This window comes from Frigoribacterium sp. VKM Ac-2836 (genome assembly GCF_013248995.1).
Classification (GTDB): Bacteria; Actinomycetota; Actinomycetes; order Actinomycetales; family Microbacteriaceae; genus Frigoribacterium.
In genome coordinates this window covers 114873-158918 of record NZ_JABRPK010000005.1, presented here as the reverse complement: position 1 = coordinate 158918, position 44046 = coordinate 114873, and the positions used below count along the sequence as shown (strand labels likewise).

Genomic DNA, 44046 nt, shown 5'->3' with positions numbered 1-44046 from the left:
GGAGAGTAGGACACCGCCGGACTCCTTTTAGAGAAACACCAGAAAGGCCCCTTCCACGGAAGGGGCCTTTCTGCGTTACGGGACCATTCTCGATACGCCGAACCGCGCCTCCTGCGCCGATGCGCGCTTTGGTAGAGTCGGCCCTTCACAACTCGACAGCTGGCAGAGAACGACAAGAGGAGCACTTCGGTGACTGATCGCGATGACGACGACCGCAAGGACGGCCCGCGCCGACCCTCCTCGGGCTCTGGCAGCGGAGGGCCGAATCGTGGCGGCGGCAGCGGTGGCCGCCCGTCGTCCGGCGATCGTGGCCGTGGTTCGGGGGAACGTTCTGCGAACGGGCGTCCGCCGCGTGGTGACCGCCCAGGTGAGGGACGACCGTCCACTGGTCGCCCGGCCGGCGGCCGCCCCTCGAACGATCGCCCCTACCGCGGGGATCGTCCGGCGGCAGGTGACCGTCCTCAGCGCGGAGATCGCCCTTCGTACGGAGACCGTCCCCAGCGGGGTGATCGTCCCCCCTATGGTGACCGTCCTCAGCGACCCGGCCGCCCGGCGGGCGACGACCGTCGGGGGGCAGCGCCTCGAGCCGGTTCCACCGGACGTGGCGATCGTCGTGATGCCTGGAAGCCCCGCGAGACTCCTGAAGATCGGGACCCGTTCGGCATCAAGTCGGTGCGTCCGGCGCAGGAAGTCGCGCACGTTCCCGACGACGTCGAGCCCCGCGATCTCGACAAGGTCGCCCGCGGCGAGTTGAAGACGCTCAGCAAGGAGAACGCGGACTGGGTCGCGAAACACCTCGTCATGGCGGGTCGACTGATCGACGAGGACCCGGAAGAGGCGCACAAGCACGCGTTGTCGGCGGGGCGTCGGGCCGGACGCATCTCGGTCGTCCGCGAGACCATCGCGATCACCGCCTACCAGGTCGGTGACTACGCCCTGACGCTGCGTGAACTGCGCACCTACCGCCGTATCTCGGGCCGTGACGACCAGCTCCCTCTGATGGTCGACAGCGAGCGTGGTCTCGGTCGCCCGGAGCGCGCGCTCGAGCTCGGACGCTCCGTCGACGTGTCGACCCTCGACGTGCAGGTGCGCGTCTCGTTGGCGATCGCCATGTCGGGGGCCCGCCTCGACCTCGGTCAGCCCCAGGCCGCGCTCGGCGAGCTCGAGATCCCGCAGCTCGACCGCACGAAGGCGTTCAGCTACAGTCCGGCCCTCTTCGCGGCGTACGGGACGGTCCTCGAAGACCTGGGTCGCCCCGACGAGGGTGAGCGATGGCTCGAGCTCGCCGACCGGGCCGAGGACGCGCTGGCGGCCCTGGACAACGGTGGTGCGGACGGTGAGACCGTCGAGATCATCGAGGAGGACATCGACGTCGACGACGAGCGCGCGGTCGGATTCGACGAGACGGCCACGCCGGACGCGCCGTCGAACGAACCGGGCGAGGCGGCGCAGGACGACGGGGACGTCCCCGCGAGCGACCCCGAGGACGGCGACACGCGACCAGGACACGACGAGGAGAGCGGCCCGCACGATGAGACTGCCCATTCCGAGACGGACCCGCAGGGCACCGACGACATCGACGACCGGCGTGCCTGAGGCCCGCACTCCGCTGGACGGCGTCGACACCGTCCTCGCCGACCTCGACGGGGTCGTCTACCGGGGCCGGCACGCGATCGACCACGCCGTCGGCAGTTTGACGGACGTGGCCCGCAGGCGTCGCGTCGGGTACATCACGAACAACGCCTCCCGGACCGCCGAGACCGTGGCCGGTCAGCTGGCCGGTTACGGGCTCGAGGTGTCGGCGGACGACGTGGTGACGTCCCCCCAGGCGGCCGTGCGCCTCCTAGCCGACGCGGTTCCGCCCGGTTCGACCGTCCTGGTCGTCGGCGGCGAGGGGTTGACCTCGGTGCTCGAGGCCGAAGGCTTCGTCGTGACCCGATCGGCCGAGGACGCGCCGGCGGCGGTGGTCCAGGGCTTCAGCCCCGACGTGGGGTGGACACAGCTGGCCGAGGCGGCCTTCGCCCTGCACACGGGCATCCCGTGGATCGCCACGAACACGGACTGGACGATCCCCCAAGAACGTGGCGTCGCGCCCGGCAACGGGACCCTGGTCTCGGCCGTGCACACCGCGGTGGGTCGGCTGCCCGTGACTGCCGGCAAGCCCGAGATCCCGATCTTCACGGCCGCCGTCGAGCGGTTCGGGGCGACGAAGGCCGCCTTCATCGGAGACCGGCTCGACACCGACATCGTCGGCGCGAACGCGGCGGGACTCGTCTCGATCCTGGTGCTGACCGGCATCGACGGAGCCAAGCAGGTCCTCGCCGCGGACCCGAAGTCCCGGCCGGACTTCATCGTCGGCGACCTCCGGGAGCTCGAGCGCCCGTATCCCGAGACCGTCGAACACGACGAGGAAGACGTCCACGTCGTCACCGTCCGCGGCGCGAGCGTCGCCGTCCGCGGTCACGTCGTGCGCGTGCTGTCCGAAGGGGATGACCCCGTCGACCTGCTGCGTGCCGGGGCGACCGCCGTGTGGGGGACCGGCAAGGCCATCTACGGTCTCGACGTCGATCCGAAGCTGCACGCGGACGGCTGACGGCCCTCGCCTCGACCGTCAGCGGCGGCGGCTAGTCTGGACGGCACCATGAGCGACCGTCCCCATCCCAGCCTTCGCGGCCACACCGACCGCGGCGTCGACAGTGCCGACGACCGACAGGAGGCACGGGCCGGGTTCGGCGCGCGGCTGCACGACATCGAGGCCCGCCCCCTGGCCTCGAGGGCCGAGGCGTTCGGCCAGATCCACGACGAGCTCCGTGCGGTGCTCGAGGGCACGCCGGACGGCACCGGTCAGGGCGGTCGATGACGACCTCCGACGCCCCGGGGGAGCGCCTCGACTCGGTCCTGGCCCGCCGTGGACTCGCCCGGTCGCGGACGCATGCCGCACGACTGCTGTGCGATGGTCTCGTCACGGTCAACGGGGTCGGGGTCGTCAAGGCCTCCGCTCGGGTGGCCGAGGCCGACGACGTCGCCGTCGCCGGGCTCGACCACTACGTCAGTCGGGCGGCACACAAGCTCCTGGCTGCGCTCGACGCCTTCGCGGTCGATCCGGCCGGGCGCACGGCCCTCGACGTCGGTGCGTCGACGGGAGGGTTCACACAGGTCCTCCTCGAGCGGGGTGCCGAGCACGTCGTGGCCCTCGACGTGGGCCACGGGCAGCTGGCGAACCCGGTGCGCTTCGACCCGCGGGTCACGATCGTCGAGGGCGAGAACGCGAGGTACCTGACGGCCGAGCGGTTCGCCGAGCTGACGAGCCGCGCCTCCACGGTGTCGCTCGTCGTCGCCGACGTGTCGTTCATCTCGCTGACCATGGTGTTGCCGGCCCTCGTGTCGAGCGTGGGTGTGGACAACGACTTCGTGTTGCTGATCAAGCCGCAGTTCGAGGTGGGCCGGCAGGGTGTCCGCGAGGGGCTCGTGCTCGACCCCGTGTTGCGGAACGACGCCGTCACCGGCGTGCTGTGGGCGGCCCACGACCTGGGGCTCGGCACGGCAGGGCTCATCTCGTCCCCGATCGTCGGCGGCTCGGGCAACCGCGAGTACTGTGTGCACTTCTCGGCCTCGGCGGGGTCGAATCCGACAGAATGGCTCAGCACGGCCGACAGCTTGACGAGAGGGTGAACGACATCTCTTCGACACGACACATCCTGGTCGTCTCGCACACGGGGCGCCCCGACTCGATCGACGCCGCCCTCGAGGTGTGCGGGTTGCTGGGCGATGCCGGCGTGGTGCCGGTGCTGCCCCGTGACGAATGGGACGACATCCGTCGGGCCCAGCCCACGGCCGCCATCGACGACGTCGAGATCCTCTTCGACGGCGTGGCTTGCGACGACCTCGAGTGCGTCATCGTTCTCGGCGGCGACGGCACGATCCTTCGGGCCGCCGAACTGATCCGCGGCACCCGGGCACCCATCGTCGGCGTCAACCTCGGTCACGTGGGGTTCCTGGCCGAGAGCGAACGCGACGAGATGGCCGACACCGTCGCCCGTGTGCTCGCGGCCGATTACGAGGTCGAGGAGCGATTCGCGCTCGACGTCACGGTGACCAACCGTGACGAGGTCGTCTACGAGACCTGGGCCATGAACGAGGCGACGGTCGAGAAGGCCTCGCGTGAACGCATGCTCGAGGTGGTGATCGAGGTCGACGGACGACCTCTGTCGTCGTTCGGCTGCGACGGCGTCGTCATGTCGACGCCGACCGGTTCGACGGCCTACTCGTTCTCGGCCGGCGGCCCGGTGGTGTGGCCTGCCGTGCAGGCCCTCCTGCTCGTGCCCCTCAGCGCTCACGCCCTCTTCGCCCGCCCACTCGTCGTCGGGCCCGACTCGGTGCTCGCCGTCGAGGTCTTGAGCCGCACCGACGCGCGCGGCATCCTGTGGTGCGACGGTCGGCGTGAGCACGATCTGCCCCCGGGGGCCCGGGTCGAGTGCAGCCGGTCCGACCAGCCGGTCCGGCTCGCCCGTCTGCGGACGGGCCCGTTCACCGATCGTCTCGTGGCCAAGTTCCAGTTGCCCGTCACCGGCTGGCGGGGTCCGGCGCAGGTCGAGGACGTGCTCGCCGAGACGGCGCCCCCGTCGTCCGTGGCCGACGGGGTCCTCGGGGTCGAGCGATGATCGAAGAGATCTCGATCCGCGACCTCGGCGTGATCGGCCGTGCCACGCTGCCTCTCGGGCCCGGCTTCACCGCGGTCACGGGTGAGACCGGCGCGGGCAAGACCATGGTCGTCTCGGCGCTCGGCCTGCTGCTCGGCCAGCGCGCCGAGAGCGGGGTCGTCCGGTCGGGCAGTCCCCAGGCCGTGGTCGACGGTCGCTGGCTGGTGCCCGCCGAGGGGGCCATCGTCGAGCGCGTCCGTGACGCGGGCGGCGACGTGGACGACGGCGAGCTCTTCCTCAGCCGGGTCGTGTCGGCCGAAGGACGCAGCCGCGCGGTCGTCGGAGGTCGCACGGCCCCCATCGGCGTGCTGGGCGACCTGGCCGACCACCTCGTGGTGGTGCACGGCCAGTCCGAGCAGATCCGACTCAAGTCGGCCGCCGCCCAACGCGCCGCCGTCGACGCGCACGGCGGGGCCGCACTGGCCGAGGCCGCAGCGCACTACCGCGGCGCCTACGACGCCTGGCTGGCCGCCCGTGCCGAACTGGACGAGATCACCCGCGACCGCGAGGCCCGGCGCGACGAGGCCGCGACTCTGCGGGCGGCGATCGACGAGATCGAGGGGCTCGCTCCCGTGGCGGGCGAACTCGACGAACTCGATGCCACGGCCGAGCGGCTCAGCAACGCCGAAGACCTCCGGCTGGCCGCCGGGCTCGCCCACGAGGTGCTCTCGACCGACGCGGTCGACGGCACGCGCGACGTCGTGTCCCTCGTCGAAGAGGCCCGACGGCAGATCGAACGCGTCGCGCCCCACGACCCCGCGCTCGAGCCGATCGCCGACCTTCTCGCCGAGGTCAGCGTGCAGGTCGGCGAGTCCGCCTCACGCCTGTCGAGCTATCTCGGCACCCTCGACGCCGACGTCGCCGTCGAACTCGAATCGGTGCAGACCCGCCGGGCCGACCTGGCGGGGCTCGTCCGCAAGCACGGCCCCACCCTCGACGACGTCATCCGTCTGCTCGACGACGGCAGTCGACGCTTGGTCGAGCTCGACGGAGACGACGACCGGCTCGCGCACCTCGACGACGAGGTGGCCGAGCTGCGGGCCGAGGCCGAGCGGCGGGCGGGCGTCCTCGGCGAGCTGCGCCGCGCCTCCGGGGCCGACCTCTCGGCGCGGGTCAGCGCCGAGTTGAGCGCCCTGGCCATGACCGGCGCCGAGATCGTCGTCGAGGTCACACCGCGGGACGACCTCGGGACGAGCGGCGGTGACGTCGTGTCACTGCTGCTCCGGCCGCATCCCGGCAGTGAACCCCGGCCGCTGGGCAAGGGCGCGTCCGGCGGCGAGTTGTCCCGCGTCATGCTCGCGCTCGAGGTCGTCATGGCCGGGTCGAGTGACGTCCCGACGTTCGTCTTCGACGAGGTCGACGCCGGTGTCGGCGGGTCGGCCGCGATCGAGATCGGCCGCCGACTCGCGGCACTCGCCGAACGAGCCCAGGTCATCGTCGTGACACATCTCGCCCAGGTCGCGGCCTTCGCCACCAACCACCTCCGCGTCGTCAAAGACGCCTCGGGGGAGGTCACGGCGAGCAGCGTCCATCAACTCGAGGGCGACGAGCGCGTCGCCGAGATGGCTCGTCTGCTCTCGGGGCTGCCCGACAGCTCGAGCGGTCTCGAACACGCGCGCGAACTGCTCGAACTCGCCTCGTCGGATCGACGACCGGCCACGGCCGACACACGTTCGTAACAGGCGTGGTCTGTCGCGATGGCTCGGTGTGACATAGGATGGAATCCCGTGGTGAACGTTGAGAACTCGGGTCCAGATGCCAGCACGACGAAGCACATCTTCGTCACCGGAGGCGTCGTCTCCTCCCTCGGAAAAGGCCTGACGGCCGCCAGCCTGGGCAATCTGCTCACGGCGCGCGGGTTGCGGGTCGTCATGCAGAAGCTCGATCCGTACCTGAACGTCGATCCGGGCACGATGAATCCGTTCCAGCACGGTGAGGTCTTCGTCACCGACGACGGTGCCGAGACGGACCTCGACATCGGGCACTACGAGCGGTTCCTCGACATCGACCTCGGTCAGTCGGCGAACGTCACGACGGGCCAGATCTACTCGACCGTCATCGCGAAAGAGCGTCGCGGCGAATACCTCGGCGACACCGTGCAGGTCATCCCTCACATCACCGACGAGATCAAACGGCGCATGCGCCAGCAGGCCGACGACGACCCGAAGCCCGACGTCATCATCACCGAGGTCGGCGGTACCGTCGGCGACATCGAGAGCCAGCCGTTCATCGAGGCCGCTCGTCAGGTGCGTCACGAGCTCGGTCGCAAGAACGTGTTCTTCGTGCACGTGTCGCTCGTGCCCTACATGGGCGCTTCGGGCGAGCAGAAGACCAAGCCGACGCAACACAGCGTCGCCGCCCTGCGCTCGATCGGAATCCAGCCCGATGCGCTCGTGCTGCGCAGCGACCGACCGGTCAGCGAGAGCAACAAGAAGAAGATCGCCCTGATGTGCGACGTCGACGAGGACGCCGTCGTCAACGCCAAAGACGTCGCGAGCATCTACGACATCCCGGCGATGCTCAACGACCAAGGCCTCGACGCGTACATCATCGACCACCTCGGTCTCGGCGAGAAGGCCGGCGAGGTCGACTGGTCGGGGTGGCAGCCCGTTCTGACGGCCGTGCACGAGCCCAAGCACGAGGTCACGATCGGCCTGGTCGGCAAGTACATCGACCTGCCCGACGCGTACCTCTCGGTCACCGAGGCGCTCAAGGCCGGCGGATTCGCGCACCAGACCAAGGTGTCGCTGACCTGGATTCCGTCCGACGACTGCGAGACCCCCGAGGGTGCCGCGAAGGCGCTGCGCGGTGTCGACGGCATCTGTGTGCCCGGCGGCTTCGGCATCCGGGGCATCGAGGGCAAGCTCGGTGCGCTCCGCTACGCCCGCGAGAACGGCCTGCCGGCGCTCGGCCTCTGCCTGGGGCTGCAGTGCATGGTGATCGAGTACGCACGCAACGAGGCCGGCCTGACCGGCGCCTCCTCGTCCGAGTTCGACCCCGACACCGAGTACGCGGTCGTCGCGACGATGGCCGAGCAGGTCGACATCATCGCCGACGGCGACCTGGGCGGCACCATGCGCCTCGGCCTCTACCCGGCCGCCCTCACGCCGGGCTCGCTCGCCGCCGACCTGTACGGGTCCGAGCTGGTGTCCGAGCGACACCGTCACCGCTACGAGGTCTCGAACCAGTACCGTCAGCAGATCGCCGACGCCGGCCTGCGCTTCTCGGGCACCTCGCCCGACGGCACCCTCGTCGAGTACGTCGAGCTCGACCGCGCGGTGCACCCGTTCTACATCGGCACGCAGGCCCACCCAGAACTGCGGTCGCGCCCGAACGACGCGCACCCGCTCTTCGCGGGGCTCGTCGCGGCGTCGCTCGAGCGTCACGACGCGAGCAAGCTGTTCGCCGACGAGGCCGACGAGGCCGATGCCGCCGAGGTCGTCGCGTGACCGACGCGGCCGTCGCGGGCAGGGGACCGCTCGCGGACGAGCCCGCGTCACCGACGGTCACGACGACCGAGGTGGTCTTCGAGGGCGCGGTGTGGAACGTGAAGCGCGACACCGTCGACTACAACGGCTCTCCGATGGTGCGTGAGTACGTCGCGCACACCGGTGCCGTGGCCGTGCTGGCCGTGGACGACGAGCAGCGCGTGCTCGTGATCAAGCAGTACCGGCACCCGATCCGCAGTCGCGACTGGGAGCTCCCCGCGGGCCTCCTCGACGCCGAGGGCGAGAGCAAGCTCGACGCTGCGAAGCGCGAGCTCGCCGAAGAAGTCGACCTCCAGGCGACGACCTGGGACGAACTGGTCTCGTTCCACACCACGCCCGGCGGCAACGACGAGATGGTCACGGTCTACCGAGCCACCGGCGTCAGCCCCACGGCAGGGGCGTTCGAGCGCAGTGACGAAGAGGCCGACATCGAGAAGCGTTGGGTCTCGCTCGACGAGATCGTCGAGGGCGTGCTCGCCGGCCGTTTGCACAACTCCATCCTCAGCATCGCGGCGCTCGCCGCGGTCGCGTCCCGCTGAGACACCCGTCGGCCCCGTGGGGTGGCGCCCTGGTCGTAGCCTGAGGTCGTGACGATCGAGGAGGCGCTGGACCGCTACCTGAGACACGTGTCGGTAGAACGCGGCCTCAGCCCGAACACGACTGCGGCCTACCGCCGCGACCTCGTCCTGTGGCGTGCGCATCTGGCGGAGGCCGGGCGGCGCACGCTCGACGAGGTCGAGCCCGCCGACGTCGCGACGTTCCCGGCCGCACTGGCGACCCGCGCCGAGAAACCGCTGGGCGCCTCCTCGGTGGCCCGTGTGCTGTCCTCGGTGCGCGGGTTTCACCGCTTCGCGCTCGAGGAGGGGCTGGTCGCGGTCGACGTGGCCGGCACCACCCGGCCGCCCAAGCTGCCGAGCCGCCTGCCGAAGGCGATCTCGGTGGGCCAGGTCGAGGCGTTGCTCGCCGCGACCGACGGCGACGAACCGACCCGGTTGCGCGACAAGGCCCTGCTCGAGCTGCTCTACGCGACGGGTGCCCGCGTGAGCGAGGCCGTGTCGCTGAACGTCGACGACGTGATCGAGGGCGACGTCGTGCGCCTGTTCGGCAAGGGGAACAAGCAGCGCATCGTGCCGCTCGGCAGCTACGCGCGGCGGGCTCTGGACGCGTACCTCGTCCGGGCCCGGCCGGTGTTCTCGCCGCGGGGAGCCCCGACGCCTGCGTTGTTCCTCGGCATGCGGGGGGCCAGGGTGTCCCGGCAGAACGCATGGCTGATCATCCAGGCGGCGGCCGGACGGGCCCAGCTCGGCATCGAGGTGTCGCCGCACACGTTGCGGCACTCGTTCGCGACGCACCTGCTCGAGGGCGGGGCCGACGTCCGGGTCGTGCAAGAGCTGCTCGGGCACTCGTCGGTGGCGACGACGCAGATCTACACGCTGGTGACGGCTGACGCGCTGCGGGACGTGTACTCGACGGCGCACCCGCGAGCTCGGTAAGCGTCGCGACCCGGCGCTGACCAGGCAAAACCCTCAAGCAAGGCATGAGGCTTCCTGGTGACGGGCCGGGCGCGGCAGCCCGCCGGCGTCGGGGGTCGCCGGTACTCTCGTTCCCGTGAGCACCAAGCCGACCTCGAGCACCCCCGCCCTCTTCGAGAGCGCTCCGGCGACCGTCCCCGCGAACGGCCCCACCGGGCGCCCGCGCACCGAGTTCCCGACTCCCGCACCGTTGTCGAGCCACGGCCCGGCCCGCATCATCACCCTCTGCAACCAGAAGGGCGGTGTCGGCAAGACCACGACGACGATCAACCTCGGCGCCGCGTTCGCGGAGTACGGCCGCCGTGTGCTGGCGATCGACTTCGACCCGCAGGGTGCCCTGACCGCCGGTCTCGGCGTGCAGTCGCACGACCAGGCCACGATCTACGACCTGATGATCGGCGCCGTCAAAGACGCCCACGACGTCATCGTGCCCACCCGCGTCGACAACCTCGACGTCATGCCGGCGAACATCGACCTCTCGGCCGCCGAGGTCCACCTCGTCAACGAGGTCGCTCGTGAGCAGATCCTGGCGCGCATCCTGCGGCAGGTCAGCGACGAGTACGACGTCGTCCTGATCGACTGCCAGCCCTCGCTGGGCCTGCTGACGGTCAACGCCCTCACGGCGGCGCACGGTGTGCTGATCCCCCTCGAGTGCGAGTTCTTCGCACTGCGCGGCGTCGCCCTGCTCGTTGAGACCATCGAGAAGGTGCGCGACCGGTTGAACCCGGCGATCACGCTCGACGGCATCCTGCCCACCATGTTCGACTCGCGCACCCTGCACAGCCGTGAGGTGCTCGAACGCGTCGTCGAGGCGTTCGACGACCAGGTGCTCGAGACCGTCATCGGCCGCACCGTCAAGTTCCCCGACGCCTCCGTCGCCGGCACCCCGATCACCAAGTTCGCTCCCGAGCACCCGGCGGCGCAGGCCTACCGCCAGCTGGCCCGAGAGCTGATCGCGCGTGGTGCCGCGGCCTGAGACGGCGACCGCCCAGGTCACCGACGACGACGATGCCGCTGTACGCGGACTCGCCCCGGGGGTCGGCGTCGGCGTCGACGCACCCGAGGTGTCGTCCGGGTTCGAGGTGCGACTCGAGAACTTCAGTGGGCCCTTCGACCTGTTGCTCTCGCTGATCGCCAAGCGCGAGATGGACATCACCGAGGTCGCCCTCAGCGCCGTGACCGACGAGTTCTTGTCGTTCCTCCGCCGCATCGACACCGACGAGAATCTCGACCAGGCCAGCGAGTTCATCGTCGTCGCGGCCACCCTGCTCGACCTCAAGGTCGCCGGGTTGTTGCCCCAGGGTGAACTCGTCGATGCCGAGGACGTCGCGCTGCTCGAGGCGCGCGACCTGCTCTTCGCCCGGCTGCTGCAGTACCGGGCCTTCAAGCAGGCCGCCGAATGGTTCGCCCGGCACGCTGCGGCCGAGGCGGCTCGGCACGCCCGCTCGGTGCGGCTCGAGCAGAAGTACCGGGTCACGACGCCCGAGCTCGTCTGGACGCTGTCGCCGGACGACTTCGCCGCCCTCGCCACCGTGGCGTTGGCCCCCCGCGAGATCCCCACGGTCGGCCTCGAGCACTTGCACGCGCCCCTGGTCAGCATCCGCGAGCAGGCGGCCATCGTCGTGTCGCTGCTGCGTCGCGGCGCGGTCCTCACCTTCCGCGAGCTCGTCGCAGGCGTCGACGAGAAGGGTGTCGTCGTCGCACGATTCCTCGCCCTGCTCGAGTTGTACCGACACGCGTCGATCTCGTTCGAGCAGGTCGAGCCGCTCGGGGAGCTCAGCGTGCGCTGGGTGGCCGAGACCTGGACCGAAGAGAACCTGGCGGCGCTGGGGGCCGACTATGAGGGGTGACGCCGCCCGCGCCTCCTCGTCCGTCGAGTCGACCGGGGCCCAGAACCAAGATGCCCCGACTCGAGAGGCCGACCCGACCGTCGTGATCGCACGCCAGCTCGAGGCGCTGCTGATGGTCGCCGACGAGCCGCAGCCGCTCGTCGAGTTGGCCACCGCCGTCGGCGCGCCGGTCCCCGCCGTGCGGAGGGCGATCGCGGCGCTCGTGGCCGACTTCGACGGTGTCGACAGCACCGTCCGGCGCGGCTTCGAGCTGCGTGAGGTCGGCGGTGGCTGGCGATTCTACGTGCGTGACGAGCACGATCCGGTCGTGCGCGATTTCGTGCTGACGCAGAACCCGACGAAACTGTCCTCAGCGGCTCTCGAGACGCTGGCGGTCATCGCCTACAAGCAACCCATCACCCGCAGTAGCATCGCCCAGATTCGGGCGGTCAACGTCGACTCGGTCGTCCGTACGCTGCTGGGTCGCGGTCTGATCACGGAGTCGTCCACCGACCCCGAGACAGGCGCCATCAACTACGAAACGACAGGCCTCCTCTTGACCCATCTCGGCATCAACTCGCTCGATGAGCTGCCCCTCATCTCGCCCCTGCTCTCGGACGGCCAGGGGGGTTTCGACGATGTCGCGTAGTCAGTTCTCGTCCGACGACTCCGAGATGGCCTCGGGTGAGCGCCTGCAGAAGGTCATGGCGGCGGCCGGCGTCGCCTCGCGCCGCGTGAGCGAAGACATGATCGCCGCCGGTCGGGTGACGGTCAACGGCAAGGTCGTCACCGAGCCCGGTCGTCGCATCGACCCGACGAAAGACAAGATCGTCGTCGACGGCAGCGCCGTGCAGCTCGACGCCACGCGTCGCTACGTCATGCTGAACAAGCCGGTCGGCATCGTCAGCACCCTCAGCGACGAGAACGGCCGTCCCGACCTGCGCCAGTTCACCGAGCAATACGAAGAGCGCCTCTTCAACGTCGGCCGCCTCGACGTCGAGACGAGTGGTCTGCTGGTGCTGACCAACGACGGCGAGCTCGCACACGTGCTCGCGCACCCGTCGTTCGGTGTCACCAAGACCTACATCGCCAAGGTCAAGGGCGTCGTCACGCCCGCGGTGCTCACCGAGCTCACGACCGGTGTCGAACTCGACGACGGCCCGATCGCGGCGGACAAGGCGACGTTGGTCGCCGGCGGCGCGGGTCTGTCGCGTTCGTCCGATTCGTCGCTGATCGAGATCACACTGCACTCGGGTCGCAACCGCATCGTGCGTCGCATGCTCGAGGCCGTCGGCCACCCGGTTGTCGACCTCGTGCGCCGCTCGTTCGGCCCGCTGCACCTCGGCACGCTCAAGGTCGGCCACATGCGGTCGTTGACCAAGGTCGAGCTCGGGGCGATCCTCACGATCTCGCGTGACGCCACGGCGGACTCGACGGTCGACGCCGCCCCGATCACCGAGAGCCCCGACGCCCCCGTCGACGAGGCCGACGTGGTCGAGCTGGCCCTCGCCGACGACGAGGTCGAGAAGGACTACTACGACGAGGACGACGAAGAGTACGACCCCGCGACCGACGCCCGTGCCGAGCGTCGCCGTGCGGCGGCCCGCGACCAGGCCGAGTCGACCTCCCGCCGGGCGCAGGTGCGCCGAGAGCAGGAGGCGCGGCGCGGGCAGCGTGACGAGCGTCCGACCCGGGGCGGCTACCAGGGCAACCGGCACGACGGACGCTCCGGCGACGAGCGCCCCGTGCGTGGCTACCAGGGAAACAACGACGACGGCCGTGGACGCGCGGGGCGCCCGGCTCGCACCGGGTACCACGGGAGCGACGAGCGTCCGGCTCGCGGGGGCCACCAGGGTCGGGACGACCGTGGGGGGTACCAGGGCCGCAATGACGACGGCCGCGGTGAGTCGCGTGGGGGTTACCAAGGCCGTAACGACGACGGTCGCGGGCGCGACGAGCGTCCGGCCCGTGGTGGCTACCAGGGTCGTGACGACCGCGGTGGTTCGCGTGGCGGCTACCAGGGTCGTGACGACCGGGGCGGTTCGCGTCCTGGCTACCAGGGGCGCAACGACGACGGGCGTGGTCGCGACGATCGTGGTGGCTTCGTGTCGCGTGACGACCGGGGCACGCGCGGCGGGTTCGTCTCGCGCGACGACCGCGCACCGCGGGGTGGCGGCGACCGTCCTTTGACCCCGGGCGAAGAGCGCGCGGCGGGTTACCCCAACCGCGACGCCAACCGCGACCCGCGCACGGGACGTCCCTCGGGCATCCGTGCCGGTGGCAAGGCGACCAACCGCGGGTGGGTCGACCGCAGCGCGGCCGAGCGTGGCGAGGACGAGCGCGGTGGCCGTGACGATCGTCGTGCCGACGGCGCCGGCTACCAGGGCGGGCGCGACTCGCGCGACGACCGTGGTGGTTCGCGTGGTGGGTACCAGGGTCGTGAGGACCGTGGTGGTTCGCGTGGTGGGTACCAGGGTCGTGAGGACCGTGGTGGTTCGCGTGGCGGGTACCAGGGCCGTGAGCAGCGCGACGACCGCGGAGACCGCGGCGATTCGCGCGGCGGCTATCAAGGCCGTGACGACCGTGGTGGCTCGCGCGGTGCCGGCTACCAGGGTCGCGACGATCGCGCAGGACGCGACGGTTCGCGCGGCGGCGGCTACCAGGGCCGTGAGCAGCGTGACGACCGCGGCGGTTCGCGCGGTGGACCCGCCCGTGGCCCGCGTGACGACCGTGGCGGGCGTGACGACCGCGGTGGGCGTGACGACCGCGGCGGTGACCGTCCCTACCGTGGCCGACCCGACGCCGGGGGACGTGGTCCCCGAGGGGGCGGGCGGTCGTGACCGACGCGCACCGCGCCTCCTCGTCCGACGACTCGACCACGCCTGACGACTCGACCGCCGACACGTCGACCGCTGAGGTGTCCACCGTCGACGCGTCGACGTCCGATGCGCTGGCCGCCGGAAGCCGTCGGCTCGCGGGCCAGGTGCGCATCGTCGGTTCGGGTCTGCTCGGTGCCAGCATCGGTCTGCGACTGCGTCAACACGGCGTCGACGTGATCCTCGACGACGTGTCGCCGGCGGCGCGCCGCCTCGCCGTCGACTACGGCGCCGGGCGGCCCCCGGCCGACGGCGACACCCCCGGGCTCGTCGTCGTCGCCGTGCCGCCCGACGTGACGAGCGACATCGTCGCCCGCGAGCTCGGCGCCTGGCCCGAGGCGCTCGTGACCGACGTCGCATCGGTCAAGGTCGCCCCGCTCGCCGAATTGCGCGAGCGCGGTGCCGACGTCTCGCGGTACATCGGCTCGCACCCCATGGCCGGGCGGGAACGCGGGGGAGCCGTCTCGGCTCGCGCCGACCTCTTCGTCGGCCGCCCCTGGGTCATCGCCGGGCACGACGACATCACGTACCGACGAGCCTCCGCCGTGGAGGACCTCGCACTCGATCTCGGGGCGACCCCGATCGAGATGACTCCCGAAGAGCACGACGCCGGCGTCGCCCTCGTCAGCCACGCGCCACAGGTCGTCGCCTCGTTGATGGCGACCCGTCTGCGCGACGCACCCGACGCGTCGCTCGGCCTCGCCGGTCAGGGCGTCCGTGACGTCACGCGCATCGCGAGCAGCGACCCGGTGCTCTGGACGCAGATCCTCGGGGCCAACGCCTCGCGGGTCGTCGCCGTGCTGCGCGAGCTCCGTACCGACCTCGACCGCGTCGTCGACGCCCTCGAGGCGCCGGACGCCCCGGGCAGTCGTCGTGCCGTCGCGGAAAGCATCGGCGCCGGCAACACCGGTGTCGCCCGCCTGCCCGGCAAGCACGGGCAACAGACCCAGTTCAGCTCGGTTATCGTCATGGTCGACGACACCCCCGGGCAGCTGGCCCGCCTGCTCACCGAGATCGGTGAGATCGGCGTCAACCTGGAAGACCTGCGGCTCGAGCACTCGCCGGGTGCGCAGGTAGGACTCGCGGAGGTATCGATCGTGCCCGAACAAGAAGACCGACTCGTGACCGAGCTCGACGCCCGGGGCTGGACCGTCGCAGGGGCGTTCGCGTGAGCGCCGACGTGAACGCCACGGGCTCCGACGTGGCCGCCGACGTCGACCTCGAGCGCTCGCCGGGGGAGCACGGCGTCGGCGGTCCCGCCGGCGAAGCGCACGTCGAAGAACTGCGCGCCGAGACCGCCGCGGCCGTGCACCGCCACGTCGTGGTGGCCGTCGACGGACCGGCCGGAAGCGGCAAGTCCAGCGTCAGCCGCGCCTCCGCATCCGCCCTCGGGTTCGACTACCAAGACACCGGGGCGGCCTACCGGGCCTTCGCGCTGCACGCTCTCGACGGCAAAGTCGACCTCGAGGACGCGGAGGCGATCATCGCGGCCTTGCCGACGTTCCACTACGCGATCGGGATCGACCCGGCCCGCGCCTCCTCGGTCACCGTCGGCGGTCGCGACGTGACCGACGAGATCCGGACGCCGCGGGTGACGACCGCCGTCAGCCACGTGGCCAAGGTGCCCGAGGTCCGCCGGTTCATGGTCGACCTGTTCCGACGCATCATCGCCTCGACCGACAAGCCGGGCATCGTCACCGAGGGGCGCGACATCACGACCGTCGTCGCACCGGATGCCCAGGTCAGAATCCTGTTGACCGCGAGCGAAGCCGCTAGAATGGCCAGGCGTTCGGCCGAGGTGACCGGGCAGAGTGCCGAAGAGACAGCTCGGCAGCTCTCGACCCGCGACCGGCTCGACAGCAAGGTCGTCGACTTCATGACCGCCGCACCCGGCGTCTCCACCGTCGACTCCACCCAACTCGACTTCGACCGGACCGTGCAGGCCGTGGTCGAGCTCGTGCGAGCGAGCACCCCCATTTCTTAAGGAAGACCCCATGGCAGACGACGACAAGTACCCCGAGCTCGACGAGCAGATGGTCGACCGCATCCAGACGATGCCCGACGAGGACGCCGACCAGCGTGCCAGGGCCCTGCGTGCAGGCCTGACCGACTACGACCTCGACGAGGGCGACATCGACGTCCTCGAGGGCGCCGAGTGGGACCCTGACGCGTTGACCTACGCCCCGGCCCTGCCGGTGCTGGCGATCGTCGGCCGTCCGAACGTCGGCAAGAGCGCGATGGTCAACCGCATCCTCGGGAGGCGCGAGGCCGTCGTCGAGGACAAGCCGGGCGTCACGCGCGACCGCGTCTCGTACAAGGCCGAGTGGGGCGGACGCCGTTTCACCCTCGTCGACACCGGCGGGTGGGAGCCCGACGCGATCGGCATCGACCGCTCGGTCGCCATGCAGGCCGAGATCGCCGTCGACCTGGCCGACGCCGTGCTCTTCGTCGTCGACGTGAACGTCGGGGCGACCGCCACCGACGAGGCCGTCGTACGCATGCTGCGCGCTTCGCACAAGCCCGTCATCCTCGTCGCCAACAAGAGCGACGACGCCCGCAAAGACCTCGAGGCCGCATCGCTGTGGTCGTTGGGGCTCGGCGAGCCGTTCCCGGCATCGGCACTGCACGGGCGCAACGTCGCCGACCTGCTCGACCTCTGCATGACCAAGCTGCCCGCGGTGTCGACCGTGGCCAAGCAAGAGATCGGCGGCCCGCGTCGCGTCGCGATCCTCGGTCGGCCGAACGTCGGCAAGAGCTCGCTGCTCAACAAGGCCGCGGGCGAAGAGCGCGTCGTGGTCAACGAACTGGCCGGCACGACCCGTGACCCCGTCGACGAGCAGGTCGAGATCGCCGGACGGGTGTGGACCTTCGTCGACACCGCGGGCATCCGCAAGCGCGTCCACCTGCAGCAGGGTGCCGACTTCTACGCGTCGTTGCGGACCTCTGCCGCGCTCGAGAAGGCCGAGGTCGCGGTCGTAGTGATCGACGTCACCGAGCAGATCTCGACGCAGGACCTGCGCATCATCGACCTGGTGCTCGAGTCGGGCCGTGCTCTCGTCCTGGCGTTCAACAAGTGGGACCTGCTGGACGACGACCGTCGTCGCTACCTCGAGCGCGAGATCGAACAAGACCTCGACCACGTCTCGTGGGCGCCGCGGGTCAACATCTCGGCCCGCACGGGTCGTCACCTCGAGAAGCTCGTTCCCGCCCTCGAACTCGCCCTCGAGTCGTGGGACACCCGCATCCCGACCGGCAAGTTCAACGCCTTGCTGGCCGAGCTCGTCGCCGAGCACCCGCACCCCCTGCGGTCGGGCAAGCAGCCGCGCATCCTGTTCGGCACCCAGGCCGCGAACCGCCCGCCGACCTTCGTCCTGTTCACGACCGGATTCCTCGACCCCCAGTACCGACGGTTCATCACGCGTCGTCTGCGCGAGATCTTCGGTTTCGAGGGCACGCCGATCACGGTGAACATGCGCGTGCGCGAGAAGCGCAAGCGCCCGTAGTCACGGTTCCGTCCCACAGGTGCACCTGTGGAGAGAGCGCCCGGTTGTGGATCGTTTCCACACCGGGCGTTCTGCATTGCTAGGGTGACTCTCAGCGATGGCGATATGTGAATGTCGCATGACGGAGGGCGAGGGTGCATGGCAGATCTGACGGTGGACGAACGGACGTTGACATCGGTGGCCTGGCGGGTGTCGACGGCGGCGGTCGATGCCGAGGTGTCGGCGACGCTGGCGGTCGAGTCGGCGGCTGACGTCGGGTCGCCGAGTGTGGCCGGGACGCTCGATGAGGTCACCGGGCAGCTGGTGCGGCGTGCGGACCTGACCGGCGACGCGATCCGGGCCGTGGCAGATTTTCCGACCATCTTCATGCGTGAAGTCGAGCAGGTCGAGTCCCGGCTCGCCGCCGGTTTGCCGGTGGGCGACCTGGCCGGGGTGGGGTCGAAGTGAGCGCCGACGGCGACCCGGGGGTGGGCTCGGTGGAGGGCATCCGGCAGCTCGCGAAGGCGAGGCGTGACGAGGTCGATGATCTCGAGGTGGCGTCGTTCCGGTTGGCGGAGGCGGCAAGTTGGGGCACCGAGTGTTGGCGGGGTCGGTCGGGTGAGCAGTTCGTGGCGTCGATGACGGACGTATCCTCCGAGGTGGCTGCCGTGGCGCGCGGGTTGGAGCATCATGCGGAGGCGCTGGAGGCGTACGCGGTCGAGTTGTCGTTGATCCAGGAGTCGAGGAGGGCCCTGGAGGCGCGGCGGGCGATGGCTGAGAAGGCCATCCTCTCGACCGGGGTCACGCTGAAGACGATCATGCGCGAGGCGCAGGACGCGGCCCGGGATGACCTGATCGGAATCGTCGTGGAGTCCGAGTACCGCTCGGGTGAGCGGTCGGCTCTGCAGCGGCGCATGGACGATGAACGACAAGAGCTCGACACCGTGGCGCACCTGTGGGCCGAGCTGGTCGAAGAGCGGGCGGCGGTCGATCGCCGGTGCGTTGCCGCGCTGCAGAGTGCCGAGGCGATGGGTGCGCTGCCGCAGGTGACCGCGGCCGCTGTTGCGACGGCGTCGGCCGAGCAACTGTTGGCGTTGCTGGCGGGCCTTTCGGCGACCGAGTTGATGCTCCTTCTCGAGCACCATCCCGAGCTGACGAACAAGGCGTTTCTCGCCGATCCCGAGCGGGTGCGGGCCTGGTGGGACGAGCTGGGTCGGCAGGGGGCACGGAACGCCGATGATCTGACGGCACTGCAGGTGGCGTTGGTGCGCGGTGCGCCGGCGATCATCGGGGCGTTGGACGGTCTGCCGCCGTCGGTGAGAGTTGCGGCGAACGTGTTCAACGCGAAGCGGCGGATGGCCGAGATCGACGAGATGGTGGGGCCGCTCCGGCGGCGGGGGCTGACGGGCGATGCCGACACGCTCGCTGCTCTGGCGCGGGAGCGTGCCTACCTCGGGCGTGCGGTGGACGAGCCGCCGACGGTGCAGCTGTATCTCTTCGACCCATCTAAGAGCCGCATCATCGAGATGATCGGGGAGTGGAATGACCGGACCAGGACGGTGCTGACCTACGTGCCGGGGACGCTGACGAACATGGATTCGTTTTATGGAGACCCCGAGAGCGTGCAGCAGATGGCCCGATGGCTGTCTGACGGCGACCCCAGCAAGGCCACGGCTGCGTTCGTCTTCAAGGACGGGCTATTTCCTGGAGGGACGGAAGGCCGCAGGGACCCAGCAGAATTCGTAGGGGCCTTCGCGGAGGCGAACGACCTCGATTTCGCTCGCAAGTCGAGCAAGATCCTGTACGACTTCCAGCGAGGTCTGGCGGTCGATCCTGTGTCACGTGAGCCCGGCCATCGAGAGATCGCGATCGGCCACAGCTGGGGGCTCGCGAACATCACGTCGGCCGAGGTGCGGGGTGCCACCTACGACAAGGTCGTCTCACTCGCCGGCGCGGGAATGCCGCCCGAGTGGCAGGCGCGAACGGGCACGACCTACACCGACTACAGCTATTGGGACTTCCTGCAGGCTGCTCAGCGCACGGGTGGGGTGTGGGAGGGGCGCAACCCGAACCGGTCGGAAGAGTTCGACTCAAAGGGGTACTACCTGGGTCCCCACGACATCCAGCTCGGTGAGTCCGGGCTGGAGATCGTCGCTCCGTCGAGAATCGACGACAACCATGCTCTCGTCGCCGAGACGGGCGCAGACAACGATCAGGTCCTGACTGACCTGTGGGAGGAGCTGTACGGCCATGGTTCCTAGGCGGTCGCTATCTCTCATCGCGCTGTCCGCAACGTCAGTCCTGGGTCTGGCAGGGTGCTCTGCTCATGTCCCACCTTCACGAGAGGAAAGTCTCATGTCCGAAGCGGCGACCGCCGTGGACCTGCCAGCACTCCGCGAGGATGTTCGCGCATCGCAGCGGATGCTGGCCCAGTTCGTGCCAGAAAACGACGTGCTGAGCGTCGACGAGTCTCCGAATGGCGTCTTGATGTCATGCGCCGGTGGAACACATCGATGGACTGGCGTGACCACGGTGGAATATGCGGCTGACTTCGACGTCGATTCCCTGTACACAACCATGGAGGACGCGCTCGCGGACTCCTCTCTGTTCACGACGATGCGGGAAGAGAGTCGATGGGGTGGTGATCGGCTCGTCGTGGAGGATGCGGCCGGAACGCGATACACGATTCGTCTCGTTCCACAGGCGTCGAAGGTACAGATCGCTGCGAGTTCCTGGTGCTTTACGGTTCAGCCTGGGCAGACGAGCGGTGGCCAGTTCTAGGGGTGGGTAGTGCGCCATTGGCGTTCTTGAACCACTCGAAATTCATGATGAAGGCGCCGTCGTTCGGAGGGGACCGGGGAAGGTGAAGCCCAAACCTAAGCGCTGTCTTCGAGTCGCCCTGGCACGTCGTGTGTGTTCACGACCTATGGCTCGACGTCACCTGCCCCCGCTGAACCCCGGTTTGAAAGCTCGGCGACAACCACGCGCTCGCCGCCCAATCGAGTGACGACATGTGCCGGTGCGCGATGACGTGAGGAAGGAACTGTTTCCGGATGGTTAGAAATGAGATGAAATCCATCGCGGTGCGGTGTGCGGTCGTCGTGGCCGCGTTGACCAGCTTGGTCGTGGGTTGCGCCCAAGAGACCCCGGAGGGGCTTGAGCAGATTAAGTACATCGACGAAGAAACCGAGCAGGAGGGATCTGACCGAATCGATCTCGGACAATTGCGGCAAGACATCCGTGTCGTTCAGCGCCGCCTCGTATCCATGGGGCCTGATGTCGTCGAAGGAAGCATCGAGGAATCCTCGAACGGCGTTCTGATGTCGTGTTCGGGTGGTCGGCACCAATGGACTGGGTCGACGACCGCCGAGTATTCGACCATTCCGGCCCAGGAAAACTACTACCGTCTGGTCGAATCAGAGTTGGAAGGGTCCGACGAGCTGACCGCGTCTCGGCAGTTCTCACCGGATGGCCAGGACGAATGGCTCATCGTTCACGGGCCGGACGGTACTCGCTATTCGATAACCGTCTGGACGGATATTTCGAAGGTTCAGGTGTCGGCGAGTTCGTGGTGCTTCACGGTTCGGCCCGGGCAGACGGAACGTGGCCGGTTCTGAGGGTGGAGTGGTCCGCCACTGGCGTTCCACATCTACTGGGATTTTCTGATGGAAGCGAAGTCGACCGGTGGTGTCTGGGGCGGGCGCAACACGAACCGATGTGATTACTTGCGAGTCGCGCGGATACGTCGTGAGGCCGTATGGCGTCGAGCTGGAAGCAACCGGGGCCAGCTACACCCCGGTCTGGAAGCTCGATGACAACCACTCGCTGGTTGCGGAAGCGAGCGATGACAATGCCCAGGTGCGAGATGCCCTCACGGATGAGATCTACGAGGAACAGCATGATTCAGCGCCGCGGAGTGTGTGTGTGGCGGCTGCTCTCGTCCTTGTATCCATCGGCCTATCAGGCTGCAATAGCGAAACGCGTGACAGCGCGAGAAGGATGCTTCACGTGGACGAAAAGACCGATCGAGTCGACCTGCCCGCCCTCAGACGGGACATCATGGCTGTCCAGCGACGTTTTGCATCGATGGGTCCCGAGGATCAGATCGTCAGCATTCTCGAGCCGCCGGATGGTGTCTTGATGTCGTGTTCGGGTGGGCAATTCCAGTGGACTGGGTCGACCTCCGTCGAGTACTCGACTGTTCCGGACGAACAGGGCTACTTCGAGAGGTTGGAGGAAGAGCTTGTCGACGACGTGGGGTTTACGACCAAGCGCCAGTTTTCTCCAGATGGTGAGAGTGAGCGGCTGATTGTCACGAGCGAGGACGGCACTCGGTACTCGGTCAAGGTGTGGACGGGGATCTCGAAGGTCCAGGTGACGTCGAGTTCGTGGTGCTTCACGGTTCAGCCCGGGCAGACGAACGGCGGTGAGTTCTGAGGGTGGGATAGGGCACCATTGGTGTTCGTGAGACGAGTGGACGGGGTGCGAAGGTGACGGGCGCTGGGTTGTGGCACCGCGCCTCCTCGGGGGTGGGGTTGTCGGCCGCGGCCGACAAGGTGTGGCAGCGGCTGCAGCTCGACCGGCTCGCCGGTGGCCGCCACTCGGGCTACGTCATCCACGAGGACATGCGGCAGCACCCGCGAACGGTCCGCAGCTTCATGGGCATCCGGTGGCTGCTGTTCGGCGAGACCGTCGTCGGACTCACCGCCATCTTCATCGCCGCCGTCCTCACCAGCCGCGGTGAACACGTGCCGTGGGCCGTGTGGTTCCGGTCCACCGTCGTCCTGTTCATCACCGCCTCGCTCTACGTCTTCGCCTGGAGGGCACAGCTCGGCTACTACTGGGCGTACTCACGCCTCCGCCTTTTCAGTCGCATTTTTCCGATCGTGACGCTGATCATCGCCACCATCCCCGGGCTCTATCCCGAATGGATGGTCGTCGAGCAGATCGTCTTCTCGCTGCTGATGATCGGCATCGGCGATCTGCTCACCAGCGATCACATGCGTGCGGCCTTCCCCCGGCCGGCCAGGCGGGGTGCGAGCGGCTCGACGGGCTGAGATCGCGGAGTCGTCGCGCACCACGCCACGAAGTGAACAACCCGCCATCACATCTCGTGGTGGAGTGATCAACCCGTGGCGGGATGGAGGCATGAGCGGATCGCGTGGTGGCGAGTGGCCACGTGGCGGGGCCGCATTCGGGTCAGTCGTCGAGGCGCGGTGCCATCGCGACATCGGCGGGCTCGACCACGTGCCCGTCGCCCGTCACGAACGCAACTCGCACCGGTTCGTCGGACCCGACGACGCTGAACCGGCGTGCGGCGCCGTCAGGGTGGGGATCGTGCTCGTCTCCCCAGGCCGCGAGGGCGGCCAGCACGGGGGCGAGGTCGCGGCCGGCGTCCGTCAGCAGGTACTCGACGCGCTCGCGGGCCTGGCCCTCCCGGTAAGACGACCGCTCGAGCACACCGGCTGCGACGAGCGAGTCGAGCCGTGCGGTCAGCACGTCGGGCGACAGGCCGAGCCGCGCCCGGAACTGCGAGAACCGCGTGTGCCCGAGCAGAGCCTCGCGCACCACGAGCAGAGCCCAGCGTTCGCCGAGCAGGTCCAGGCTGCGCGCGATGCCGCAACGCGGGTCGAGAGGTCCACGGGATGCCATTTCGACACCCTACCTCAGTAGGCTTTTCGTATCCAGGGTGCTAGCGTCGCCGTCATGCCCCGTGATCTCGCTGCTTCCGTTCGTCCCGAGGGGCCGAACCGACTCGCGTTCTGGACCTGCGCCTCCGTCCTCGCCCTCGCTCTGTGGACGAGCGGCGCCGCGACGCCGGTCTACCCGCTCTACGCCACCGACTGGCAGCTGACCCCGTTCGTCACCACCGCGATCTTCGCCGTCTACCCCCTCGTCCTCGTGGTCGTGCTGCTCGTCTTCGGCAGCCTCAGCGACACGATCGGCCGACGCGCGAGCATCCTGCTCGGCGTGGGCGCGTCCATCGTCGGCGTGTTGCTGTTCGCCCTCGCACCCGACGTCGGCTGGGTGCTCGTCGGCCGGGCGTTCATGGGCCTCGGCGTCGGTCTGTCGCTCAGCCCCGCCACCGCCGCCATGATCGACATCGCCGGGCCCGTCAACTCGGCCCGGACCGGGGCCATCAGCACCGCCTCCACCGCCGTCGGCCTCGTCTTCGCCACTCTGCTCGGGGGAGCCCTCGTCCAGTACGCACCCGAACCCCTGCACCTGACGTACTGGGTGCTGCTCGTCGTCGAGCTGGGCGTGCTCGTCCTCGTCGGGCGGCTGCCTCGCGACCGGGACGAGAAAGCCGGGCGCTGGAGGCCACGGTGGCCGAGCGTGCCCCGCGCGCTCCTCGGGGCCGTCGGGGCCGCGGCCGTCTGTGTCAGCGCCTCCTACGCTCTCGGGGCCGTGGTGCTCTCGCTCGGTGCCGAGATCGGCGTGACGCTGATCGGTAGCGACAACGCGTTCGTCACCGGTGCGGTGATCGCCCTGTCGATGGTCGTCATCGCGGTCGTGGCGCTCGCGTCCAGGCGGGTGCCGGTGGTCGTCGCGGTCGTCGTGGCGGCAGTGGCGACGGCGCTCGGCTTCACGGCCCTGGTGCTGGCGGCGGCGCAGCAGTCGTTGGCATTGTTCCTGGCCTTCTGCGTGTTGTCGGGGGTGGGCTACAGCCTGTTCTTCGCGTCCGGGCTCGGGATCGTGTCGCGGTTCGCGCCGGAACACCACCGGGCGGGGACGCTGTCGGCCGTATACCTCGTCGCCTACCTGGTGCAGGGGGCCACCGCCCTGTGGCTCGGCGCCCAGGCGACCCGCGGAGGGCTCGAGAGCGCCGTCGACGTCGGGGCACCGGCCATCGTGGGGCTGGCGCTCGCGGCGATGGTGGCGGTCGTCGTCGTGATGCGCGGACGGGAGCGGCGTCGGCGGGTCGCGGCATAGAGGCGGCGAGGCGCGGTAGAGCCCAGGAGGCGCGGGCCGGGTCGCGTGGGGGAGGTGCGGACGGCAGGTGGTCGGTCGGCCTGACGCCAGGAAGTGGTCACCGCGCCAGGTTTAGTCCTGGCGCGGTGACCACTTCCTGGCGTTGTACGCGAGCGGTGCGGCCGGCGGGCGGGCCAGGCGACGGGTGTCGATTGGCCGTGCGCGCCTCCTGCGGCTAGCTTTGACACCGCACTCAGCGGCACCCGAACTCCGGAGGACCCATGGCATCGCGCGACTCGTTCGCCCCCGCCGTGGTCGTCGCACCCCTCCAGGCCGTCGACGTGCGGCCCCGCCGCCGAGGCTGGACCGTCGTCTGGTCACGCCGCACCGTTCACTTCGGTGCGGTCTCGCCGACCCGCTGAGCCGCGCTCGAGGTGAGCCGTGGTGCCGACCGGCACCGTGCCTCCTCCGCCTGCGATGTGATGAGCGGCCGAGGCCGTGACCGCACCGCCGAGAGCCGCGGCGACCCGGCGCCCACGATCGTCGTGACGCGCCCTGCCCGTGCCGGCATGCGACGGAGCCCCCGCCCGTCACCACCGGCGCGTGCCTCACCCACCGGGCCGCGACCGCGTCAGAGCGGGCCCGCGCCCGGACCCGAAAGGAACACCGTGAACACACCCGTCAGCTCGAAGCCCCGCCCCGAGGAACCCACGAACCGGAGGCACGCCGCGAAGCGGACCCGGCGCCTGGCCACCCTCGCCACGGTCGGCGCGGCCGCACTCGCCCTGACCGCCTGCACCCCCGGTGGTCCGCCCGTGGCCGCGCTCGACAACGGCGACCAGGGGGAGATCACGATCGCCGTCTTCGCCGGCTGGCCCGAGGGCATCGCCGTCTCGCAGTTGTGGAGCGCCGTGCTCGAGGACGAGGGCTACGACGTCACGCTGACCGACGTCGACGTCGCGCCCGGTTACTCGGGCGTGGCCTCGGGTGACTACGACCTGGTGATGGACTCGTGGCTGCCCAACACCCACGCCGACTACGTCGACCGGTTCGGCGACGACATGACCGACCTGGGCGCCTGGTACACCGAGGCTCGCAACACGATCGTCGTGAACGAGGACGCCCCGATCACCTCTCTCGACGAGCTCGCCGCCAACGCCGATCTGTTCGGCAACACGATCGTGGGTCTCGAGCCCGGTGCCGGCCTGACCCAGATCACCGAGGAGCAGGCCATCCCCACCTACGGCCTCGAGAGCATGGACTTCGTCACGTCCTCGACGGCGGCCCTGCTGACCGAGTTGCAGGCACGGACCGACGCGGGTGAGAACGTCGTCGCCACGTTGGCACGACCGCACTGGGCCTACGACGCCTACCCGATCCGCGACCTCGAAGACCCCGAGGGGGCGATGGGCCCGGCGGAAGAGATCCACTCGATGGCGAGCTCGACCTTCGACGAGGACTTCGCGACCGCCAGTGACTGGCTGCGCGACTTCGAGCTGAGCGAGGACGACCTGTTGTCGCTCTGCAACGTCATGTTCAACGAGAACGGCGGGGCGGAAGGCACCGACTACGAGCCGATCGTCCGCGCGTGGATGGACGAGCACCCCGACGTCGTCGAGGCGCTCACCGGAGCGTAGGAGGCGCGGGCTGGGAGGCGCGGCTCGGGCGCCGTGAGAACGGGGCCGGCCTACCGCCAGCGGCGCAGCGCCACGCGCTGCACCAGGTTCAGCACGGTGTCGCTCAGCGTGCCGAGCAGCGCCAGCAGCACGATGGCGAGGAAGATCCGGTCGACGCGTCCGTTCGACTGCGACTCGGTCAGCAGGAACCCGAGGCCCATGGACGACGCGATCAGCTCGGCCGCGACCAGGAACAGCCACGCCTGCGCCAGCGCGAGCCGCAGCCCGGACACGAGCGACGGCAGCACGGCCGGCAGCTGCACCCGGGTGAAGAGCGACACCCGCCGCAGGCCATAGGCGCGGCCGGCCTCGACGAGCTGCGGGTCGACGTGCCGCAGCGACCCCGCGACCGTGGTGAACACCGGGAACGCCGCACCGATCGCGATCAGCGTGACCTTGCTGTCTTCGCCGATGCCGAGGTACAGGATCAGCAACGGCACCCAGGCCAGCGACGGCACCGCCCGCACGGCAGCGATCGACGGAGCGAGCACCGCCTCGCCCACCCGGGACAACCCGACGACGGCCCCGACGACCAGCCCGATCAGCGACCCGACCACGAACCCGATCAGCACCCGCTGCACCGAGATGGCGACGTAGAGGCCGAGCTGGCCCGTGGCGGCGAGGTCGACTCCTGCCTGCGCCACGTCCACGGGGGACGGCAGGCGGTACGAGGGCACTCCGCCGACGGTGGTGGCGAGCACCCAGGCGGCGAGCACGGCGGCCGGCACGAGCACCCCGAGCAGTGCCAGGCGGCGGGGAGCAGGCGCGCCCGGGGCACCCGGGCATCGCGGCGCGGGCGACCCGGACGAGGATGCGCGGCCTGCGCTGTCGGCGACCCGCGCCTCCTCGGCGGGTCGGGTGGCGGTCAGGGTGTCGCTCATGAGGTGGACGCGGCCTTCGCGTACGAGTCGTCGAAGAGTTCGTCGAGGGCGGCGTCGACGTCGTCCTGCGAGGGGACGTCGCCGGACTCGACGAGGATCGGGCCCACGGTCTCGAGGACGGCGCGCTGGTCGGCCCCGGGGGCGGGGTCGATGTCGAGGTGGGTGCGGTCGATCACCGTGGTGGCGACGGCGGGGTCGATCGCGGCGGCCTTCGCGAGGATGGCGGCGGTCTCGTCCGGGTTCTCGAGCGCCCAGGTGCGGGCCTTCTCGTACGAGTCGACGACGACCTGCGCCACATCGGGCGAGGCCTCGAGGAACGACTCGGTGGCGTTGAGGAACCCGTAGCTGTTGAAGTCGACGTTGCGGTAGATCAGCTTCGTGCCCGACTCGGCCTCGCTCGCGGCCATGATCGGGTCGAGCCCGGACCAGGCGTCGACGCTGCCGTTCTCGAGGGCGGCGCGTCCGTCGGCGTGCTGCAGGTTCTGGATCGTCACGTCCGACGCGCTGAGCCCGGCCTGGTCGAGTGCCTGCAGCAGGAAGAAGTACGGGTCGGTGCCGCTGGTCGCGGCGATCGTCTTGCCGCGGAGGCCCTCGACGTCGGTGATGGTCGAGTCGCCCGGCACGACGAGCGCCGACCACTCGGGCTGCGAGTACACGTCGATCGTCTTGATGGGGGAGCCGTTCGAGCGGGCGAGCAGCGCGGCCGAGCCGGCCGTCGAGCCGACGTCGACCGCCCCGGCGCGCAGCAGCTCGTTGGCCTTGTTCGAGCCGGCCGACTGGGTCCAGGTGACGGTGACGCCGTCGCCGAGGGCGTCCTCGAGGTAGCCCTGGTCCTTCACGACGAGGCTGAGCGGGTTGTAGGTCGCGAAGTCGATGTCGAGGGTGTCGGTCGACCACTCGCCGTCGCTCGCGCCGCCGGCGGCCTGGGCGGCGCCGGTGCCGGCGTCCTCACCCGCGACGCAGCCGGTGAGGAGAAGGGCGCTCGCCGCAGCGAGAGCGAGACCGCCGGCCCAGGAGGCGCGGGTGCGGGTGGTGGGGGAGGTGCGGAAGGTCATCGGTTCGTCTCCGTGCTGTCGGGGGCGGTGCGGTGGTCGGGTGCAGGTGCAGGTGCGGGTGCGGGTGCGGGTGCGGTCAGGGTGCTGGTGGGCGAGGTGCCGGCGTGGACGCGGTGGACGCCGAGGTCGGCGAGCAGCTGGAGGCGCAGCTCGGCCAGGGCGGGGTCGTCGCGGTCGCGGGGCCGGGCGCCGGGCACGGTGACGATGCGCTGGATGCTGGGGGCGCCTCCTGCGGTGTCAACGTGCGTCGCGCCTCCTGCGGTGGTGTCGGCGGCGACCGTGGCGCCTGCGGGCTGCTGCTGCGAGAGGTCGGCGAGGACGACGATGCGGTCGGCGAGGTAGAGGGCTTCGTCGACGTCGTGGGTTACGAGCAGGACGGTGGTGGGTTCGGCGCGGTGGATGTCGAGCAGCAGGTCGTGCATGCGGAGGCGGGTGAGGGCGTCGAGGGCTCCGAAGGGTTCGTCGAGCAGCAGCACCTTGGGGGCCCGGGCGAGGGCGCGGGCGAGGGAGGTGCGTTGGGCCATGCCTCCGGACACCTGGCGAGGGCGGAGGTCGGCCGAGCTGCCGAGTCCGACGAGGTCGAGCAGTTCGGTGATGCGGGCCCGGCCGGCGGCCTTGTCTGGTTTGTTGGTCTTGTCGTTGTTGGTCTTGTCGTTGTTGGTCTTGCCGGCCTTTGGCAGACCGAGCTCGATGTTCTGGCGGAGGGTGCGCCAGGGCAGGAGGCGCGGCTCCTGGAACGCGATGGCGCAGCGTTGGTCGGTGGGCCGGGTGGGGGAGTCGTCGATGTCGACGGTGCCGGTGTCGGGCTGGTCGAGGCCGCCCACCTGGCGCAGCAGGGTCGACTTGCCGCAGCCGGAGGGTCCGACGATGGCGATGATCTCGCCGGCCATGACGTCGAGGTGGAGGTCGTTGAGGACGGGGCGCTCGCCGAAGTGCCTCCCGACGCCGCGCAGACGGATCGGCAGGGCCGAGGAGGCGCGGGTCGTCGAGGTGGGCATGTCACGACGGTAGGTGGGCGGGGTGCTTGCCGTCCCGTGCGCCGTAACGGGGCGAAACACTCCGTTCGGTCCGCCCTGCCCTGGTTCGGTCTCAGGCACACCCATTCATCGGCTATAGTTGTGGGGTTGCCTCGGTCGGGGCAACACCAAGACCTGGGTTGCCATTCGAACCCAGATCTCGGGCTGTGGCGCAGCTTGGTAGCGCACTTGACTGGGGGTCAAGGGGTCGCAGGTTCAAATCCTGTCAGCCCGACCATTTGGATTTAGAAGATGTCTGTGACATCTCTCTTGCGTCACTCCACAGGAAACGATTGCTGCGCAATGCGCCTCGAATACGCCAAATTGCCATGAACCCTCAGCCGGTTCCAGGAATTTCAAAAGCACATACAAGTTTAACGGATTTTGACTGACCTGGTTCGAGGGGCTGACCTGGTTGACGAGCTCGAGGCGTCTTGGTCTAGCCGGAATTCTGAGCGATGCGGTCACTGGATCACGAGGCCTCGCACGACTGGGTGCTGCACTTCCTCTTCCCCATTGAAAATCGCATTATATTTTTATGCGCCAGACAATGGTGCCTAGTCGTCTCCCTCTTGATGCTGTTCTTTGGTCACGTTTCCTACCAAAGCTCTGACGTCGATCGCTTGGGGCGATGGCCTCCGGCGACCTTCGGAGTACGCAAGTCGCGCAGCGGCTAAGTCAGCAAGACGGACAGCTTGAATGACTATGACCCGGCGCAAACCGGCCGACACCTCGCCACGCTCGTGGGCCACCGCAGCCACTCGAGATAGGGTTTCCGCCCGGCGGGCTATACGAATGTCGGGATGCTCCCTTTCAGCTCTCATTGAATCCGGCACGAGCTTTGAGCGGTAGGAGCGCGGCAAGTTTTGACGCAATGACACCGGCGGAATTTTCTCATTCAAGATGGCCTTGTATTTCGATGTTTCAATTGCGGTCAGGTAGACGGAATACTCCAATGCGTCAATCGCCTTCGTTCTTTCAGGAGTCGGAAGGCCACGAAGATGCTCAGCCGGCCAAAGCTGCATTTCTGCCACCTCGAATGGGTCGAGAATGCGGTAAGCCAGTGTGTCGGAACGCTGTCCGCGCAGATGCCGGCCAATTCTGGTTGCGAAGTCCTCTTTGGTCTGGCCAACGTAGATGGGCTCGCCGTCGTAGTCGAAGAACGCGTATACGCCAATGCATCGTCCGAGAGTCTTACCCGAATCCATGTCCACGGCAGATAGCGCCGTATTGAGCATCTCCCTGAACGCTCGCACGAAGGGGGTCGGAAGAGACTTGCGCGATGGCGGGGGGCCATCCGGCTCGTTGTAGGAGGCAATCCCACGACTACCCATGAGCAACCTCCAGTTCAAACGTCGATTGCTCCAGGGTGCCTCGGATCAGGGGCATCAAATAGTTTTCTGATAACCAAGCAACCGCCGGCACAGCGACCGCGTCTCCGAAGGCAAACAAGGCTTGATTAGTCCGGGCACCAGAGAGGTTGTAATCGCCCGCGCCCATGAGTCGGGCGTATTCGAGCGGGGTCATCCAACGCACCTGTAGGCCACCATCTCCCAGCCTCACGACGGCCTGCTTCGAGGAACCCCCTCGGGCTGTCCGCAGGCATCCAGAAATGTCGTCTGGACGAACCTCCCACACCGCTATGCCTTTTCTCGTGCGTCGGTAAGCAGTCCGAAACTTGGTACCTGGCGAACTTCGCATCTCGACGATGCGGTCTAGTTGCATCGGCGAGAGCGATGCCGTGAACAATCCTGTGCGGGTCTCATCCCACCATCGGTCGTCATCGGCCGACATATCTTCGACGAGATCCCCTAACCCTGTGAGGAGGGGGGCGGGTGGAGCGGGCAGGACAGCCCTGTGCGTACGGAGCGTGGGATCACCGTAAACGGCCTGGAGCCAGTCTGGCCTCAGTTCGCTGTGGCCACTGTCTGTCGTCTTCGGGGGATTGAGAGCCCCGACCAGAAACAATCGAGGACGAGATTGGGGGATGAACCTTCGAGCGTCGAGGGCCAGGACATCAACCGAGTAGCCGAGATCGTTAAAAGCCCGCACGGCCGCGGCAAGATCGTCACCCCCATGAGAAGTAGCGAGGCCCACCACGTTCTCCAGGACGGCAACCTCGGGCCGACCGTCTTTCAGCTCATCCAAAAGCCGTATGTAGTGCCAAAAGGCGTTGGACTCACCAGTTCGGATTCCTCCGCGCGACCCGGCCAGGGACAAGTCCGTGCACGGTGACGATCCCCACGCGAGAGTTGCGTCCTTCGGAAGAGAATCACCTTTCACCTTGGCGATGTCGCCAAGAACGAAGTTGTGGTCCTCGGAGTCATCCTTAAAGTGACCGGCGTAGAGGGCCTGTTTGTCAGGTTCGTAGTCGTTCGCCCAAGTGACTTGAAATCCCGCAGATTCGAGCCCCATGCGAGCCAGTCCAATGCCGGCAAAAAATTCGAGAACCTTGGGCTTCCGAGAGGGGAGCTTCACGAGATTTGACACACAAAAACTGTACCTGCCAGCACCGTCATTGGGGAGCTGGAAGAGAGCGACTACGAGGCTTTCAGGGACGGAAATGTCTCTTCAAGAAGTCCGTGGAGAGCCGTTGCCGCTTCCAAATCCAGCTGGAGTGACTGGCTCGACTTCGGGATTGACTGGCGTTCCGCTGAGCCAAAGGTTGAGAGGTGCAGAAGCTGCCCGTGTTCTGAGCTCAGGACTGTCTGGTGGAAGCAAGTGACCTCCGTGGCGTGTGCTTTGACGGATTGAGTTCCTGGCTCGAAAGCTCCAATGATGGCCATAAATAATTATCTCCCTTCTTCGGTGCCTACGTCGATAGCGAGTCGGCTACGTCTCCAGCTTTGCTGGGCACCTCAGTCGTGAAGGCCTTGGCGCGGACGAACTCGCCGGGAATCCTCGTTTTAGACATGAAGGCGGACCCAAACGCTTGTGAGATAAGTGCGGTCTCCTCTGCTGCGCCCCTTGACCCTGCCCCAAGGGCATGGTCTCTACTAGGTCACACACCGGCACCGCGCCGGCGCGACCGAGAGGAGCCTCCCGTGGCCTGGAGCACACGCGAGCTGGCCGAGCTGGCCGGCACCACCGTCAAGTCGGTCCGGTACTACCACCAGCTCGGGTTGCTCGACGAGCCCGAGCGGCTGGCCAATGGGTACAAGCAGTACGAGGTGCGGCACCTGGTCCGCCTGCTGCAAATCACCCGCCTCACCGAACTCGGCGTCCCGCTTGCCCAGATCGAGTCCATCGGCTCGTCCGTCGACGATCCGGCCGGCGCCCTCCGCACGATCGACGCCGAGCTCGCCGCCACCATCGAGCGGCTGCAACGCATCCGCGCCGAGTTGGCGGCGATCCTCGAGAACCGGACCAGCGCCTCCTTGCCTGCTGGGTTCGCCGAGGCGGGACGGGACCTCAGCGAAGCCGACCAGTCGCTGCTGCTCATCTGGTCCAAGGTGTTCGACGAAGGGGCGATGGACGATCTCAAGCAGATGCTCATCGACTCGCCGCGAACGGCAGCCGACATCGAACTCGACGACCTCACGGACGACGCTGACCGCGAGACGCGGCGGCGGTTGGGGGAGCAGTACGCTCCCGTGCTCGCGGCGGCGACCCAGCGGTACGAATGGCTCGGCACCCCGGGGGAGCGGGCTCCCCGAGGCGCGGCATTCGCCCAGCAGACCGTGACCGACGCGGTCGTCGAGCTCTACAACGGTGCTCAGCGCGAGGTGCTCTATCGGGCGTCGCTCATCGGGGCCGGGAAACTCGACGACCTGGCCGCACTCGAGGCGGCGCTCGACGCCGCCGAGACGCCTGGCGGTGTCGAGCCGGCCGGTGCCGAGGCGACCGATGTCGGGGACGCAGGTGGCGGCTCGGGGGCGAGCCGCGCCTCCTCGGGTCGTGGCTCCGAGGGAGGCGAGCGATGACCGACGAGACACTCGCGCCGACGCTCGCCGAGGACCTGCTGCTCGTGCTGCTCGACCCGTCGTCGGGGTCGATCCACAGCGAAGGGTCTCCGTTGTTCCATGTGCTGGCCGGGGCCGTGCTGACCGAGCTGGCGCTGCTCGGAACGGTCGACATCGACCGCACGACCACTCTGCGGGGACGGCAGGTGCGCGTGACGCCGTCCCCTCCTCCGAGCGACGAGTTGCTGCTCGACACCTGGCAGCGGGTCGAGCGCAAGCCGACGGACGCGTACTCGCTCGTGCTCGAGATCGGCCCGGCCCTGCGAGCGCCGACTCTCGACCGGCTGGTGGCGCGCGGGGCGCTGCTGCGGGAGAAGACGAAGACGCTCGGATTCATCCCCGGGACCCGGCTGCGCCTGGCCGAGGGGGTAGGAGGCGCGGGTCGGCGGGGCGAGCTGGTCGCGTCGTTGCGGAGCGTCCTCGCGGAGGGTGCCGAGCCGTCGGTCCGCACGGCGGCCCTCGCGGCTCTGGTGTCGGCGAGCGGAGCCCTGCCGGCACTGCACCGGGACATCCCGTGGTCAGGCGACGTTTACACCCGCGGGCGCGAGCTGCAGCAGGGCAAGTGGGGTGCGCGGATCGCGGGGGACGCGATCGCGGTGGCCGCTGCGGCGATGCTATCGACGTCGTTGATCGTGGCGGTCGGGCTGCCGGGGCTGCGGGACGACTGAGGTCGTTCTCGGTGCGGCGGTGTCGCATCGCCTCGTTGCTCTCTTCACCACGCCGGTGTTCGGCGTGCCCTCAAACCTCAGTGACACCTATCGAAGGAGATCACCATGTCCATCGCGCTCACCCTCTCTGGACCGTCGCGCTTGTCGGCCGCGGCCACGACTACTGCGTCTGACGCCTCATCGGGCGGCCCGTTCGCCTGGTTGCAGGAGCTGATGGGCCAGGTGCCCGAGCTCGCGCAGCCGGTGATCTTGGTGCTGGCGGGGGCGATCCCGTTCTTCGAGGGGGAGGGCTCGGCCGCTCTCGGCGTGCTGAGCGGGGTGAACCCGGTCGTCGCGGCGCTGGCTGCGATCGTGGGCAACGTGTTGTGCGTGGCCGCGGTGGTGTGGCTCGGATCGTGGGTGCGGTCGGGGGTCGTGGATCGACGCAGGAGGCGCGAGGCGGGTGGGGCACCGGCCGGCGGGTCGGGTGCGGTGGCGGGTGCGCCGGGTGCGGGTGCGGTCTCGGACGGTGGTGGGGGGTCTGAGGTGTCGTCGTCGAGCGGTGCTGGGGGTGCCGAGGTTTCGGGAGCCACCCGGGTCGTGTCGCGTGATGAGCTACTCGAGACGAAGCCCGAGAAGAAAGGGACGCAACGCCTCAAGCGCTGGCTGGTGAAGTTCGGAGTGCCCGGGGCGAGCTTGCTGGCACCGCTCGCACTGCCGACGATGTTCACCGCGGCGACCCTCGTCGGCACCGGGGTGTCCAAGGGGTGGGTGATGCTCTGGCAGGTCATCGCGATCGTGCTGTGGACGACGGCGGTGACGGTGGTTGCCACGGGGGTGTTGAGGGTGGTGGGTGGATGACACCGGTCACCAAGTCAGTCCTCCGCTAGGGGAGCGCCAGGCTCGAGTCCGTTCTTGGAAAGGTACTTGAGAGCCAGCTCGACCGTGACGATCTTTCGCTTCAGATCTTGGATTCCAGGGGAAGATTGATCGCTAAATTCGTCCATCCGTTCGTGCCTACGCCGCACCTCGCGTTCGACCTGCGTAAAGACACCCCACATTTCTAGATCGGGTTCCAGGCCTTGCCGTTTGCGAAGAATGGCGGCCGCTAGGCGGCGTTCGACGACGGCCTCCAGCGTCTCCGCGCTTGTTCCCTGGCCCGCGAGACCGTAGGCGATGCCTCCTCCGCCGGCCGATACCAACGTGCCGGCTGTCAGTAGTCCACCGATCATGCCGCCAGGCCCGAACGCGGCTAGTGCGCTGGTGAGGGCAGCAGCACCTGCAAGACCGGGCGCGGCAGCGAGTGCCAGGCCGCCAGTCGCCACGACGAGTGCTGCCGCCCCGACGCTCAGCGCGCTCCACTTGATCCAATTGACGCCACGACCTGGGGTCAGCTCCGTGCGGGCCTCCTTGGCCGCTTCGAAAACGTCCAACCCGTACTGGGAACCAAGCCCCATTTCGGCGGTGAGATCCTTCATGGCGTCTCTCCATTTGTCCCGTGGCAGGTCGATCTCGTAAGGACGAATGACGTTCTCGGCTGCCAGAACCGTCAGGAGGACGACAGCCTCCTCTTTTGTACGATGGCGGCTCGGCAACGGCTCGACGAGCAGGGGCAACAAATCGGTCGAATCGACGGCGAGACGAGCTACGTCACCCGGAACTGGTCTTCCCGCCTCCTTGTTGCGAAGAACGATCTGCTCGACAGCGTCCTCTTGTACTCGACGCAAGGCCCCCGTGAACCTTTCCAGGTCGTCACCCTTGAGCTGTTGCCTCATCAGGTGGGCGTAACGGAGAGCCAGTAACACCAGCGATTCGGCCGGATCAGCGGGTACGTCTACGCCGAGCTCACGAGCAGACAGATCCTTGGAAGCCGAGCCGTACAGGGCGAACCCGATCGCTGTCGCCACCGTCTGTGAGCTGAGGTACTCCCTCGCAAAGTGGCCCTGGACGAAGTCTTTCGTCGCGTCGACCCTGAAGTCGACGAGCCACGGGATGACCGAAGAGAGGCCTCGGTGAGCCGCGACGGGATCGGACCCGTTCCAGAAATTGACCCACCACGACAAATTGGTAGGTGGCTCTCGCAACGTCTCTTTGAGCTTGTCGACGTCGAAAGCCCCGTTGGCCAGAGGGCTGCCGATCGTCACCATTCCCGCAACCTCGAGACTAGCGGGCAGGCGCCTCAGAAGGTCTGCGGCGATGACCGATCCGAGGCTGTGTCCTACGATCACGAGCCTCCCCGTTGCCGGCAAGCCGCCGATGATTCGGTTGAGGACTTGGGCTCGGATCTGTGGATTCGAGAGATAGTTTCGAGCCTGCCTGAAGGGTGGGGCGGCGATCGCCGCACCGACCCCAGCGTCAAGCCCCGGGATTCCTTCTCCTCGCACGTGCTTTCCCAGTCGGGACTCGATCGCGCCCATGCGGGCCTCGAACGCGCGACGATTCTGGCGAGCGGCGTCGCGTATCGGAGTTTTCAGTGTGACGTCGGGGACGTCCTCCCTCACGTCCCAGTCGATCAGCGCGTGGGCGTACTTCGGGGCGATGACTCGGGAATCCTCGAGGGCCGGGTAACCCAGCTCAACGAGCGAGGCGGAGAGAATTCCTCGCCAGTTGTCGTCCTTATCGCCATTTCCTACGCCGTGCAGGAAAAGCAGGATTGGGGCAGTGGTCACAGTCGATTCCGTTCGGGTCAGGTCGGTGTGATGCTTTAGCTTGAGGTTCGGGCTCAGGCATAGGACTTGATGACGCTGCGGATCGCGTCAGCGTGTTCGTAAATGCCGTCGAGGGACTCGATGGCATGTTTGGTCTCGACCTTGTCGGCGTCGAAGACACCGAGGTACTTCTGCTTCTTGCCGTTGAAGTGCAGGCGCGCGATCGGCTTGCGGTTGTTGTCGTCGAGCAGGACGGCGAAGTACGACTTGGCGTCACGGTGGACGATGCGCTCGGGCTTGACCTCGCTGCAGGCGATCGCCTTGACGATCTGGTAGCCCTCGAGCTCTTCGAGAGTCGTCTCCGTCTCGGTGTCCCGATCGAGGTCGGCCTCGACGACAGCTTCGCTGCTGACGGTGCCCGCGGGGGCTTCGGCCGGCATCGACGGAAAGTTCGGGGAGCCCAGCGCCGTCTTCAGACGATCGTTCACCTGGTCGTTCAGGAACTGCTTCGACGCCTTGACCACGAGTGGTGTGAACTGGTCACGCACCTTTTGGGTGAACGAGCCCTCGTAGACGCGGGTCGTGACGAACTTAATCCAGTCGTCGGACGGATCGCGGAACTGAGCGGCGATGGCTCGCTTGAGCTGGCCGACGTACTTCAGCTCCTCCGCCGCACTGATGACGGAGTCGAGGTCGAAGACGTCCTTCGTCAACTTGCTGAGCTCGGGGAGGAGAGTCTCGTCGATGTCCGACAGGTCGAGTACCAGGAACGGCTTGTCGTCCATGCGGTTCGGCTTGTCGAGGTCTGTGTAGAAGTGGTAGCTCTCGCCGTTCGTGAGTACGGCGATTCGGGCGTTCGTCACTGCGAAGTAGCGGAAGAGCTGCGACGCGTGCTCGATTCGGAGGGGCTCGGTCGACTTCTTGCACTCGATCAGGATCTGGACTTCGCCGTCACGCATGATCGCGTAGTCGATCTTCTCGCCCTTCTTCACGCCGACGTCGGCCGTGAACTCGGGCACCACCTCGAGGGGATTGAAGACGTCGTACCCGAGAATCGTCGAGATGAACGGCATGATGAATGCGTTCTTCGTGGCTTCTTCGGTCTGAATCGCCTCGCGCTGGTTCTTGACCTTCAACGCGAGTGCGGCGAGCCGCTCGGCAAACTCCATGGTTGTCCCCCTTTTGTGACGGTTTCTCAAGAGACTAGGTGACGCGAGGAGTGCTCAAAGACAAAGAACTCGCAGGTGTTCCGTTCCTCTAGGTACCACACGGCCGCGATCGACTCAGTGAGCGACGTTGTGGTTTGCCGTGAAGCCCCCCGGCGCACTAAGTGGTCGCTAGGCGGCCCGAGGACGGCGGCAACCTTGCTCGCCGTTGCTCGCAGACTGCCCCGTGCCTCCTTGGCTTCACGCCCTTGGTAGTTTTCCCACCCGCTTGGACGTCAGGCCCGAGCCCGGTACGTCGTCGCGACGGCTCCGGAGGCGAGGTCGTGACGGGCGGTCGGGGTGAGGTCGAGGGGGTGAGGGAGGCCGGCGAGCAGGTAGGGGCCGTGGCCGGCGACCCAGGGGTAGACGGTGAACTCGAACTCGTCGACCAGGCCCCAGCCGACGACGTCGGTGGCGAAGGTGGAACCTCCGAGGCGGAGCGGGCCCCCGGGTCGGCTCTTTAACTCGAGGACCGCCTCGCGCGGGTCGCCGCCGAGCAGCTCGGCGTTCCAGTCGACGCTCTCGAGCGTCGTCGACGCCACGTATTTCGGGATCTCGTGGATGGTCTTCGCGAAGGGCTGCATCCAGTCGGGGAACGCGTCGGAGGCGGGCGGACGCCAGGACTGCTCCATCAACTCGTAGGTGACCCGGCCCAGCAACAGACCGTCGGCCTGCTCGAGGGCCTCCGTGGCCAGCTGGTGGATCTCGGCGTCCGGCCGGCCCTCACGGTGGTCGATGCAACCGTCGAGCGTGACGTTGATGGAGTACGTGAGCGTCCTCATGCGGGGGAGGCTAGCCCTGCTTCGGAGCCACCACCAGAGGCGCGGGGGGCTAGCGCCCGACAGCCCAGTGCGACGGCCGCGCGAAGCCCTCGGGCAGGCGCGTCACCGCATCACCCCGGGCACTGTTCACCTGCATCTGCGTCAGGTAGATCGCCCCCGACAGGTCCGCCCCGCTGAGATCGGCGTCCCGCAGGTCGACACCCAGCAGATCGCAGCGGTCCATGTCTGCCCCGCGCAGGTCCGCCGCGATCGCGATGCTGCCGCGGAGCGTCCGCCCCCGCAGATCCGCCCCGGCCAGGCCCGCACCCATCAGGTCGCTCCCCGGCTCGAGCGCCGGGCCCTTGCCCTTCGATCGCCGAGGAGGCGCGGGGACGGCCGCCCGGGCGACCTCACTCGCCTGCACCAACAGCGGACGCGCCGCGTCGTACTCGGCATCGACGTCGAGGGCGGCCAGCTCGTCGGGCGTGCCGTCTGCGAGGAGCCGGACGTGCTCGAAGGCGGTCAGCCACGGGGCTGGGTCGGGGGTGGTGGCTTCCAGGCGCTCGCTCTCGCGCTCGACCAGTGCGATCGCCTCGTCGAGGTACCAGAGCAGCTCGTGCAGCCGCCTCACGAGTGGGAAGGTCGAGAACATCGCCTCACGGGTCGAAGCGTCGTCACGCCACGACCGCCCCGCGAAGGTCTGCCGACTGACCTTCTGCCCCGCCCCGAAGCAGTCGAACACCGTGCAGCCCTTGAACCCGCGATCACGCAGCTGCGGGTGGATGCGACAGCCGTCGTGTTCGTCGAGATTCGTGCACGGGTCACCGGCCGGCTTGTCGAACGGAAAGTCCGCGCTCTTCGTGAAGGCCAGCGCCACACAGCACAGCCCGAAGCAGTTGGCGCAGTCGGCTCCGAGGTCGGCACGGCGGCCCAGCTCGATCCGTGTGCGGGTGCTCATCGCGGCAAGGCTAGCGCGGGCTGTCAGTCCGTCGTCGCTCCGTGTCACGGGGGTAACGGCGGTTCGAGTGGTCCCGAATCGTCGTTCATCTCGCCAGGAGGGACGATTCGCGACCACTCGACGACGGGCGGATGAGCGCGCGAACGCAGCCCGCACCTCCTAGAGGGTCGTCGGGTGGAGGTCGGCGAGGAGGCGCGACCAAGCGACCTCGCGGGCGAGCTGGCCGGAGGCGCGGAAGAGCTGCACCTGGCGCGTGTCGGGGAGGGCGGCGGCGAGGGCGTCTCGGTCGGCTGGAGAGAAGCCGAGCTTCTGCCAGAACGGACCGGAGCGGCGGGAGAAGAGCCAGGCGTGTCGGGCTCCGTGCGCTGCCGCGTCGGTGAGGGCGTGGAGGGCGAGACGGGAGCCCGCGCCGCGAGTGCGCGCGGCGGGGGCGACGGCGACGCTGCGGATGAGTGCGTGCTCGCCGTCGGCGCTGAGCTCGTAGCCGGTGCTGCCGACGACCGTGCCGGTGGCGCCCCGTTCGACCCAGAGCCGGAGGCGCGGCGTGGGGGAGTCGAGACCGGCGAGGGTGAGGTCGGCGGCGGCGAGGAATGCGCGGAGGTCGGCTCGGGCGTCGGCATCGGCCGGATCGATGGGGACGAGGGGCATGGTCGCCATTCTTCCGGGGGAGCGGGGGCTCGGCGGCTCAGAACGGGCCGCGCGGGGGAGTCGCGTCCGGAGACGCCGACCTAACCTGGAGGAATGCTCGTCGTCGGACCGTCGGAGGACGCGATGTCCATCTGGGCGATCGGGAGCATGGTCGCGCTGCTGTTCGGCACACTCGTCGGGGCGTGGCGGGCCGATCAGGCGACGACCGACGTGCTCGGGATGTAACTGACCCGATCACAGCAGCGACGTCGCCCTCCGCGCGGGTGGAGAGGGCGACGTCCTCGATGCTCAGTTGGTCCAGGTGGTCTTCTCGTAGTCGAAGCCTCCCGTGACGTCCATGACGATCTGGGCCGGATCGGCGACGTTGAAGCCGACGGGGTAGCTGACAGACGCACCCGGGAGGATGGTCGTCGAGGGGGCAAGGGTGAGCCCGCCTTCGGTGTCGAAGATCTGCTCTGCTTCCTGGCTTCCCGACGATGCGGAAATGAAGGTCAGCGACGGGTCGTAGCCCTCGGTCGCCGTGTTCGTGATGGTGATGGTGAACTTGACGTTGCTCGGTTGCGAGCCCGTGTAGGCGTACTGGCTGGGCGTGAATGCCTCGGGGGCGCTGATGCCGAGGGTGAGGCCGTCGAAGGTCGCCGTCTCGCCGAAGGTGAAGGTGGTCTTGGCGGCCTCGGTCGCGGGCGCGGTGTTCCCGGCGGCGGCAGCGACCTCGGTCATGTTGGGTGCGGCTTCGCCGCTCGTTCCCGTTGCCGGGCTGCCTGAGCAGCCGGCGAGGGTCAGACCGATGATGGAGGCAGCGGCGAGGGCGGTGGTGATCTTCGTGGCGCGGGACATCGTGTGTCTCTTTCTACGGGTGCTAGACGATGGGAAAGCTCGCGTTCGGGTGCAGAGCAATCCTCAGGACCCTATGGGTCAAGCCCGATCTCGACGGCCCGTTTTCGACAACGGGTGTCTCTTTCACCTCGTGTGCCACGTTCATTCATCGCCAGGTGACGGTCAGGTGACAAGCGTCGAACGACTGACTACCTGAAGGTGAAATCAGCCGTTTTACACCGGAGGGGGTTGCCTGGCGCCTTGTCGATGCGGACACTGTGCGAGGTCGATTCCGGCCCGAACTCGCGGGGGAGCGACGATGACTTTGTGGTGGAACAGGCTGACGAACACGGGCCGAGTGCTGATTGCTTGTGGCTTCATGGCGTTCTTGCTGGTCGTCGGCGGCGCGGCGAACGCAGCCGCTGGCGGTGCCCTTTCCGGGGTCGACGAGACCGCCGGCCCGGACGGCGCGGCGCAGCCCTTCGTCGCCGTCGACGCCACGACGGGCCCGACCCCGACTCCGACACCCACCCCCGTCGTCAGCGTCACTCGCATCGACGAGAGCGAGAGCGTCCCGTTCGAGTCGGTGTCGGTCGACGACCCGAACCGCGACGTCGGCACCAGCGTCGTGACGACGACCGGACGAGCCGGCACGAAGGTCCACACCTACGAGGTGACGACCACCGACGGTGTCGAGACCGCCCGCACCCTCGTCAGCGAGATCGTCACGGTCGCCCCGGTGCAGCAGGTCACGAGCGTCGGGACCCGCGTACCCTACGTCGCCCCGGCGCCCGTCGCTGCGCCCGCGCCAGCGCCCGCTGCGGGCGGGTGCGATTCGAACTATTCCGGGGCGTGCGTCCCCGTCGCCTCAGACGTCGACTGTGCCGGCGGCAGCGGCAACGGCCCCGCCTACGTCCAGGGGCCGGTCACCGTGGTGGGCTCGGACGGCTACGACCTCGACCGAGACGGCGACGGGATCGCCTGCGATCGGTAGGCGCTCGCCGGACGTGTCACCCGACGAGGGTCGAGTGGTCCCGATGTGTCCTTCCTGCGCGGCGGAAGGACGTTTTCTGACCACTCGATCGGGACCGCTGGGCCAGAGCGCGAAGTGACCTCCCAACGGGGGCTCGTCTGCGCGTCAGGTGTCGCCCTACCGTGCGGGCGGGGGGAACCACATGAGCGAGACCGTGGCACGCGGAAGCGTCGCGATGACACTGAAGGCCCGACGGCCCGCCTATTCAGTGATGCAGGAGTGCCTGCGGGTCCAGGCCGAGGCGCCCACCCGGACCCGGCGGCAGCGGTTCTTCGGGCACCCGCCCCTGAGCGCCGACGCCCGCAGCTGGTACCAGGGTGCCCTCGGCGAGATCGAGGTCGCGCGCGTGCTGGCCGAACTCGGGCCCGAGTGGTCCGTGCTGCACTCCGTCCCGGTCGGCTCGGGAGAGTCCGACATCGACCACGTCGTCATCGGCCCGACGGGCGTCTTCTCCGTCAACACGAAGCACCACGCCGGCAAGAAGGTCTGGGTCGGCGGCGGCTTGGTGACGGTCGGCGGACACCGGACCGACCACTCTCGCAACTCCCTTCATGAGGCGTCCCGCGCCTCCCGGTTGTTGTCGAGGGCGGCCGGCACCGAGATCGTCGTCAAGCCCGTCATCGTGCTCGTGGGCGAGGCCTCGCTGACGGTCGGCAAGAAGGCGCCCACGGTGCCGGTGGTCGTTGCCGCCCGCTTGCGGAAGTGGCTGATGAACGGGCCGCGGCTGCACTCGCCCGAGGCGCTGGCCTACCTGAACCTGGTCGCCGAAGAACGCGGCACCTGGCACACGGAGGCGCTGGTGCTGACGGACACGCTCCGTCACGAACACCGCTTCGAGCGCCTGCAGCGCGACGTCGACGACGCGGCCCGGCGTCGCCGGCGGTGGCGCGTGGGCACCGCCCTGGGTGTGCTCGGTGCGAGCGGCGGAGTCGCCATCGCGGTGGTGGCGACGGTCATGAGCACGGTCGTCTCGACCTTCGGCTGAGGATGAGGCCGAGGGCGGGAGTCGGCCACCCCATCGCGAGAGGGCATGGTCAGGGTCGTCCTGTGCCGAGACCAGGGCTCCGCCCCACGCATCGCGGAGTGATGCTTCGAGAGTGACGCCGAGTCCGTCGGGCGTGAGCGGCGATTTGTTGATCCGGTACGTACCGGATCAGCCGTTCGGCGGCGCGGACCGCCGGCCGACCGCCCGATTCAGGCCAGATCGCACCAGGACGACGGTCGTGACAGCCCAGACGGTGAGCGAGCCGATCAGCGGTGCGGGCCCCGACACACGGAACTCGACGACGGGTGAACCGCCGGGAAACGACATGCGCCACGCGGCCACGCCGGGAACGGACAGCGGTCCGCCCCACGCCCAGCTCCCCACGAGGGCACCCATCATCAGCAGGAACGACACCGCGAGCGCGAACGCCCCGGAGACCACGACAGCCGAGACCGTCCTCGCCACGATCGAGATCACCCTGGTGACATCTGACATGCCCACCACCTTGAACCACCGACGGCCCTGCGGGCAAGGCTGAGCCGCGGCAGACAGGTCTCTAGATCTCCTCGGCCGGTCGAGTGGTCCGAAAATGTCCTTCGTGGGGCGGGGAAGGACGTTTTGGGACCACTCGACCGAGATGAGAGGGCGAGCCCGAGGAGGCGCGGGGCGCGTCGGCGAGGCGCGCTCGTGTAACGAGTGGGTGAAGACTGCAGCCCGTGCACGCCGCGGCACGGGGGTGCCCGCATCCGCGGCGGGGCGCGGATAACGGGGGGTTCGGGTGAGCGCCGACCCGCGCCTCCGAGGCTCTGGCCAGCTGGCCGTGGCCGCGAACCTCCCTTATCGTTCACCCGAACGATAAACGGAAGGCCATCCCCGCATGACACCGATCGTCCCCGACCACCGACACGGGCTCAGCCCGGCGCGAGGCGCCGACCG

At 68.6% G+C, this 44046-nt stretch carries 44 protein-coding genes, 1 tRNA gene and 1 pseudogene (1 of these 46 cut by a window edge); 33 read left to right on the top strand and 13 right to left on the bottom strand.

The genetic code is table 11. The features are described from left to right. The first annotated feature begins 672 nt into the window (after nucleotides 1–672). The 22 genes and pseudogenes from HRF36_RS14320 to HRF36_RS14215 all read left to right on the top strand — a co-directional run bounded on the left by HRF36_RS14320 (nucleotide 673) and on the right by HRF36_RS14215 (nucleotide 22964). The gene (locus HRF36_RS14320; protein WP_217271332.1) at nucleotides 673–1596 is read left to right on the top strand and encodes a hypothetical protein; all 924 of its coding nucleotides are present in this window, start codon (nucleotides 673–675) and stop codon (nucleotides 1594–1596) included. Further along, nucleotides 1589–2593 carry an HAD-IIA family hydrolase gene (locus HRF36_RS14315; protein ID WP_371740209.1) on the top strand — a complete coding sequence of 335 codons (1005 nt, stop codon included), beginning with the start codon at nucleotides 1589–1591 and terminating at the stop codon, nucleotides 2591–2593. The genes HRF36_RS14320 and HRF36_RS14315 overlap by 8 nt, the downstream gene beginning before the upstream one ends. Before the next feature lie 48 nt (nucleotides 2594–2641). Beyond that, the gene (locus HRF36_RS14310; RefSeq protein WP_173210788.1) at nucleotides 2642–2860 is read left to right on the top strand and encodes a hypothetical protein; all 219 of its coding nucleotides are present in this window, start codon (nucleotides 2642–2644) and stop codon (nucleotides 2858–2860) included. Continuing rightward, entirely contained in the window at nucleotides 2857–3672 is an 816-nt protein-coding gene (locus HRF36_RS14305) for a TlyA family RNA methyltransferase (protein WP_173211006.1), read from the top strand. The genes HRF36_RS14310 and HRF36_RS14305 overlap by 4 nt, the downstream gene beginning before the upstream one ends. After that, nucleotides 3636–4661 (top strand): NAD kinase, encoded by a 1026-nt coding sequence (locus HRF36_RS14300; RefSeq protein ID WP_173211004.1) that lies wholly within the window; start codon nucleotides 3636–3638, stop codon nucleotides 4659–4661. The genes HRF36_RS14305 and HRF36_RS14300 overlap by 37 nt, the downstream gene beginning before the upstream one ends. Then, nucleotides 4658–6379, top strand: coding sequence for a DNA repair protein RecN (gene recN, locus HRF36_RS14295; RefSeq protein WP_173211002.1), 1722 nt, complete (start codon nucleotides 4658–4660; stop codon nucleotides 6377–6379). Before HRF36_RS14300 ends, recN begins: the two co-directional genes overlap by 4 nt. A 51-nt stretch (nucleotides 6380–6430) precedes the next feature. Next, nucleotides 6431–8149: a CTP synthase gene (locus HRF36_RS14290; RefSeq protein ID WP_371740210.1), complete on the top strand. Its 1719-nt coding sequence runs from the start codon at nucleotides 6431–6433 to the stop codon at nucleotides 8147–8149. Next, nucleotides 8146–8727 carry an NUDIX hydrolase gene (locus HRF36_RS14285; RefSeq protein WP_173210998.1) on the top strand — a complete coding sequence of 194 codons (582 nt, stop codon included), beginning with the start codon at nucleotides 8146–8148 and terminating at the stop codon, nucleotides 8725–8727. The genes HRF36_RS14290 and HRF36_RS14285 overlap by 4 nt, the downstream gene beginning before the upstream one ends. A 48-nt stretch (nucleotides 8728–8775) precedes the next feature. Beyond that, nucleotides 8776–9681 carry a site-specific tyrosine recombinase XerD gene (gene xerD / locus HRF36_RS14280; protein WP_173210996.1) on the top strand — a complete coding sequence of 302 codons (906 nt, stop codon included), beginning with the start codon at nucleotides 8776–8778 and terminating at the stop codon, nucleotides 9679–9681. 115 nt (nucleotides 9682–9796) lie between these two features. Further along, on the top strand, nucleotides 9797–10696 hold the full coding sequence (locus tag HRF36_RS14275) for a ParA family protein (protein WP_056044876.1): 900 nt from the start codon (nucleotides 9797–9799) through the stop codon (nucleotides 10694–10696). Continuing rightward, nucleotides 10680–11570, top strand: a complete 891-nt coding sequence (locus tag HRF36_RS14270) for a ScpA family protein (protein WP_371740208.1) — start codon at nucleotides 10680–10682, stop codon at nucleotides 11568–11570. The genes HRF36_RS14275 and HRF36_RS14270 overlap by 17 nt, the downstream gene beginning before the upstream one ends. Beyond that, a complete protein-coding gene (gene scpB, locus HRF36_RS14265) occupies nucleotides 11560–12198 on the top strand; it encodes an SMC-Scp complex subunit ScpB (RefSeq protein WP_173210994.1) in 639 nt (212 codons plus the stop codon). Before HRF36_RS14270 ends, scpB begins: the two co-directional genes overlap by 11 nt. Next, a pseudogene (locus HRF36_RS15950) lies at nucleotides 12188–12982 on the top strand (pseudouridine synthase); the annotation flags it as partial. The gene scpB and the pseudogene HRF36_RS15950, both read left to right, overlap by 11 nt. Nucleotides 12983–14499: 1517 nt before the next feature. Then, nucleotides 14500–15597 (top strand): prephenate dehydrogenase, encoded by a 1098-nt coding sequence (locus HRF36_RS14255; RefSeq protein WP_173211038.1) that lies wholly within the window; start codon nucleotides 14500–14502, stop codon nucleotides 15595–15597. Between the two features lie 134 nt (nucleotides 15598–15731). Then, nucleotides 15732–16409 (top strand): (d)CMP kinase, encoded by a 678-nt coding sequence (gene cmk, locus HRF36_RS14250; RefSeq protein ID WP_173211036.1) that lies wholly within the window; start codon nucleotides 15732–15734, stop codon nucleotides 16407–16409. Between the two features lie 70 nt (nucleotides 16410–16479). Further along, entirely contained in the window at nucleotides 16480–17928 is a 1449-nt protein-coding gene (gene der / locus HRF36_RS14245; protein WP_369813673.1) for a ribosome biogenesis GTPase Der, read from the top strand. A 138-nt stretch (nucleotides 17929–18066) separates the two neighbouring features. Next, a complete protein-coding gene (locus HRF36_RS14240; protein WP_173210992.1) occupies nucleotides 18067–18375 on the top strand; it encodes a hypothetical protein in 309 nt (102 codons plus the stop codon). After that, complete coding sequence (locus HRF36_RS14235; RefSeq protein ID WP_173210990.1) at nucleotides 18372–20168, top strand: hypothetical protein; 1797 nt, start codon at nucleotides 18372–18374, stop codon at nucleotides 20166–20168. Before HRF36_RS14240 ends, HRF36_RS14235 begins: the two co-directional genes overlap by 4 nt. A 94-nt stretch (nucleotides 20169–20262) precedes the next feature. Next, nucleotides 20263–20688, top strand: a complete 426-nt coding sequence (locus tag HRF36_RS14230) for a hypothetical protein (RefSeq protein ID WP_173210988.1) — start codon at nucleotides 20263–20265, stop codon at nucleotides 20686–20688. 287 nt (nucleotides 20689–20975) lie between these two features. After that, complete coding sequence (locus HRF36_RS14225) at nucleotides 20976–21524, top strand: hypothetical protein (RefSeq protein WP_173210986.1); 549 nt, start codon at nucleotides 20976–20978, stop codon at nucleotides 21522–21524. A gap of 130 nt (nucleotides 21525–21654) precedes the next feature. Continuing rightward, nucleotides 21655–22344, top strand: a complete 690-nt coding sequence (locus HRF36_RS14220) for a hypothetical protein (protein WP_173210984.1) — start codon at nucleotides 21655–21657, stop codon at nucleotides 22342–22344. Between the two features lie 53 nt (nucleotides 22345–22397). Next, nucleotides 22398–22964, top strand: coding sequence for a hypothetical protein (locus tag HRF36_RS14215; RefSeq protein WP_371740207.1), 567 nt, complete (start codon nucleotides 22398–22400; stop codon nucleotides 22962–22964). Between the two features lie 142 nt (nucleotides 22965–23106). Here the strand turns inward: HRF36_RS14215 and HRF36_RS14210 are convergent, their stop codons facing one another. Then, the gene (locus tag HRF36_RS14210; protein WP_173210982.1) at nucleotides 23107–23559 is read right to left on the bottom strand and encodes a helix-turn-helix domain-containing protein; all 453 of its coding nucleotides are present in this window, start codon (nucleotides 23557–23559) and stop codon (nucleotides 23107–23109) included. Nucleotides 23560–23613: 54 nt separating this feature from the next. Here HRF36_RS14210 and HRF36_RS14205 point away from each other — a divergent pair, with 54 nt between their 5' ends. The 3 genes from HRF36_RS14205 (at nucleotide 23614) to HRF36_RS14195 (ending at nucleotide 26456) form a co-directional block, all read left to right on the top strand. Beyond that, nucleotides 23614–24840: an MFS transporter gene (locus tag HRF36_RS14205; protein WP_173210980.1), complete on the top strand. Its 1227-nt coding sequence runs from the start codon at nucleotides 23614–23616 to the stop codon at nucleotides 24838–24840. A 260-nt stretch (nucleotides 24841–25100) separates the two neighbouring features. Beyond that, nucleotides 25101–25241, top strand: coding sequence for a hypothetical protein (locus tag HRF36_RS14200; protein WP_173210978.1), 141 nt, complete (start codon nucleotides 25101–25103; stop codon nucleotides 25239–25241). Nucleotides 25242–25487: 246 nt separating this feature from the next. Then, nucleotides 25488–26456 (top strand): glycine betaine ABC transporter substrate-binding protein, encoded by a 969-nt coding sequence (locus HRF36_RS14195; protein ID WP_371740205.1) that lies wholly within the window; start codon nucleotides 25488–25490, stop codon nucleotides 26454–26456. A gap of 50 nt (nucleotides 26457–26506) precedes the next feature. Here HRF36_RS14195 and HRF36_RS14190 read toward each other — a convergent pair whose 3' ends face one another. The 3 genes from HRF36_RS14190 to HRF36_RS14180 are packed head-to-tail and all read right to left on the bottom strand — an operon-like array spanning nucleotide 26507 to nucleotide 29429. After that, nucleotides 26507–27376, bottom strand: a complete 870-nt coding sequence (locus HRF36_RS14190) for an ABC transporter permease (protein WP_173210976.1) — start codon at nucleotides 27374–27376, stop codon at nucleotides 26507–26509. Continuing rightward, entirely contained in the window at nucleotides 27373–28431 is a 1059-nt protein-coding gene (locus HRF36_RS14185; RefSeq protein ID WP_173210974.1) for an aliphatic sulfonate ABC transporter substrate-binding protein, read from the bottom strand. The genes HRF36_RS14190 and HRF36_RS14185 overlap by 4 nt, the downstream gene beginning before the upstream one ends. Next, nucleotides 28428–29429, bottom strand: coding sequence for an ABC transporter ATP-binding protein (locus HRF36_RS14180; RefSeq protein ID WP_173210972.1), 1002 nt, complete (start codon nucleotides 29427–29429; stop codon nucleotides 28428–28430). Before HRF36_RS14180 ends, HRF36_RS14185 begins: the two co-directional genes overlap by 4 nt. Nucleotides 29430–29608: 179 nt before the next feature. Between HRF36_RS14180 and HRF36_RS14175 the strand changes: the two genes are divergently transcribed. Beyond that, nucleotides 29609–29685 (top strand) — tRNA-Pro (locus HRF36_RS14175). Between the two features lie 319 nt (nucleotides 29686–30004). Here HRF36_RS14175 and HRF36_RS14170 read toward each other — a convergent pair. Further along, complete coding sequence (locus HRF36_RS14170) at nucleotides 30005–30685, bottom strand: GIY-YIG nuclease family protein (RefSeq protein WP_254281364.1); 681 nt, start codon at nucleotides 30683–30685, stop codon at nucleotides 30005–30007. Nucleotides 30686–30773: 88 nt separating this feature from the next. Further along, nucleotides 30774–31937, bottom strand: a complete 1164-nt coding sequence (locus HRF36_RS14165) for a DNA cytosine methyltransferase (RefSeq protein ID WP_173210968.1) — start codon at nucleotides 31935–31937, stop codon at nucleotides 30774–30776. A 554-nt stretch (nucleotides 31938–32491) separates the two neighbouring features. On the opposite strand from HRF36_RS14165, the gene HRF36_RS14160 reads away from it, so the two are divergent. From HRF36_RS14160 to HRF36_RS14150, 3 genes are all read left to right on the top strand, one after another. Then, a complete protein-coding gene (locus HRF36_RS14160; RefSeq protein ID WP_173210966.1) occupies nucleotides 32492–33370 on the top strand; it encodes a MerR family transcriptional regulator in 879 nt (292 codons plus the stop codon). Beyond that, nucleotides 33367–34077 (top strand): GPP34 family phosphoprotein, encoded by a 711-nt coding sequence (locus HRF36_RS14155; RefSeq protein WP_173210964.1) that lies wholly within the window; start codon nucleotides 33367–33369, stop codon nucleotides 34075–34077. The genes HRF36_RS14160 and HRF36_RS14155 overlap by 4 nt, the downstream gene beginning before the upstream one ends. A gap of 105 nt (nucleotides 34078–34182) precedes the next feature. Beyond that, a complete protein-coding gene (locus HRF36_RS14150; protein ID WP_254281363.1) occupies nucleotides 34183–34917 on the top strand; it encodes a small multidrug efflux protein in 735 nt (244 codons plus the stop codon). Nucleotides 34918–34931: 14 nt separating this feature from the next. On the opposite strand, the gene HRF36_RS14145 is transcribed toward HRF36_RS14150, so the two are convergent. From HRF36_RS14145 to HRF36_RS14125, 5 genes are all read right to left on the bottom strand, one after another. Continuing rightward, entirely contained in the window at nucleotides 34932–36725 is a 1794-nt protein-coding gene (locus HRF36_RS14145) for a hypothetical protein (protein WP_173210962.1), read from the bottom strand. A 53-nt stretch (nucleotides 36726–36778) separates the two neighbouring features. Further along, entirely contained in the window at nucleotides 36779–37873 is a 1095-nt protein-coding gene (locus HRF36_RS14140; protein ID WP_173210960.1) for a type I restriction endonuclease, read from the bottom strand. A 272-nt stretch (nucleotides 37874–38145) separates the two neighbouring features. Next, nucleotides 38146–38691, bottom strand: a complete 546-nt coding sequence (locus HRF36_RS14135; protein WP_173210958.1) for a dihydrofolate reductase family protein — start codon at nucleotides 38689–38691, stop codon at nucleotides 38146–38148. 49 nt (nucleotides 38692–38740) lie between these two features. Beyond that, nucleotides 38741–39628: a pentapeptide repeat-containing protein gene (locus HRF36_RS14130; RefSeq protein ID WP_173210956.1), complete on the bottom strand. Its 888-nt coding sequence runs from the start codon at nucleotides 39626–39628 to the stop codon at nucleotides 38741–38743. Between the two features lie 159 nt (nucleotides 39629–39787). Continuing rightward, nucleotides 39788–40276 (bottom strand): GNAT family N-acetyltransferase, encoded by a 489-nt coding sequence (locus HRF36_RS14125; RefSeq protein WP_173210954.1) that lies wholly within the window; start codon nucleotides 40274–40276, stop codon nucleotides 39788–39790. Nucleotides 40277–40369: 93 nt separating this feature from the next. On the opposite strand from HRF36_RS14125, the gene HRF36_RS16120 reads away from it, so the two are divergent. Beyond that, nucleotides 40370–40501 (top strand): hypothetical protein, encoded by a 132-nt coding sequence (locus tag HRF36_RS16120; RefSeq protein WP_256428789.1) that lies wholly within the window; start codon nucleotides 40370–40372, stop codon nucleotides 40499–40501. Nucleotides 40502–40564: 63 nt separating this feature from the next. Here the strand turns inward: HRF36_RS16120 and HRF36_RS14120 are convergent, their stop codons facing one another. Then, a complete protein-coding gene (locus HRF36_RS14120) occupies nucleotides 40565–41113 on the bottom strand; it encodes a hypothetical protein (RefSeq protein ID WP_173210952.1) in 549 nt (182 codons plus the stop codon). A 358-nt stretch (nucleotides 41114–41471) separates the two neighbouring features. Here HRF36_RS14120 and HRF36_RS14115 point away from each other — a divergent pair, with 358 nt between their 5' ends. Together HRF36_RS14115 and HRF36_RS14110 are read left to right on the top strand one after the other, a co-directional pair. After that, on the top strand, nucleotides 41472–42086 hold the full coding sequence (locus HRF36_RS14115) for a G5 domain-containing protein (protein WP_173211028.1): 615 nt from the start codon (nucleotides 41472–41474) through the stop codon (nucleotides 42084–42086). 181 nt (nucleotides 42087–42267) lie between these two features. Further along, the gene (locus HRF36_RS14110; RefSeq protein ID WP_173210950.1) at nucleotides 42268–43110 is read left to right on the top strand and encodes a nuclease-related domain-containing protein; all 843 of its coding nucleotides are present in this window, start codon (nucleotides 42268–42270) and stop codon (nucleotides 43108–43110) included. 168 nt (nucleotides 43111–43278) lie between these two features. Here HRF36_RS14110 and HRF36_RS14105 read toward each other — a convergent pair whose 3' ends face one another. Next, nucleotides 43279–43605 carry a hypothetical protein gene (locus HRF36_RS14105; protein WP_173210948.1) on the bottom strand — a complete coding sequence of 109 codons (327 nt, stop codon included), beginning with the start codon at nucleotides 43603–43605 and terminating at the stop codon, nucleotides 43279–43281. A 382-nt stretch (nucleotides 43606–43987) separates the two neighbouring features. On the opposite strand from HRF36_RS14105, the gene HRF36_RS14100 reads away from it, so the two are divergent. Then, a protein-coding gene (locus HRF36_RS14100; protein ID WP_173210946.1) for an ABC transporter substrate-binding protein crosses the window boundary here: on the top strand, nucleotides 43988–44046 show its beginning. It continues 1594 nt past the right edge of the window; only the first 59 of its 1653 coding nucleotides appear in the window; it begins with the start codon at nucleotides 43988–43990; its stop codon lies beyond the right edge, outside the window.

Excerpts from the sequence above, each read along its gene's own strand:
- scpB (WP_173210994.1), top strand. The coding sequence starts at position 11,560 with ATGAGGGGTGACGCCGCCCGCGCCTCCTCGTCCGTCGAGTCGACCGGG.
- HRF36_RS14205 (WP_173210980.1), top strand. The coding sequence starts at position 23,614 with ATGCCCCGTGATCTCGCTGCTTCCGTTCGTCCCGAGGGGCCGAACCGA.
- HRF36_RS14120 (WP_173210952.1), bottom strand. The coding sequence starts at position 41,113 with ATGTCCCGCGCCACGAAGATCACCACCGCCCTCGCCGCTGCCTCCATC.
- HRF36_RS14310 (WP_173210788.1), top strand. The coding sequence starts at position 2,642 with ATGAGCGACCGTCCCCATCCCAGCCTTCGCGGCCACACCGACCGCGGC.
- HRF36_RS14130 (WP_173210956.1), bottom strand. The coding sequence starts at position 39,628 with ATGAGCACCCGCACACGGATCGAGCTGGGCCGCCGTGCCGACCTCGGA.
- HRF36_RS14210 (WP_173210982.1), bottom strand. The coding sequence starts at position 23,559 with ATGGCATCCCGTGGACCTCTCGACCCGCGTTGCGGCATCGCGCGCAGC.
- HRF36_RS14140 (WP_173210960.1), bottom strand. The coding sequence starts at position 37,873 with ATGGAGTTTGCCGAGCGGCTCGCCGCACTCGCGTTGAAGGTCAAGAAC.
- HRF36_RS14105 (WP_173210948.1), bottom strand. The coding sequence starts at position 43,605 with ATGTCAGATGTCACCAGGGTGATCTCGATCGTGGCGAGGACGGTCTCG.
- HRF36_RS14110 (WP_173210950.1), top strand. The coding sequence starts at position 42,268 with ATGAGCGAGACCGTGGCACGCGGAAGCGTCGCGATGACACTGAAGGCC.
- HRF36_RS14135 (WP_173210958.1), bottom strand. The coding sequence starts at position 38,691 with ATGAGGACGCTCACGTACTCCATCAACGTCACGCTCGACGGTTGCATC.
- der (WP_369813673.1), top strand. The coding sequence starts at position 16,480 with ATGCCCGACGAGGACGCCGACCAGCGTGCCAGGGCCCTGCGTGCAGGC.
- HRF36_RS14200 (WP_173210978.1), top strand. The coding sequence starts at position 25,101 with ATGGCATCGCGCGACTCGTTCGCCCCCGCCGTGGTCGTCGCACCCCTC.
- HRF36_RS14230 (WP_173210988.1), top strand. The coding sequence starts at position 20,263 with ATGTCCGAAGCGGCGACCGCCGTGGACCTGCCAGCACTCCGCGAGGAT.
- HRF36_RS14155 (WP_173210964.1), top strand. The coding sequence starts at position 33,367 with ATGACCGACGAGACACTCGCGCCGACGCTCGCCGAGGACCTGCTGCTC.
- HRF36_RS14150 (WP_254281363.1), top strand. The coding sequence starts at position 34,183 with ATGTCCATCGCGCTCACCCTCTCTGGACCGTCGCGCTTGTCGGCCGCG.
- HRF36_RS14180 (WP_173210972.1), bottom strand. The coding sequence starts at position 29,429 with ATGCCCACCTCGACGACCCGCGCCTCCTCGGCCCTGCCGATCCGTCTG.
- HRF36_RS14190 (WP_173210976.1), bottom strand. The coding sequence starts at position 27,376 with ATGAGCGACACCCTGACCGCCACCCGACCCGCCGAGGAGGCGCGGGTC.
- recN (WP_173211002.1), top strand. The coding sequence starts at position 4,658 with ATGATCGAAGAGATCTCGATCCGCGACCTCGGCGTGATCGGCCGTGCC.
- HRF36_RS14115 (WP_173211028.1), top strand. The coding sequence starts at position 41,472 with ATGGCGTTCTTGCTGGTCGTCGGCGGCGCGGCGAACGCAGCCGCTGGC.
- HRF36_RS14170 (WP_254281364.1), bottom strand. The coding sequence starts at position 30,685 with ATGCTCAATACGGCGCTATCTGCCGTGGACATGGATTCGGGTAAGACT.
- HRF36_RS14225 (WP_173210986.1), top strand. The coding sequence starts at position 20,976 with ATGAAATCCATCGCGGTGCGGTGTGCGGTCGTCGTGGCCGCGTTGACC.
- HRF36_RS14305 (WP_173211006.1), top strand. The coding sequence starts at position 2,857 with ATGACGACCTCCGACGCCCCGGGGGAGCGCCTCGACTCGGTCCTGGCC.
- HRF36_RS14300 (WP_173211004.1), top strand. The coding sequence starts at position 3,636 with ATGGCTCAGCACGGCCGACAGCTTGACGAGAGGGTGAACGACATCTCT.
- HRF36_RS14185 (WP_173210974.1), bottom strand. The coding sequence starts at position 28,431 with ATGACCTTCCGCACCTCCCCCACCACCCGCACCCGCGCCTCCTGGGCC.
- HRF36_RS14125 (WP_173210954.1), bottom strand. The coding sequence starts at position 40,276 with ATGCCCCTCGTCCCCATCGATCCGGCCGATGCCGACGCCCGAGCCGAC.
- HRF36_RS14240 (WP_173210992.1), top strand. The coding sequence starts at position 18,067 with ATGGCAGATCTGACGGTGGACGAACGGACGTTGACATCGGTGGCCTGG.
- HRF36_RS16120 (WP_256428789.1), top strand. The coding sequence starts at position 40,370 with ATGCTCGTCGTCGGACCGTCGGAGGACGCGATGTCCATCTGGGCGATC.